Below are 42,210 nucleotides of genomic sequence, written 5' to 3' on the forward strand. Positions count from 1 at the left end.
AAAGACATTGATAAACAGGTCGATGAGATGGATGAAAAAATTCAGCAATGGCACCGCTCTTCAGAGACGAGTAGAAAGCTTGCTGAAATCCCAGGTGTTAAACAGCACCGAGAATTTTCCACTTCAATTGAAATTCTGCGTCCAGGAAATTTTCGTCGATCCAATAGCCGCAAGGGCTTCTGTGAATCTCTCTGGAAACGCCCCGCGCTGACAACTGGAAAATTTACGACGCTGTTTGACACTGGCATTTCAGGCTCAAGCGCCATGCCACATTTTGGGCACGCACCGGGGTGATCTTGCTGCACCTCTGGATGCATTGGGCAAGTGTAGATTGTTCCTGCAACGACAGGCTCGGTCACGACAGGTACCATTTCAACTTGATCATCAAGATGAAATGGATATTTAGCGGGATCCGCTGCAAATTTGCTTTTACAGCTAGCACGACAAAAATACACAGAATGACCTTCGTGCTGCACAACATTGGGTGACTGTGGCGTCACTTTCATGCCACATACGGGGTCTTTGAGTGATTGTAAGCTTGGCAGGACCGTTGCGGCCTCACTGCTAGGATTGCGATCAGAGTGCAGAATATTCTTCGATGGCGCAACGTTCATAGGAAGCCTCATTGGTAAATATTAGTAAATATTAATAAGAGCCAAGAGTATTCTCATACTGACAAAGTCGGTAAAAAACTTCCTGTTTATTTGCGCTGAATCAAATCCAATGAATGCTAACCAAACAGCGGAAACGTGCGGGGCAAACAACTGTCTCTCCAGCTAAAAATAGCATCATTTACGTCCATTACAACCCAATATATGTTTTAACAAAGCGCGTTGGCGTACAGACAGTACGATGATTAAGGCACAAGTTACAAAACTAAAGTGCCTTCAGTTTTACGGATCAGGTAAAAAAACTAAAAGAAAAATTTCATATTGATAGAGTCAGATTGTCATCAGGATTGCGTAAGCGCAATAAAATTTAGAACAAGTTACCTTGCAAAATTGAGTATTGGGACGGGAGTACTCAGTGTTCATTTGATGTAAATCAAGAGTCATTGCAATAGCCGCAGATCTCTATATTTGCGGCTGGACTTGTAGTGAGTTGGGCAATACGATGACTCTACTGACAATATAAATATCATTAGATAACGAATAGTCCGGAATCTAAAATACCAGGAGAAAGAGATGGATCATGATCCTCATTCGCACCAAAATCGCTTCTCCCACGCAACGTTCAAGTCGGTGTTGATGGTTTTTTACTGTGACTGCATATCTCCTGATTTGGGGGCACAGAGTGCACCTTGATAGCTATCTTCACTACCTTCCATTTTTGCTATTGATCGCTTGCTCAGCAATGCATTTTTTTATGCACAGCGGCGACCACGGACACCATCAACACGCAGGGCAAAAAGATATTTCCGGAGATCAAAAGTGAATCATTCTGAGGCTCCTGCTTACGGACTCTGGTCGCTCGTGATCATCAATTCACTGATGTTCATTGTTTTCGCGTTTAGCTTTTCGAAACCGAAAACATCGCGCGATTGGCGTTCATTCGGCGCATTTTCGGCTTTCTTAATTGCGCTGTTTACCGAGATGTACGGATTTCCATTAACTATTTATTTATTCTCTGGTTGGTTATCACAACGCTTTCCAACCGTTGATTTCTTCTCACACGACGCAGGTCACTTATTCGAAGTTATGTTTGGTTGGCAAGGCAATCCGCATTTTGGTCCGTTTCATATAGTCAGTAATATTTTAATAGGACTAGGTTTCTGGCTACTCGCCTCGGCATGGAGAAAGCTATATGAAGCCCAGAGAAATCATCAGCTTGCAATTACTGGCCCGTATGCGCGAGTGCGTCATCCCCAGTATGACGGCTTCGTTCTGATCATGTTTGGTTTCTTACTGCAATGGCCAACCTTGGTCACATTGATTATGTTTCCAATTCTTGTATTCATGTATGTGCGCCTTGCAAGGCGTGAGGAGCACGAGGCACAACGAGATTTTGGTGACACATACGCTCGGTACCATGCGACGACTCCCGCTTTCTTCCCACATTTCGCAGAACCATCGCATGCCTAAAATTAAACTTCAATCTCTTTTCCGAATGTCTTATCAGCTCTCCCGAGCAGGCTTAACTATCTTCTGGAGTAATAACCATGCGTAAATTTTGGATTTTCCTGCTCATACTTTCCTCACTCAGCCTGTCAGGCTGCGGTTACAACACATTGCAGAGCAACGACGAACAAATCAAGGCTAGTTGGTCAGAAGTTGTGAATCAATATCAACGTCGGGCAGATCTTGTCCCTAATTTGGTCAATACCGTAAAAGGTTTCGCGACTCAGGAGAAAGATGTTCTATTGGGCGTTACCAACGCCAGAGCCAAAATCGGTAGCATGCAAGTAACCCCAGAATTGCTTAATAATCCAGAAGCCTTTGCTAAGTTTCAGGCGGCGCAAGGAGAAATGTCGAGCGCGCTGTCTAAGTTACTTGTAGTTACAGAGAATTATCCACAGCTTAAATCAGATGCAAATTTTCGTGACCTTCAAGCCCAGTTAGAGGGTACAGAAAATCGTATTACCGTTGCACGAAATCGGTATATCAGCGCTGTACAGCAATTCAATGTAACCGTGCGCTCATTTCCTTCTAATTTAACCGCGATGGCATTTGGATTTAAAGAGAAGCCCAACTTCACGGTAGAAAATGAAAAAGAGATTTCACAGCCGCCTAAAGTGGAGTTTGGACCAACGTCACAAAAATCGCCCGACAATACCCAAGGAGCACCAAAGTGATCACCGCAAATTGGGTAAAAGGATACCTTTTTGCCGTTGCACTTGGCTCGTCATTGATTGCCTTTGCACAAGTGCCAGTGCCACCTTTGTCCGGACGAGTGACTGATCAGACGTCAACCCTAAATTCAGAACAAAAATCTACTTTAGAACAAACACTACAAACGTTTGAGGCAAAAAAAGGGAGCCAGATTGCAGTTTTAATCGTGCCTACAGTCAACCCTGAAACAATTGAACAATATGCTTTGCGCGTCGCCGAGTTATGGAAGTTGGGCAGAAATAAAGTGGATGATGGTGCAATTTTAGTTATTGCTAAAAACGACAGGACATTGCGGATTGAAGTGGGGTATGGCCTGGAGGGCGCGCTTAACGATGCGACGAGCAAACGTATCGTCAGTGAAATAATTTCCCCTCGTTTCAAGCAAGGTGATTTCTATGGCGGTATCACAGCTGGGTTAGATCAAATGATGAAAGTAATTGACGGCGAGCCGCTACCGCCATCCACAGGAAAATCAAATGTCGATCTTGGAGATGTTCGGCAATTCGCGCCGGTTATCTTTGTGGTTGCCGTCATGTTAGGTGGGTTGTTGCGTTCGATACTCGGCAGGTTTCCGGGTGCGATTGTAACGGGCGTGGCGGTGGCTGGAGTGGCTTGGTTGTTTGCAGGGGCATTATCCATTGCCTTGAGTGCCGGAGCCATTGCTCTGTTATTTACCTTGATCAGTGGGGGTATGGTCGGGCGTGGCATGGGTGGGCTCGCCGGGGTATATGGTCGGGGTGGCGGCGGTGGCGGGTTTGGGGGTGGCGGAGGTGGTTTTGGTGGTGGCGGCGCATCCGGAAGGTGGTAGTGATGAACATCAAGCGCATAGCCAAACATCTCACTATGACCCACTGGCAAGTCAGCCGAACTTTTACCCGTAGAACCTTGACCATAATTGAACAGTCGATCAAACGTAGCGAAACGGCGCATGTAGGGGAAATTCGTTTCGTTGTGGAAGGCGCGCTGGACGGTATGCCACTCTTTACGGGGCAAACTGCAAGAGAACGGGCAATCGACGTGTTTTCTCAGTTGAGAATGTGGGACACCGAATATAACAATGGCGTATTGATTTATTTGTTATATGCCGATCGGGATGTAGAAATTATTGCGGATCGCGGTATCCATTCGAAGGTGCATTCAAGAGAGTGGACAAAGATCTGTCGTCAGATGGAAACAGCTTTTAAACAAGGCAATTATGAAGGTGGTGTCATCAATGGAATTCAGGCAGTGACAGCCTCCTTAGCGGAACATTTCCCCGCTGCGGGTAATGGCCGTAATGAGTTATCAAATAAACCGATGGTGTTATGAATAAATGATCTTATCGTCTCAATGGAAAAAAAAACATCAAGATTTAAGACTTACTATCGAATGAGCATTAAACAAACCATAGAGTGGGAGCACTACCATGCAAACAGAATATTTAAAGGTAACGGGAATGACTTGCGGTGGCTGTATTAATACCGTAACAAAAGCTCTAAAAGCAGTTTCGGGTGTGAGCGAGGTCAACGTGTCACTCGCAGAGGGTGAAGCTACGGTGCAATTCGATGAAGCAAGGAGCTCACCCGATCAATTAAAAGCAGCAATTGAGGAAGCTGGCTACGGCATCGATGGTTCTTCTGCCGCACGCAAACATCAGTCCAAGGGCGGCTGCTGCGGTTAAGGTATTGACTCGACAATGAAAAGCTAAATTACCTTGTGTCCAGGAGATGTTTATGACACCAGCATTCGACATAAAAAAGATTACGACGCCTCTTCTGATCTACACCCATAAACCCCGTTCCCTTTTTCTCCATTTAGCCATCGCCGTGCTAATCAAGTTCGTCGTGTTGATAGGTTTGTGGTGGTTTTTTATTCGTGATAGTAGCGTTGTGGTTAATGCTGATTTCATGGCTACACACATTGGTGTCCCCGCAAATTCTGAAGGAGTATCGAAGTGATTTCAGAACAATTGGTTGATCTTTCGCGGCTGCAGTTCGCCGCTACTGCCTTATACCATTTCCTGTTTGTCCCTCTCACGATTGGCATGGTCTGGCTGTTGCTGATCATGGAAAGCGTTTATGTGATGACGGGCAAAGTAATTTGGCGTGACATGACCCAATTTTGGGGAAAATTATTTGGTATTAACTTTGCCTTGGGCGTTACTACCGGTATCACGCTGGAATTCCAGTTTGGTACCAACTGGGCGTATTACTCGCATTATGTGGGTGACATTTTTGGCGCACCACTTGCGATTGAAGGCTTGATGGCGTTCTTTTTAGAATCCACTTTGATTGGCCTGTTCTTTTTTGGTTGGAGCCGCTTAAGTAAACCAAAACATTTACTGGTTACCATGTTGATGGCCGTCGGCACGAACTTGTCAGCGTTATGGATTTTGATTGCCAATGGCTGGATGCAAAATCCGGTCGGCGCAGAATTTAGTTATCTCACGATGCGTATGGAGATGGTTGATTTTTGGGCGGTTGTTTTTAATCCTGATGCACAGGCTAAGTTCGTACACACTGTCTCGGCTGGTTACTTAACTGGTTCGATGTTCGTGTTGTCGATTTCTAGCTGGTATTTACTGCGCAACCGTGATGTTGAATTTGCAAAACGCAGTTTCGGCGTCGCTGCGGCGTTTGGCTTAGCGTCTGCTTTGAGTGTAATTGTGCTGGGTGATGAATCGGGTTACACCGTAGGTGAAGCGCAGCAAACCAAGATGGCCGCCATTGAGGCGATGTGGGAAACCAAGCCAGCACCGGCTGGATTAACACTGATTGCCGATATCAACGAAGCGGAGCAAAAAAATAACTGGGAGGTGGAAGTCCCTTGGGTAATGGGGCTGATCGGAACGCGGTCGGTCAGTAAGAAAATTCCCGGTATCCATGATATTAAAATCAAAAATCATAAGCGGGTGGTACGCGGCATCGTGGCGGTTAAAGCATTAGAGGTATTGAGAAAAAATCGCTATGACGAGCAAGCTTTAGCCATCTTTAATGCCAACAAAAACGATCTTGGTTTTGGCTTGCTTCTCAGAAGATATGTCAGTGATATGGATCAAGTAACGCCAGAATTTATTAACCGTGCGGTGAACGACACGATACCGCGTGTGACGCCAATGTTCTGGGGTTTCCGAATTATGGTTGGTCTTGGCTTTGCGATGTTGGCCTTATTTGGAATTGCTTTTTTTAGCACGATTAAAGCCAGCAAAGAAAAAAGTCCTTGGTTACTCAAATGGGCGCTTTGGATGCTGCCAGCACCTTGGATTGCCTGCGAACTAGGCTGGTTTGTGGCCGAGTATGGTCGTCAGCCTTGGACTATTTATGGTGTGCTACCAACGTATTTAAGCGTGTCCACATTGAGTGTCAATAGTTTGTATGGATCTCTCGCCGGATTCGTGACGTTTTATACCGTGTTATTGATCGTAGAAATGTATTTGATGGTTAAGTTTGCGCGCCAAGGCCCAGGTAGTTTAGGAACGGGGCGGTATCAGTTTGAAACAACACATGGTGCAGATAATCTCTTAGGAGCAGCAAAATGATTGACTATCCAACACTTAAAATAATTTGGTGGGTACTCGTCGGTGTCTTATTGATCGGCTTTGCGATCATGGATGGACATGATATGGGCGTAGGAACCTTGTTACCCTTCGTGGGCAAAACCGATTTGGAGCGGCGGGTCGTACTCAACACAGTCGGGCCGCACTGGGAAGGAAACCAAGTTTGGTTTATTACTGGTGGCGGTGCGATTTTCGCGGCTTGGCCACTTGTGTATGCGACTGCGTTTAGCGGATTTTATTGGGCATTGTTAGCGGTTTTGTGGGCTTTATTTTTACGTCCGGTGGGATTTGACTATCGCAGCAAAATCCATAATTCAACTTGGCGCAGTGTGTGGGATTGGGGCTTATTTATCGGTGGCGCTGTTCCTCCGCTTATTTTTGGTGTGGCTTTCGGTAATTTATTGGAAGGCGTCCCGTTTCAATTTGATAATTACATGGCCTCTACATACACAGGAACGTTCTGGCAATTACTTAATCCGTTTGCCTTACTTGCTGGCGTTGTTAGCAGCGCGATGATCACAATGCAGGGCGGTACATATTTGGCGCACCGTACTGAAGGCGCGGTACAACAACGTGCGATCAAAGGTGCCATTGGGGCGGCCGTGGTAATGATCGTTGCGTTCATAGCTGCAGGCGTTTGGTTACAAGTCATTCCCGGATACCGTATTAGCTCCCTGATCGATACTGCGGCATTGTCCGACCCGCTGAGTAAAACTGTAGTCCATGAATCGGGCGCATGGATGAATAATTATCGCGTGCAGCCGTTGCTTTGGATTTTGCCTCTATTAGCTATTGCAGGCGCATTGTTGACGACCGTTTTGCTGTTGGCGCGCCGGACATTAATCGGATTCGTCACATCGTCGCTTGCTCTAGTGGGTGTGATCGGCACAGCGGGTGCGTCAATGTTTCCATTTTTAATGCCCTCTTCCAGTATGCCGAATGCTAGTTTGACTGTGTGGGATAGCGTATCGAGCCATCTCACTTTGGGCATCATGTTTTGGGCGACGCTTATTTTTATGCCGTTGATTATTTTCTATACCTCATGGGCTTATCGCGTGATGCGCGGCAAGGTCACCATCGAACAAATTAAAGCTAACGAACATAGCGCCTATTAACAGGAAAAAAGGAGTAATAACATGTGGTATTTCGCTTGGATTTTAGGTGTCGGTTTCGCGCTGCTTCTAGCTGTATTGAACGCTATGTGGGGCGAAAATGAGGCGGCTCGACGTGATGGTCATCAGGACGATTCAGGATTATGAAAGCAGAGTCAACAACTCGCACCGCGCTCGGCATGCAGATATTGTGCTTACTTATTTCGGTGAGCATTATGGTTGGCGGCACTGCCTATCCACCGTTGTTGATGACAGCATCGGGAAAGGTCGAGCATGGTTTGGCGACGCTGGTATTTTGGTCGATGAGTGCTGGATTTGTATATGGTGTAGGTTTTGTGCCAAAGAATGCAGTGGGGCGCTGGCTGTTTTCATTCTGGGCTTGCTTTGCAGCGTTGTTACTTGCCGGGCTGCTTAAACTTTTTTTATAGATACCATGTATTTTCGAGTTCTTCATAATAAAGTAGGTGGCTTGCGGAAAAAACGTTTTGCGGCTGTCGGTTGCGCCGACTCTGCATCAGAATATCGAGCACATGTCCGTTCTGATCGACCGCACGCCATAGGTAATGGTGCTTGCCCTTGATTGTTAGCACCCCCTCGTCGAGATGCCATTTGTCTCCGCGTTGCGGTTGACGCCGGCGAAGCTCATTGGCATAGCCTTGGCCAAACTTCAACGTCCATTGGCGGATCGTCTCATACGTGACTATGATGCCACGGCTGGCCATTAGTTCTTCTATGTCGAGAAAACTCAGCGCGAACCGGAAGTAGAGCCACACGACATGGCTGATGATTTCTGCTGGGTAGCGGAACCCGCGATAGAGTAGAGATTTTTTCATCTCGCCACCTTACAATATTTTGCCAGCCTCCGTAAGTTGACAATACCTGGTAGCGGTCATACCTGCTCCAACGACGCATCGTATTCCCCGCGCCGCGCCGCGCGGTTACAGAATGTACGGTGTATCAGAGCTTGTTGGGCTGCTTTTACGTTTGCGTCGTCCCCGCGCCAAATCTCCAATGCGGGAAATTGAATCGCTCGAGAAAATGAGAATCCCAGTGCCCATGGCAAATACGCGTTGAAACGCTGAATCATCGCACTCAAGCGAGCAGAGGCGATCTCACCAAGTTGACCACCCGATAAGAATGCGACCCCAGGCACTGCAGCGGGGACAGCTCGCAACAGGCACGTTACTGTCGCATCGGCCACTTCCTCCAGTGAGTTACTCAAGGGGGCATGACTGTTGCATGCCAAGCCTGGCAGCACCATGTTGGGCTTAAGGATAATTCCTTCCAACATGACACTTTGCCGAATAAGTTGGTCGAAAACCGCATGCAAAACTTGTTCTGTCACTTTCGCGCAGTGCTGCAAGGAATGCGCGCCATCCATCAACACTTCAGGCTCAATGATCGGAACCATTCCAACTTCCTGACAAAGCGCTGCATAGCGTGCTAGCGCATGCGCATTAGCCTCTATGCATGCACGGCTTGGAATGTTCTGGTCAATCGAAATAACTGCGCGCCACTTGGCAAAACGTGCCCCAAATGCAACATATTCGTTCAACCGCTCACGCAGACCGTCCAGACCTTCGGTTATTTTCTCATCGACATGCGCTGCCATGTCCTTGGCGCCGGTGTCAACTTTGATGCCCGGAATAATGCCTGCATCAATAAGTACTTCAATCAAGGGCTTACCATCCTTTTTTTTCTGCCGGATCGTCTCATCAAACAGGATTGCACCACTGATAGATTCGTTGAGGCCAGGAGCGGTCACTATCAATTCTCGATAAGCACGCCGCTTCTCTGCAGTTTGTTCAATTCCCAACGCTGAGAATCGTTTATTGCAGGTTGGATTGCTTTCGTCCATTGCCAGCAAGCCTTTGTCGTTGGCGAACAGCGCTTGTGCCGTATCAATCAATTGCTGAGCATTCATTTGGAATTACTCCATTTCCAGTTACGGATTTCCGGCATATCCAGGCCGTTCTTATCAATATACGCCTTGTGCTCAATCAACTTGCTCTTCATCCGCTGTATTATGGCAATGCCTTTATCACCTGTCTGAGGTAGTCGGTTAACTGCATCTATCACCAAATGGAATCGATCCAGATCATTAAGCACCGTCATGTCAAAAGGTGTAGTAACAGTTCCCTCTTCCTTGTAGCCTCTTACATGGATGTTGTCGTGATTAGTGCGGCGGTAGGTCAGCCTATGGATTAACCAAGGGTAACCATGAAAGGCGAAGATGACTGGTTTATTTATAGTGAAAATCTCGTCAAAAGCGGTGTCACTCAAACCATGTGGATGCTCGATTGACGGTTGCAAACGCATCAAATCGACCACATTGACCACCCTCACCTTCAACTCAGGTAAATACTCTCGTAAAATGGTAACGGCGGCCAAGGCTTCAAGCGTAGGCACATCGCCACAGCATGCCATGACCACATCAGGCTCCATGGTTTGGTCATGGCTTGCCCAGTTCCAGATGCCTATGCCTTCGGCGCAATGCTTGACGGCGGCTTCCATCGTTAGCCATTGTGGCGCTGGATGTTTGCCCGCGATTACGACGTTGACGTAATGTCGACTGCGTAGACAATGATCCATCACCGAGAGCAGGCAATTGGCATCTGGCGGCAAGTAAACCCGTACCACTTCAGCCTTTTTATTCACGACATGGTCGATGAAGCCGGGATCCTGATGCGTGAAGCCGTTGTGATCCTGACGCCAGACATGGGAGGCCAGTAAATAATTAAGCGATGCGATTTTGCGCCGCCATGGCAAATGCGCCGTTACTTTTAACCACTTGGCGTGCTGGTTGAACATTGAATCAATGATGTGAATGAAGGCTTCATAACAATTGAAGATACCATGCCGTCCAGTCAGCAAATAGCCTTCTAACCAGCCTTCGCATTGGTGCTCGCTGAGCATTTCCATGACCCGCCCTTGCGGTGCGAGAAACTCGTCGTTTGGCAATGTCGCGGCTTCCCATTGGCGTTGCGTCACCTCAAATAAGGCCTCTAAACCGTTGGACAGCGTTTCATCAGGGCCGAACACACGAAAATTGCGCTGGGACTCATTAAGACGAGTGACATCACGCAGGAAGGGTCCGAGCACATGCGTGTCACCGATTCCCTTGACACCTGGTTCGGGTACATTGGCCGCGTAGTCACGGAAATCAGGCATGTGCAAATCGCGTAGCAGAACGCCACCGTTAGCATGCGGATTTGCGCCCATTCGCCTTTCGCCCTTCGGTGCCAGTTCAGCCAGTTCTGGCTGCAAGCGACCTTGCTCATTGAATAGCTCTTCGGGCCTGTAACTTGCGAGCCAGTCTTCCAGCAGCTTAAGATGTTCTGGCGGCGCGGTTTCCGATACCAAAACCGGCACCTGATGGGCGCGGAAGGTACCTTCGATTTGGCGTCCATCTACCACTTCTGGGCCGGTCCAGCCTTTCGGTGAATTGAGCACAATCATCGGCCAGCGTGCTCGTGCGATGTCTCCATTATCCCGTGCGTTGCGCTGTATCTGTTTAATCTGCTCAACTGCCACATCCAATACCTGCGCCATTTCCTCATGCATCAGCGCAGGCTCGTGGCCTTCGACGAAGTAAGGCGTCCAGCCGTAGCCGCGCAACAATTGATCCAGCTCTTCATGTGTGATGCGTGCAAGAACTGTCGGGTTAGAAATTTTATAGCCGTTCAGATGCAGAATCGGTAACACCGCGCCATCAGTCACTGGGTTGAGGAATTTATTAGAGTGCCACGCTGTGGCCAGTGGCCCGGTTTCTGCCTCACCATCACCAATCACGCACGCAACAATCAGCTCTGGATTGTCGAACACTGCTCCAAAAGAATGACTGAGTGAATATCCCAATTCACCACCTTCGTGAATTGAGCCCGGACACTCCGGTGATGCATGACTCGGTATGCCCCCTGGAAAGGAAAACTGCAAAAACAATTTCTGCAGGCCAGCTTCGTCCTGACTGATGTTGGGATATATTTCGCTGTAGGTGCCTTCAAGATACGTATTACCCACAACCGCCGGGCCGCCATGTCCGGGGCCGGAAACATAAATCATGTCGAGATCATATTTCTTGATGACCCGATTCAGATGCGCATAGATGAAATTCTGACCAGGTGTAGTGCCCCAGTGTCCTAATAGCATGTGCTTTACATCAGAAAGAACTAACGAACGTCGTAGTAGAGGGTTGTCAAACAAGTAAATCTGCCCCACTGACAGATAGTTAGCGGCGCGCCAATAGGCATCAATATTATATAATTGGTCTGGAGTAAGTGTGGTCGATTTCATTTTAGTTTCTTTCGAATAGCCTTCAGTTCCTGTCGGCGGGCAGAACTCACAACTGGGTAACTCAACTTTAAGCCTTCCATCGCGTCAAGTAGTATCTGCGACACAATGAGTCGCGCATTATCCTTGTCGTCGGCTGGCACGATGAACCAGGGAGAATCGACAGTGCTGGTCGCACCAAGCGCGTGGCCGTAAGCCTGCATATAGGCATCCCAATATTTGCGTTCACCAATATCATCCGCGCTAAATTTCCAGCTTTTGTCGGGCTCGTCAATGCGCGCCAACAGGCGCCTGCGCTGCTCCTCTTTTGATAGGTGCAGGAACACCTTCACGATGCGGGTGCCGTTGGCGTGCAAATGCGTTTCCAGATCAACGATCGAGCGGTAGCGACCTTGCCAGACCGATTCGTCTCCTGCCGCATCAGGGAGCTGTTCGCTGTGCAAGATGCTGCTATGCACCCTCACAATAAGTACTTCTTCGTAGTAGGAGCGATTAAATATACCGATCCGCCCACGTTCTGGCAGGTCGCGTGTGGTCCGCCAGAGGAAATCGTGTTGTAGTTCCTGCGCGCTCGGATGCTGAAAGCTGAACACCTGGCAGCCTTGCGGGTTAACGCCCGACATAACGTGGCGAATCGCTCCGTCCTTGCCGGCTGTGTCCATCGCCTGGAAAACCAATAACACGGCTTGGCGGTTCGATGCGTAGAGCAGGCGTTGCTGCTCGCTCAACTGCTCGACATGGTCCTGGAGCGCTTTTCGATACGCCTTCTTCGACTTGCACAGCGATTTGACGTTCGTGCTCCATAGACCGAGGTCCACCTCATCACCTTCTATCACTTTAAATACCTTGGCATCGATTTTCATTGCGAATCCTTGTTGCTCACTTACGCCTGGATGGCAACGAAATGTGACTTCTTGCTGGTCGCCGCGCGGCGCCATAGTGACAGGTGGGCGCAGCAAGCAATTTGTTAGAGCCATCTTTTCCAGCCACTTGACCGCCTCCATGGTAGTAAGGCCAGGTTCAAGATCGGTGCCAAGCCTTGACACCAGATCGACAACCTCGACCAGAGACGAGTCGTCTGTTGCCTAGATAAGAGTCTCGGGATCAAGCATCCGTATCGCTGTGGACAATTCTGTCGGAGGAACTTGCTAACGAATGCCAGTATCCTGCCCGCCCATAGTGCTTGTAGACTGCCATTTCCATCTCGCGTGCAAGTGGGTATGCGGGGTCGTAGGTGGGAGCCAACTTCAAGGTTTCGCGGGTCATGTCAACAGTCACTGTCTGCTCCGCCCAATCTATGTGTTTTATCCATTGCGGGGATACCAACACGTCATGGCCTAGCCACCAGTTGCTCGTGTTCACGACCAGATATCGGATGGCCCAGCTTTCCTCGTCGACCAGCATGCTCTGAACGTGCCCGATCTCGCCATCACTGGCGTGAATGTGGTAACCGACCACTGCCTTGCAACTACGTAAGTGAGGGTTGTTGTCGCGCTGACGCATTTCTCTACTTGCACGGACGCGGTCCGATTCTTCAAGCGTCGCAGTGGCAGGCATGTTGCCATTGTAACCAGGCAAGAGCATGAAAGGATATTCGCCACCGCCCCACATGCCTATACCACCCCAGTAGTATGGAATATTGTAGTAATCAAGGTAGTCGGTTTCATGTTGCCGTGTAACTGGCATGTCAGTGTCAATATTAGGGCTGTTCTTGACTTGCTCTCGCGTCAAAGAGACCGGCAACAACTTGGAGACCCAGTCAGGCTTGCTAGCATTGATGGGTGAAATTAACACCTTTCTGCTAAACAGCCACGAGCCGGCATCGACGACGAGATATCGAATAGCCCACGCCTGGTCATCGAAGTACAAATCCTTTACGTCACCGATAACGCCATCGATTGCGATAATCGAAAGTTCTTGCAGGTCTTTATTTTGGCGAAGCATAGTGTTCTCACTTTCAAATTTTTTAACGAAAATCGTTCGAAAAGGTTTGGCTAAACAGAAGGGGGACAACGGCGGTGATTAAATTGATAGTGTTCAACTAAGTAGTAATTCAACATGCGCTGTTTGCGCCGCAGCGTCGGTTCGCTTGCGCACAAAGCAGATATATTTCTTCACTATGTACCTCTCTGTTGAATCACGGCGATGTATGCAGCAGCGGCGCGATGATGAGAATCGGCCGCCATTTTGGCATGATGGTTTTGACGATCGTGGTCCGCATGCGATCGTTCGTACCAGGCGCCTTCACGCCAGGTATTTCGGCGGGAAAATTTTTGGTTTGATCTTTTTAAATTCGTTCATGGCAGGTATTGCTCCAATTACTTGCTATCCGTCCAAATTACGTGAGCTTCACTTGGTATGGGGTTGTGCCAGCCACCATGAGGCGCTATCAGTAAATTTGCATCTTCGGGGCCCCAACTTCCTCGTTGGTAAAGGGTAGTTGGGTGATGATTCGTGAGGACAGCATCGACCACTGCCCAGGCGGCTTCGATAGCATCTTCGCGCGCGAACAAGGCACCGTCACCAGCCATTGCATCGCCGAGCAGGCGTTCATATGGCATTTCCTGCCCCGGATAATCGTCAAGCAGATATAGCTCGCGTTGATCGCCGACAAACTCTTTTCCAGGACGTTTGACGCGGGCCGCAAGGGCGACTGAGGAGTTCGGCGCGAGTCGGAAGCGAATATAATTTGTAGTCGCAGCCGACGACATGGAATCGTCGAACAATTTTTGGGGTGGCGGCTTTAGCCTTACAATAACTTCTGCCGCACTTGCACCAAGACATTTACCGGATCGCAGGTACCATGGCACCCCGTTCCATCGCCACGAATCGATCCCCAGACGCAGTGCGCAAAAGGTTTCAACATCTGAATGCTTTGCCACACCAGGCTCCTTCCGGTAGCCGGCGTACTGACCACGGACGACATCGTCCGGCTGCAATGGACGCATGGCCTGAAAGACCTTTGTTTTTTCGCTATGAACTGCGCCAAAGCCTTGATAGGCCGGGGCTTCCATTGCCAGCAAAGCGACGATTTGAAACAGATGGTTCTGTATTACGTCACGCAGGCATCCGGCACTTTCATAAAACGCGCTGCGGCCATTGATGCCAAAATCTTCGGAGAGCGTTATCTGTACACTGTCTACATAATTGCGGTTCCAGATCGGCTCCAGGAAAGAATTGGCAAAGCGAAAATAGAGGATATTCATAATAGCCTCTTTCCCGAGATAGTGATCAATGCGGAAAATTGCATCCTCTGGGAACACCGCACGCGCTTCTCGGTTGAGGTGTCTGGCTGACGCTAGGTCACGTCCGAATGGTTTTTCAACAATAACGCGCGCTTGGTGTGCCAGCCCGGCTGCACCCAGCCCCTTGATCACTGTCGCAAACAGCTCGGGTGGAATGGCAAGGTAATGTGCTGGCCGGTGGGCACCGTCCAGTGTCTGTTTAAGTGCGGCAAAGGTAGCGGGATCCTCATAGTTGCCTTTGACATAGCGTAGCAGGGACAAAAGATGGCGCAGCGCCGGTTTGTCATCGATCTTCCCTGCCTGTCTGACGCCATCCTCGACACGCTTGCGCAACTGTGCCAACGTGCATGCCGAAGATGCAACGCCAACTATTGGCACTGTGAGTATCCCGCGCTTTGCCATCGCGTAAAGTGCAGGAAAAATCTTCTTATGTGCCAGGTCGCCAGTAACGCCGAACAGCACCAGTGCATCCGAATGCTTGCTGCCCTCTATGCTTTTGCTGATCTCAGGATCGTTGTTTTTCATCGTGTCCGCCAAATTGTTTGCGCATCGCGGATAGCAGACGATTGGCAAATTCTGCTTCACCGCGAGAGCTGAAGCGTTCATAGAGTGCGGCACTGAGCACCGGAGTTGGCACCGCTTCATCAATAGCCGCAGCAATGGTCCAGCGTCCCTCACCGGAATCTGACACGTGGCCTGCAAAATTTTCCAATTGAGGATCTTGCAGCAATGAGGTCGCGGTCAGATCGAGCAACCAGGAACCAATTACACTGCCGCGCCGCCATACTTCCGCGATTTGCGGTAGATCCATGTCGTATTGGTAGAATTCCGGCTCGCGCAATGGGGTGGTTTCGGCGTCGGCCTCGTGCGTGCGTTTGCCAGCGTTGGCACCTTTCAGGATGTTCAGACCTTCCGCATATGCGGCCATGACACCGTACTCGATACCGTTATGTACCATTTTGACAAAATGACCGGCACCGGTTGGGCCGCAATGCAGATAACCATGTTCGACCGGTTCGGGAGTTCCGCTCCGGCCGGGAGTGCGCGACGCGGCCTCGATTCCGGGCGCTATACTCTTGAAAATCGGATCCAGTTGTTTGACGATAGCTACTTCACCACCAACCATCAGGCAGAAGCCGCGGTCGAGGCCGAACACACCGCCACTAGTGCCGCAATCGACGTAATGAATGCCCTTGGGACTTAGCATCGCGGCTCTGGCAATGTCATCGCGATAGTAGCTGTTGCCGCCATCGATGATGATATCGCCTGACTCAAGGTGGGCAGCGAGTGCGTCAACAGTCTTGCCGACAACACCAGCAGGAACCATCACCCAGACTACACGCGGCTGTGGTAATTGCTCGACCAAGTCCGCAAGCGAAACCACGCCTGCGATTCCGTTCACAGCAATTTTTTCGATAACCGCTGGGTCAATGTCATAGACTACGCACTGATGGCCATCCATGCTTAAGCGTCGCACCAGACTGGCACCCATGCGCCCTAATCCGATCATTCCGATATTCATTTTGTTTCCTTTTTTTTAATGGGCGCTACCTGAATTCGTAAATCCACCATATGCTTCTCGCGGTCATTTACCAAATGAATGGCGGCACCTGACTGAGCAACGCCATCGACGGTCAGCATGGCCTTGCCATCTGCACCATCAATCAGCAACACGGTGATGTGATAGACGGTTTCCCGATATCGGTAGCGGACGTCAAATGACTTCCATTCCGCCGGTACACAGGGAGAAAAATGCAGCTGGTTTGCTTCCAAGCGCAAACCGAGTAACGATTCCAGCATAAAACGCAGCATCCATCCTGCCGATCCGGTGTACCAGGTCCAGCCGCCGCGTCCAATATGCGGTGCTAATGAATACACATCCGATGCAAGTACATAGGGTTCGGTCTTGTAGTTCGCTATCGCATCGATAGAATCGGCATGCCTGACCGGATCGATCATCGTGAACAATTTCCACGCACGCTCGGTGTCGCCCAGCGCCGCAAACGCCATCCCGGCCCATACTGCCGCATGCGTGTACTGACCGCCATTTTCGCGCACACCTGGTAGATATCCCTTGATATAGCCAGGATTAGGTTCCGATTTATCAAAAGGTGGATCGAGTAACTGAATCAGCGCAGCATCTGGACGCACAAGCAGTTTGTCCAACGCATTCATCGCTTGCCAGGCTCTTCCCGGTTCAGCAGCGCCCGATAGCACTGACCAGCTTTGGGCGATCGAATCAATACGGCATTCGGCGTTGTTGGCTGAGCCTAGCAGCGAACCATCATCAAACCAGGCGCGGCGATACCATTCACCATCCCAGCCATTGTTTTCGATTGCAACTTTAAGACGTGCCGCTTCGCTCAGGCAGTGCGCCGCAAAGGATGAATCGTTCCGTCGCTGCGCAAGCTCGCTGAACTGTGTTAGTACTGTATACAGGAAAAAACCGAGCCAGACGCTTTCACCTTTCCCCCCCGCACCCACCAGATTCATGCCATCGTTCCAATCACCTGAGCCCATCAGTGGCAAGCCGTGCGTGCCAAAGCGCAGACTGCGTTCGATCGCACGTACACAATGCTGGTATAGATTGGCGCTTTCATTTGATATTACTGGCTGTTCGTAACAGGATTCCTGGTTGGCTTTTGGCGCGTTGCCTTCGATAAAATGAACCATTTCATCGAGCACACCTATGTCGCCAGTCGTGAGTACATAGCGACAGGTCGCCAGCGGTAACCACAGATAATCATCGGAACAATGCGTGCGCACACCACGCCCCATCGGCGGATGCCACCAATGCTGGACATCACCCTCCGGGAATTGTCGAGACGCGCACAGCAACAAGTGCGCACGGACCAGTTCTGGAACTGCGTGCACAAGCGCCATCACATCCTGTAATTGATCGCGAAAGCCAAATGCACCACTCGATTGGTAGAAGGCATTGCGCGCCCACATGCGGCATGCTAGCACCTGATAAAGCAGCCAGCCATTGAGCAGAATATCCAGCGATGGATCAGGTGTTTTGACCTGAACTGCTCCTAGCGTATGGAGCCAATACGCTTTGACCTTGGCTAACGCGCCCGACGCGGCATCAGGGCCGCGCAAACGCATCACCAGCGCGCGCGCAGCATGGATGTCTTTCTCTGCGCCAAGCCGGAATACAATGTCGCGTCTTTCGCCATCTGCAAGTTCACAAGGTACCCGGATGGCCGCACATGGATCAAGCGCTGCACCCACGGTATTTGACAAGCGCGGATGTGACATCGCAGCGGGATTGCGTAGCGTGCCGTTGCGTCCGAGAAATTCACCGCGGTCGCCGCAATAACTGCAATCGGCAAGCTCATCAACATCAAAGAATGCGACGCGTCCCGCGAAATCGGTGTTGTAAGGATTGCGAGCCAACAATGCGCCGCAGGCGGGGTCAAGCACGGTGCTGACGTGCATTTTTGTTTTCGTGCTCTCGTCGCCCAACACCCATTCAAGATAGCCGGTAACCGACAAACTGCGCGCGCGCCCAGAACGATTGTGCAAGCTCAATACCACGAATTTGACTGGCGCATCAATTGCAACAAATACGCATAGACTGGATTCGATACCTTCCTGACCGTGCTCGAAAACACTATAGCCGAAACCATGTCGTGTCACATACGGCGCTACGCCACCTGCCGGAAGTGCAGTGGGCGACCAGAAGTGTCCGCTTTCCTCATCGCGCACGTAATACGCCTCGGTATTGGGATCGCCGATGGGGTCGTTTGACCAGGGCGTAAGGCGAAACTCGTGAGCGTTTTCGCTCCAGGTATTGGCGCTGCCGCTTTCAGAAACAATGGAACCGAAGCCCGGATTTGCAAGTACATTCACCCATGGCGCCGGTGTCATACGACCCGGCTCAATCTTGATGACGTATTCACGTCCATCTGGCGTAAAACCACCGAAGCCATTCGGAAAGCTAAGTTCACGGATCGGGAGTTCGATTGCAGCTAGTATGGCCGAATCCAGCTTGCAAGCGGCTTTCAGTGGCGGAATATTACACGTCACTACGCCAGCCCTTTTTAACTGTTGCGCCAGCGACCCATCTACATCGCGCAGAACTACGCGGGAGACCGTTTGCAACAGGATGCGTCCATCCAGCGCTACTTTTTTACTTGACAGTAAGAATATTCCCCCTGGCTGATCAAGCTGATTGATCTCGCTCTCTGCGGCAATTAGGGGTGCGATCTTTTCATGCAAACCAGGTCGGGCATCTTCAAGCTCTTCGATGAGAATGACCAAATCGATTGCCAACCCATGCATGCGCCAATACGCATGGGCTTGTACTAGTTGGCGCAACAGACCCGAATTGTCTTCGTCCGTCATTATCAGGAGGACGATTGGTAAATCGCCGGAAATTCCATAAGCCCATAGGCTGGACTGGCCTTGCAGATTTTTCAAGATAATATCTGGCGTGGCACGCAATGACGGCTGCGAATAGATGACAGAACCGGCAAGTCGTGCAAACAGTTGTGCGTCCGCTGCCGTCACATGCAGCCTGCTCAAAGTGGTTTGGTGACAAGCAGTGGCTTCAGCAAACACCCGATTTACCAATTCCTTATCTTGATATTTATCAACCAACTGCATGCATGCTGCGCGAGTTGCACCACACCCAGTGATCATATCCACGGTCGCTGACTCTCCCGGATTGAGAGAGATGCAAGAGCGAATCGCTGCCACTGGATCAAGCACTGAACCAGCGCTTCCTGACAAAGTCGCCTTATCACTCAATGCCTGAGGATCAACCATGGAGTGGCCGCGACCGATAAATAGCAAACGGTTGGTTTCGTAAGTGATCTCCCCGACTATGGGCTGATGAGTTACCAGTAGATGAAACATCCATGGCATGGCATCATCGGAGGACCTTGCCCGACGCGTTGCCAAAATTGCGTTATCTTCACGAACGATCTCGGTTTCAACAAACAGTTTGCTGAATGCTGGGTGTCCTGCATCCATTGCACGCGTTGCCAGCACGATTTCCGCATAACTCGTTACTTCGATGGTCCTGTTCGCAAGAGAACAATTGGTTAGACGCACGCGCCGAACCTCGAGTTCATCTTCCGGTGCAACAACTATATCCGTATGCGTTTCGATATCATGGTCCCGACGTCGGAAAATCGCATGCCCATCCGAGAAAATTGCCTCATAGAAATCTGGATCTTGCAATGTCGGCTGATATGCAGTTGACCAGGTGTCTCCACTTGAGGTATCTCGCAAGTAACAAAAAGAACCCCAGTTATCGCATACCGCGTCGTCTGTCCAGCGTGTAAGCGAGAGATTTTTCCAGTTACTGGAGCCGCCACCAGCACTCGTAATCATCACATGGTAACTGCCATTCGACAGCAATTGCACTTCTGGCGACCGCGCATGGGGGCAGTCGAATATGCGCAAGGGAATCTGATGGTTAATGTGGGAATTAGAGGTCATGATATCGAATCCAAACGCACATTAGGTTTCAATTATGCGAAAAAGCAGTTGATGGACTGGAAACGGCTAGGCATAAACTTGATACACAACTGAAGACGCGCTTGGCGATGAGTAATTCCTCTTATACAAGAAAAGACCATCAAGTTCTGTGCGATGGCACACAAAAGGCGTAATACATTTTCGGACCGGCGCTGCTAGCGCTTAGCACGATTTGGTGTCTCGGGATTAATCAGGATCCTGCGTACGTTACCGTACTGACCAGGGTGAACAGAGCGCACAAGCTCCAGAAAGAAATAGCAACCAGGAGTTAAATAGCATGCATGCATTCAGTTACCCTTCGGCGCTTGATGCGTTGTGTGTCAATACGCTGCGCTTTCTCTCGGTCGATGCAGTACAGAATGCGAATAGCGGTCATCCTGGTCTGCCTTTAGGTGCTGCACCAATGGCTTACGTGCTGTGGACTGGTTTCCTCAAGCACCATCCAGCCAATCCGCACTGGTTCGACCGAGATCGTTTCGTGCTTTCGGCGGGGCATGGCTCGGCGTTACTCTACAGTTTGCTTCACCTAACAGGCTACGCACTACCGCTAGAACAACTCAAACAGTTTCGACGCTGGGGTAGTATCACACCAGGTCACCCGGAACGGGGACTGACGCCAGGCGTTGAAGTGACAACCGGGCCGCTCGGTCAGGGACTTGCCAATGCTGTAGGCATGGCACTATCCGAAGCGAATCTCGCCGCACGCTACAACCGCGACAGCTTCAAGGTAATCGATCATTTCACGTACGCGATTGTGAGCGATGGCGACTTAATGGAGGGCATTGCGGCAGAAGCAGCATCGCTAGCTGGACATCTGCAACTGGGTAAGCTAGTTTGCTTATACGACAATAATTATACGACTCTTTCGGCCAGCACCGACATGACGTTTACCGAGGACAGGTCGTGCCGCTTTGAGGCATATGGCTGGCATACACAATCGATCGAAGATGGTAATGACCTGGCAGCGATAGCGCTGGCGATAGAGGCCGCACGCGCCGAAACTAGACGACCTTCTATAATACTGGTGCATACGCATCTTGGATATGGATCACCCAACAAACAGGATTCATTCGAGGCACACGGCTCACCTCTCGGCACAGAAGAGTTGCGCCTGACCAAGCACAAACTTGGCTGGCCAGAAGATGCAATGTTTGAGATACCAGAGATGGCCCGTTTGCATTTTCTTGAAGCGACCATTTCCGGTGCACAAAGTGAAGCAACATGGCATGATCATTTTTCTGCCTATCAAACGATGTTCCCTGAACTGGCATTCGAGTTGCAACAACTGATGGAAAACGGCAGTGCTGCTTTACCAATAGGCTGGGATCAGGACATTCCGCAGTTCACGGCAGATGCCAAAGGTATGGCCACGCGTGTGGCCTCAGGCAAGGTCATGAATGCCATCGCGCCGCATCTTCCCGCTTTGATAGGCGGTTCTGCTGACCTCGACCCATCGACTCATACCGCACTAACAGGTTTTGGTGATTTCCAGCCTGCCGATCTGGACTCCAGCGACCACCAGGGTTCCAACGGCGGCGGCTGGCACGTTGCTGGTCGTAATCTGCACTTTGGTGTACGTGAACATGCAATGGGTGCCATCATAAACGGTATGGCTGCCCACGGTGGAAGTTTGCCATTTGCCGCGACTTTTCTGGTTTTCTCTGATTACATGCGTCCTGCGATACGCCTTGCCGCATTGATGAGTTTACACGTGGTATATGTTTTCACACATGACAGCATTGCGCTAGGCGAGGATGGTGCTACTCATCAACCGGTTGAGCAATTGGCGAATCTGCGCGCAGTTCCACGCCTTATTGTGATACGCCCGGCCGATGCCAATGAAACGGCAGTGGCCTGGCGAGTAGCGGTCGAAACTCCCGACCGGCCCGTGGCGCTGATATTGACGCGTCAGGACGTTCCCACTTTGGATCGAACAAAATTTTCCTCTGCCGACGGATTACGGTGTGGTGCTTACATTTTGGCCGAAGCCCCAAATGGTAAACCAGACATTATCCTCATTGCGAGCGGCTCAGAAGTCGCGCTGGTAGTGGCAGCGCAGAAGCAACTACTGAATCAGAATATTCAAGCTCGCATTGTTTCGATGCCAAGCTGGGAGCTGTTCGACGAACAGCCACGTGCTTACCGCGACGTGGTCTTGCCACCGGCATTAAAGATTAGACTCGCAGTCGAAGCAGGTGTGGCGCAAGGGTGGCATCGGTACGTGGGCGATCGAGGCGAGGTGCTCGCAGTAGATCATTTTGGCGCATCCGCAAGTGGCGACGTAGTGATGCGCGAATACGGCTTTTCTGTAGAAAATGTCTGTCGACGTGTAGCGGCGTTGCTACTCGAAGGAAATCTACTCTAGCCATCCACCCGTAAAATCTGCGCGCCGCAAACCTGCTTCAATGTATGGACAGTCTCGCATCAGGCGCCACGGTAGTCCGCTACGATAATTTTCCACCATCAGGATGATCGGACCCTGATCGATACCGAAATGCCAATGCGACACCCAACCGTGTGGGTTAAGTTTACTGGAAGGATAAGTGGCATTGTAGGTTGCCTTGAAACCATACGGATGACTGCCTGTCAAATCAAGCTGATATAAAAAGTAATCAATGGCTGGAAGTACAATCTCTGGAGCAAACGGCAACGACGCCACCACGGCCCATGGCGCAATTGTGCCATCGTCAGGGCCATGTGGTACCCCGCGTGCCACATAATCGAAAAACTCGCGTTTGACCCCGTCGAGCTCAATGATCGCTGGACCAGGGCCATCGCTAGCCGTAATACCCCAGCAACTATCATTATATCCTTTGAAGCCATGAGGATTGTCGATGGCATACCGTTGGTGAACTTAGGTTGCGCGTCGGCTGTTCTCGAAATAGTCGGTACCCTTGCTTCGCATGAACGCATCCTGGATACCTCGAAAATCTACCCAGATGTGCGACAACTGATGGGTGAACAAGGAGCCGGCGTATAGATAATCGATCCCGTAGCTGTGCTCCCATTGATAGGCAGACGACCAGGCAGTATAGCTGCTTGAAGGCAGTGGATTGGTTGGTGAACCTAGTCCAAGAATGTAAAGCAGCAGTGCCTCGTCATAACCCTTCCAGCGATATGGTAGAAACCCGCTTTCAGGCCTCCATCCGAGGGAAACTGCGGCGCCGTCTGCCTGCGACCACGGCCAGTCTGCTCGCAAATATAGTGCATCGGCTAACGAACGAATCTCGCTTTCGTCAGCCGTTGTTGCATCAAAATATTGACCAGCCATCAATGCACCGGCAAACAGAAACGCGCTATCAATAGTTGATAACTCACATTCCCAGGCACGCCGACCGGTTTGCATGTCCAGAAAATGATAGTAGAAACCCCTGTACCCGGTAGCGTCAGCCTCAGGGCCTTGCGGGCTGTTCCAGAAAAAGCGCAAAGTTGTCAAAACACGCTCAACTGCTGAATCCCTTGAAATAAAACCACGCTCAATTGCGACGGGATAGGCGGCCAATGCAAGGCCAACGGCTGCAATGCTGGCGGGCCAATCCGGCGCATTCTTGTCGATTACCAGTCCATTTTTGGGATTGGTTTCGTGCATGAAATAGCTAAAGGATTTGCGCTGAAGCAATTGCAACTCAGCTTCGGTAGATAGTTTCTTCTTAAGCACTTGAATTTTGACTAAATCGTTGTCCGTTGTGTTTCTATCTCACCTCGCTGGGGTTTCAAATCCCGTCGGTGGTTTTTACGCGTCATCTTTTCCTGACGCCAATACAGCATCCACAATCGCTTGCGCTTCTTTCACTATGCGCTGCAAATGGTCTTCACCACGAAAACTCTCTGCATAAATTTTATAGATGTCCTCAGTACCAGACGGGCGTGCCGCAAACCAGCCGCCTTCCGAGGTGACCTTTAAGCCACCAATCGCCACATCGTTGCCCGGTGCCTTGGTCAGGATACACTTAATTTTTTCACCAGCAAGCTCGGTACAGTGAAGCTGCTGCGGTGAGAGCTTCAGCAACATGGCTTTTTGCGCCGGTGTGGCGGACGCCTCAACCCTGTCAGCAACCGGGTCGCCGAATTCTTGTGTCAGCAAGCGATATTGTTCACCTGGGTCTCGTCCGGTATTCGCCATTATTTCTGCTGCAAGGAGTGCAGGCACCAGGCCGTCTTTATCTGTTGTCCAAACCGAACCATCGAGACGCAAGAAGGATGCACCAGCACTTTCTTCACCGCCGAAACCGAGTGAACCTTCGTACAGACCAGCGGAAAACCACTTGAAGCCAACCGGCACCTCAACCAGCTTACGTCCCAAACGGGCACACACACGATCAATCATCTGGCTGCTGACGACGGTCTTGCCGACGCCTGCGCCTTTCGACCATAGTGGACGATGCAGAAACAAATAATCAATGGCGACCGACAAATAGTGATTTGGCGGCATCAATCCTGCACCTGGCGTGACGATACCGTGCCTATCATGGTCAGTATCGCATGCGAAAGCAATGTCATAGCAATCCTTCAATCCTATCAGACGTTGCATGGCATATGGCGATGAAGGGTCCATACGTATACGCCCGTCCCAATCGACGCTCATGAAGCGAAAGCTTGGATCGACTTCGTCGCTGATTACACTCAGGTTCAAATTGTATTGCTCGCTAATTCTTGCCCAGTAATGCACGCCGGCGCCGCCGAGCGGATCAACTCCAAGACGAAGGTTTGCGCCGCGAATTGCCTTCATATCAATTATCTTGTCGAGATCGTCGACATAAGCGGCAAGGTAGTCGTATCTGTGCGTAGTGGCGGCATGCAGCGCTCTATCGAGGCGCATGCGTTTGACGCCTTTAAGCCCCTGTTCGAGAAAGCTGTTGGCTTTCGCCTCAATCCAATTAGTGACATCGGCATCTGCCGGACCACCATTCGGTGGGTTGTACTTGAAGCCGCCATTGTCAGGCGGGTTATGTGACGGCGTGATCACTATTCCATCTGCCAGTCTCATCGTTCTGCCGCGATTATGCGTAAGAATCGCCAGCGAGATTGCGGGTGTGGGCGTGTATTCGTCTTGCTCGGCCAGCATGATTTCGACACCGTTCGCAGCAAGTACTTCTATCGCGTTAACATAAGCTGGTACCGACAGCGCATGGGTATCAACCCCAAGGAAAAGAGGACCGCTGATGCCCTGACCAGCGCGGTACTCGCAGATTGCCTGATTGATTGCGAGTACATGCCATTCATTAAAGCTGTTGTCGAAAGAAGAACCACGATGACCTGATGTACCAAATGCAATACGCTGTCCCGCCACGGCTGGATCTGGCACCGCGCTGTAGTAGGCTGTTACGAGTTTGGGAATATCCACCAGAATCGACGTTGGTGCCAGTTTGCCGGCCAATGGGCTAAGCTTCATCATGTTGATTTCCGCGAAGTCGCCGGTAACGCCTGATCAGGGCATTGGTGGAACTGTCGTGATCCAGCTTAGGCTCATTCGTGCTCTCAAGTTCAGGGATAATTCGTTGCGCCAGATCTTTTCCCAGTTCAACACCCCACTGATCGAAGGAGTCAATCTGCCAAATGGCTCCTTGGGTAAAGACACTATGCTCGTACAGTGCAACCAGTTGCCCCAGCGTTTCCGGACTCAGGCGTTCGGCCAGGATGGTATTAGTCGGTCGGTTTCCTTCGCAAATGAGATGTGGCACCTGCCATGAAGGGGTGTTTTTTCCCTCAACTTGTTCCTTTGTTTTACCAAATGCCAGCGCTTCTGTTTGCGCGAACAAATTGGCCAGCAACAAGTCATGATGGCGTCCCAAGGCGATAAGCGGTTGGCAGAAACCGATGAAATCACATGGTACCAGTCTGGTTCCCTGATGGATCAGTTGATAAAACGAATGCTGCCCATTCGTACCAGGTTCCCCCCAATAAATTGGCCCAGTAGCTACTTCGACGGGTTCACCGCTGAGCTTAACGTGCTTGCCATTACTTTCCATCGTCAGTTGCTGCAGGTAGGCAGGAAACCGCTTAAGGTAATGCTCGTAGGGCAGTGTGGCGATTGTCTCTGCGCCCAGAAAATTATTATTCCAAATCGCTAGAATGCCCATGAGTACAGGTAGATTCCGATCAAACGGTGCACTCCTGAAATGGCTATCCATAGCATGAAAACCGGCAAGCATGGCGCGAAAGTTTTCTGCGCCGATGGCAAGCATTGTTGACAGGCCTATTGCTGAATTCATCGAATAGCGGCCTCCCACCCAATCCCAGAAAATAAACATATTTGCCGTATCGATACCAAATTCCGCAACGCCTTCCGCATTAGTAGATACAGCGACAAAATGACGTTGAACTGCCTTCTCATCTTTTAACTTTGACAGACACCAAGTGCGGGCCGAATAGGCATTAGTCAGGGTTTCGAGTGTTGAGAATGTTTTTGAACAAATAATGAACAAGGTTTCTTCTGGATCGAGATCGCGAGTCGCCTCTGCAAAGTCTGTACCATCGACGTTGGAAATAAAGCGAAAACACATGTCCCTGCGACTATAGTGGCGCAACGCTTCATAAGCCATGACCGGGCCGAGATCTGAACCACCGATGCCGATATTAACTACATTGCGGATCACCCGGCCAGTATGACCAAGCCAGTCCCCGCTACGCACGCTTTCGCAGAAAGCCGCCATTTGATCCAGTACAGCATGTACCTGCGGTACTACGTCCACTCCCTCAGTCTCAATTCGTTCGCTTGCCAGTGCCCGTAATGCGACATGAAGCACGGCGCGCTTTTCGCTTACATTGATCTGCTGACCACTGAACATTGCCTCAATCCGTGTAGCCAAACCACATTCGTCGGCCAACTGCAGCAGCAGTTTGATAGTTTCTTCGGTAACGCGATTCTTTGAGTAATCGAGATAGAGGCCAGCGCCTTCAGCAGCTAATCGCTCGCCGCGCTGCGGGTCGTCTGCAAATAGTTGCCGCAAATGCAGATCGCGAATCTGTCGATGATGCACCTCTAGGCTATGCCAGGCAGGTTGATCGACAAGTAGCCTGCGGGGCGGAAATATTGTTTTTTTTAAGCTCATATGCGGCTGGAGCTGGTTTTGACAAAACTTTTACTCTTGCATGCAATCACCGCCATCAAATCGTTCCATGACTTATAGAAAGATTCGATCCCCTCATGTTGCAACTGAGTGGCAAGCGAATCAACGTCTACACCGGCATCCGCAAAAACGGCGAGTTTTTTTTCTGCATCACCGCCATTCGCGGGCATGCTGCCATTTACTTTGCCATGATCGGCAAAAGCGAGTAAGGTCTTTTCGGGAATGGTGTTGATCGTGTCGGGTGCAGCAAGTGCCTGAAGATACAGCGTATCGGATGCCGCAGCGTCCTTGGTGCCAGTGCTTGCCCAAAGCAGACGCTGCTCTTGAGCACCTGCGGCTCTGAGTTTTCGCCAACGTGGAGTGACTAGCAGTTCCCGGTAGGTACAGTAGATGCGTTCGGCTATAGCGATACCCAGACGATTGGCAAGATCGGCAGGCACTTTGTTCTTGACTGCCACATCCCAGCGGCTGACAAAAATTGAAGCAACGGAGCCGACCATGGGATCAAGTCCCGCAGCAATTCGTCTTTCGATACCACGCATATACGCATCTGCCGCTGCCAGATATTGCGCGCGCGAAAATAACAATGTGACGTTAACCGGGATAGCCGAAAAAATAGATTCTTCAATAGCAACGAGCCCTGCAGGCGTACCCGGAATCTTGATGAACAGGTTTTCTCGCTGCGCAAGTGCGTGCAACTGCGTTGCTTCGCGTATTGTGCCAGCAGCATCATTTGCCAGCAAAGGCGATACCTCCAGAGACACCCAGCCGTCGATACCAGCTGTTGCATCATGTATAGGACAAAACAAATCGGCTGCTTGCGTCAAATCTTCAAGCGCAAGGTCAAAGAACAGGGTTTCAATTGAACTGACGCTGAGCGATTTTTCGTGAATTGCTTCATCGTATAAATTCGTATCGCGGATAGCGTGGTGGAAAATTGTCGGATTGGAGGTAAGCCCGGTGATAGCCAGGTCATTCACGTAGTGCTGCAGAGTATCGTTTTCTAGCAAATCGCGTGTGATGTTGTCGAGCCAAAGGCTTTGTCCTAACTGGTGAAGTTGCTGTGCAGCGTTCATGGCGATTTCCTGTTCTCTTCAACATTACGCCGCAAGTTAGCGGCACCTGCTTACATTCCGCTTACTCGTCATTTGTCTATGACGGTGTTAGCACGACTCTTTTGAATATATGAGGTAAATTCAATGGCGTCAGTACGCCAGCAAACATAAATTGACTACAACTGACATAGACTCAGCACTCCCACCATATCAATCAGATTTCGAGGTGTTTCAGGAGTTCCTCCTCTTTCCGGCTTGACCAATTCAAGCTAAGATTTTACAAATGCCGCGAAACCGGAAATGACATCAAACAACTCCTCGTCGATGCCGCTTTGCCTCTGTTGATGAAAACTGCGGTTCAAATCGTCAAGTAATTCCTCAATATTTTTCTCTGCACGTTGCATCGCTGACAGACGGCTAGCATTTTCGCTCGCCAGGGATTGGGCACATGCCATGAACACAGTCACAAAAAGGTATTCGCGCACGAAGGCAAGCAGCGCTTCATTTTTTTGATTCATGATCTCAGGCAAATTCTTGGTGGGCCAATCAACGACGGCAAGATCGCGTCGCCAAACATCGTCAAATGGCAAAAGTCGTCGGCTAACTGGCGCATAAGTTGATCCAGAAATACGACGATTGTAGAATAGGTATATCTGTGTAACGGAACCCTGCTCACGTATGGCTTCAATTGCGATTAAGATCTCACCAACCAGAATCGAAATCGTGCTCGTTGAATTGGGCAATGAAAAGCTTCTTTCAGCAACCATCTTGGTTTCGGCTAATCGTGATTCAATGCGTTCGCCAACAGCCCATACCATTTTTTTCCCTGGTAGCAAGGCCAGGGTAGTGTCCACAAAGTCCACCATCACGTCGTTGAATTGACCGACAAGTCCCTGGTCAGAACCGAACACGATTGCGCCTATTCCGTCTGCTTTTTTTTGTAGAGTTGACGATGGAACAGCTGGTGCATTCTGACGAAGACAGGCAGTCAATCCCAATTGTACGGTTCGATAATAGTCGTCGAGCGAACGCAAGGCGTTTTCGTACTGTCCAATACTGGACGCAGCCACAGCCTTCATTGTACGCACTACGGATTGAAGATTTGCAGCGCTGTCAATTTTGTGGCGCAGACTTGTCATGGTATCGCTCATGGCAGCGTCTCGTCAGCAACCTTGGGTTTCAATTTCAATTTGTCGTTCTTTAATGCATTTACTTTTTCGTTTTCCAATTCTTGCAATTTTTTTGTTTTTGATTCATTACTGTCTGGCACAGTTTGAAATTCAATGAGTGCTGTACGAGCTATTTGGAGTATACAGGCCCTATCCTCTCCGCTCAAAGTATCTGCACTTTCAAATCGTGCGCTTACGGCTGAGGGCAGGCTTGGAGCTGCCATGCGAACGGCATGCTCTGCGTCATTCATACGGTTAAGCGGGACAGTATCAAACAGCTTGCCGGTCAAGGCAAGTAACACAGCGATTTGTGAAGACACTGAAACTGGTGCAGACTCGGGCTGTTTGAGGCAAGCGCGAATCCGTAATCCGTGCTCAATAATTGCCGATGTGTTTTCATCAAGCTGAGCACCAAACCTGGCGAAGGTTTCTAGCTCCTCAAACTGGGCATAAGCGAGTTTGAGATCACCTGCTACCGCCCGGTAGGCAGCACTCTGCGCTTTGCCCCCAACTCTGGAAACCGATTTTCCTACGTCGACAGCAGGAAGAATACCTAATTCAAATAGTGAAGGCGACAAGTAAATTTGACCATCCGTAATCGAAATCAGATTGGTCGGAATATAAGCTGAGATATTTTGCGCCTGGGTTTCAATAATGGGCATTGCAGTGAGAGAACCACCTCCCCGTTTTTCGCAAAGATGCGTGGCGCGCTCAAGCAGTCGCGAATGAATGTAGAAAATATCGCCTGGAAACGCCTCGCGTCCAGGTGGTCGGCGTAGTAGAAGAGACAGTTCGCGGTAGGCCCGCGCATGCAATGTGAGATCATCATATACAATCAGCACATCGCGTCCAACCTCCATAAAATACTCTGCGATACTGGTCGCCGCATAGGGCGCGATGTAGGTAAGACCGGGCGGGTCGTTTCCATCTGTCACGACGACAACCGTGTAATCCAGTGCATCTTTTCCCCTCAACGTAGCCACTGTCTTTGCTACAGCAGAGGCACGCTGACCAATCGCGCAATATACACAAACTACATTCTTTCCCAACTGGTTGAGAATAGTGTCGATAGCAATTGCTGTCTTCCCTGTTTGTCTATCACCAAGTATTAGTTCGCGCTGGCCAAGTCCAATCGGTATGAGCGCGTCTATCACCTTCAAGCCCGTTTGCAGAGGTACAGTCACCGAAGCACGGTCCATGATGGCAGCTGCAGCCCGCTCGATTGGTAATCGTTGACTAGAAACCACTGCACCGTTACCATCAAGTGGCCGCCCAAGTGGATCAATGACGCGCCCCAGCAAACCATCTCCGACAGCTACGTCCATGACGCGGCCGGTGCGTTCGACGTCATCACCCGCATGTAATTGCCAATAGTCGCCTAGCAGCACAATACCTATTTCATCCTCGTCGACGTTGAATGCAATACCGTACACGTCACTTTGAAATTTCACCAGCTCTTCATAGCCGACACCAAGAAGACCCGAAACATGGGCTACACCATTGGAAACGCTGGTGATTAAGCCCATTTCTCGCGGGACAAGTTGCTGCGTGAAAGCGTCCCGCCCCACAATTAGTCCGGAAAATGCCTGATCGAAAGCCACTTTTAACTGATTGGGCAACGCGCTCATTTTTTCGCCTCGCCCAAAGCCACTGAATGCTCGGCTGAGGGTTCAGGTATCGCAACTTCAGCGGTGACCTCCAGTTTAGATTGCGTTATCACAGATGCAGCGATGCTATTTTCCATTTGGTCGATATAGTCAACCATATTCCATGAGATTCTCTGACCATGGATGCTTAATTCAATCCCACTGATCAATTTTGGCGCGGTCTCAAAATGGACGTTCACGGTGGAATTCAATAGCGCATTGAGTTCCATTTGCAGTGCAGTTTCTTGCACCTTTGGCAGATCGAAGGCGCTGCGCACACGTACCGGATCGGATATGCCTTTCATTGCGACGACCAGACTGGCTCTGTCCCCGTCGTTAAGTGCGCGCAGGCGGTGCAAGAACATCTCGGTTATGCGTTCCTCCAGCTTCGTATCTGCGAGATCGATCAGCGTTTTTCGAGTGATGGCAAAAACTTCCTCGTGAGTACGACGAATGATCTCCTCATGCAGATTATGTTCTTCACTTTCCATTTGTAATTGTTGCTTGGTATGCAAAGCTTCTGCCGTCGCCCGCGCGGCGTCGATCAAACGCAGACGTTCAGTATTCGCATCATTTGTGGCCTGCTCAAGTAGCTCTGACCGTTGCTGGTCGAACGAGGCGTTCTTTTTCTGAAACTCATCCTGTTCCGCCAGAGCATCGACTCGTTTTGCGTTAGCATCAGCCAGTTCTTTTGCGATGCTTGCCTCTCGCCCATCAATGGCATCCAAGATGGGTTTATACAGAAACCGTTTCAGCAACCAAACCAAAACCAGGAAGTTGAGTGTTTGTGCACCGACGGTGAACCAATCAATCAGCATGACTATTTCCCAGCAACATGGGCGATCACAGTGTTCCAGAATGGATTAGCGAAAATGAGTATCATCGACACAACAAAGCAATAAATCGCAGTGGACTCAATCATTGCCAGACCGACAAACAAGGTGCGTGTGATGGTGGCAGAAGCATCGGGCTGTTGCGCCAGCGCTGTAAGTGCAGTGGCAACCGCTCTACCCTCAGCCAATGCCGGTCCCAGGCAACCGAATCCGGTGGTGAGGCCAGCGATGACAATTGATGCCACTGCGATAATGGTCATACTATCCATGGTAGTTCCTTCTTTTACTTGCTTTAATCATTGGCATCCACCATAGGTGGCAGAAGTGGGTCAACCTTTGGCGCAATCTTGCGCTTGCGAACACGTGTGGCGGCGGCGATGTAAACCGCAGCCAGAATAAAGAAAATGTAGGCTTGCACCATACCGGTAAGTAGGCCCAATGCAGTCATCACGATCGGGAACAGAAAAGGTGTGATAGTGAGTAAAATAGCGACAATCATCGCTCCACTCATCATGTTGCCAAACAGGCGGACAGCCAACGCCAACGTGCGCGACAGCTCACTGATGAGATTGAACGGTAGCATGATGATGGTCGGCTCTATATAGGATTTCAGATAGCCGACGATTCCTTGGTCCTCGATACCGAACATAGGCACTGCCACAAGCACGCATAGAGCCAGTGCTGTCGTAGTTGAGAGTGAACCCGTCGGTGGTTCGTAGCCCGGAATGATCGTACACAAGCTAGCAGTCGCAACGAACAGGAACAAAGTCCCCAAAAAACCGATATATTTCCTCGGATTACGCAGGCCAACGTCCACGATTTGCTTGTTGATGGTGGTAATAATGATTTCAAGCAGATTTTGCCAGCGCGACCGCCGCATGTCGATAGACAATCTGCGGGTGATGTATTTTGAACCAACTACCAATATCAACATCACCCCCCATGTATACGCAATGGTGGCATTGATCTTGAGAACACCATATTGCCAGAAGATCATTTCATCAGGACTAAGTCGCACGATTGGACTTCTCCACTGGTTGAGTAAGCGAAACAATAGTTGATCGCGTAAAGTACATCACCAAGGTGCGTGCCATGAGAAATCCTAGTACACATGCCAGCAGCCTCTGCCAGTGACCGTTCGTCACAAAATGAAAACCAATCAAAGTAATAGCCATGCGCAGCAGCAAGCTGACTGAAAGCCATATTACTGACCGTGTCGATGCCATAGCGTGGCGAACAGTCCACCAAAGGCCACCAAAAAAGAAACCGCCGAAACCGACGCCAGCTATCAATGCAATTGCCAGTGACAAGATATCATTCATCGCCAGCCTCATCTTCCTCCCGCATTGCCATCTCCTCCTTAGCGACCCAGTGCCACGCGTTGAAACAACCAAGCACCAGACCAGCCACAAGTAACGCTAAGGTCCATGAGCGCCCATCTGGATTGCGCTGATCTAACCAGTGTCCCAACGCCGCACCTAGTAGCGTGGGAACAACTATTGACCAGCCGATCAATCCCATCATACCCATACCAAACCAGACACCCTGATTCTTGTTGCCACTCGCCTTGAGCTTGCGTCGTGCTTTCGCACCAACCTCGTCGGCCAGAGTTGGCGGTACTTTAATTATTTTTCCGGGTTCATTATTCATGGTGAAAATTGGCAAAGCCTCGCAAGAATCCAGTCTCCAATTTCGCCATGACTGTGCGCACATTTTGCTCGCGTACACCCACGGTCAAAAATTCCCGCTCAACAGCATCTCGTAATTGCGCAAGATCGGTTCCACCTATTGCCTGGCGCACCGACACAAGGACATTCGTGCCAGCCTTGACCAGCACGCCTTGATCGACTGCCACAAAGACCTCGCCATCGGCTAAGGTTTCGTAGATGAATATCCCTGGCGCCAGCGCTACAACACAATCGAGTCGATGTGGAAGAAGCCCAAATGAACCCTCTGGCATCTGAGCCACAATGCGCATGACGCTTGTGGTGTCGACGAATATCTTGAACGGTAAAAGGATCTTGAGATTCATGCTGTGGTCGCCACATCAGATTCACCTTCGGCCGTCGATTTTGATGCCAAGCCAGGATGCAGGTGTGGTACTGTCACGACTGGCTTATCTACTTTCTGATTTGCAATTGCTTCTTCTATCGCACCGATCATATATAGCGAACTTTCAGGCATGTCTTTGAATTCGTCACGTAAAATCCGTTCACATCCATCCAACGCATCTTTCAAGCTCACCAATTTCCCTTGATGGCCGGTAAATTGTTCGGTCGTAAAAAATGGTTGCGTGAGGAAACGTTCCAGGCGACGTGCGCGGGCAACAACCTTTCGGTCTTCTGGCGAAAGCTGCTCGAGACCAAGCATCGCAATGATGTCCTTGAGTTCCGCATACTGCGCAAATGTGCGTCGGATTTCTTGTGCCAATGCGTAGTGTCGTTCGCCTATAATCCCGGGTGTCGCCATCTTGGAACTCGACTGCAGGGGATCGATGGCTGGAAACAGGCCTTCGCTGGCCCGCTTGCGCGACAGTACAATAGAGGCAGACAGATGTGAAAATGTATGCACCGCGGCAGGATCGGTGAAATCGTCAGCAGGTACATACACTGCTTGAATAGATGTAATGGCACCGCCATCCGTGTTGGCTATGCGCTCCTCCAGGCTTGACAACTCCGTCCCCATGGTCGGCTGATAACCCAAGCGCGAAGGCATCTGCCCCATCAGACCTGATACTTCCGAACCAGCTTGGATGAACCGGAAAATATTATCGATCAACAGAAGTACATCACGGTGTTCGTCATCCCGAAAATATTCGGCCATCGTCAACGCTGCATGACCTACACGAAAACGACTACCCGGCGGTTCATTCATCTGGCTGAATATCATGGTCATGTTGGGCAGTACGCCAGCTTCTTTCATATCGTGGTAAAGCTCCTGGCCTTCGCGGCAACGTTCGCCAATTCCACAAAAAATGCTGACACCGTCCTGGTGGCCGACCATGTTGTGAATCATTTCAGTAAGCATGACTGTTTTACCAACGCCCGCTCCGCCGAACAAACCGGTCTTTCCCCCTCGCTCAAGCGGCACCAGCACGTCAATGAGCTTGATGCCAGTCGCAAAAATTTCGGATTTATTTGACCTACCGGCCAGCGGCGGCGGTGCCCGATGCACTGATCTCCATTGCACATCCAAGGGCGCGGGCTGGCCATCAATCGCATTGCCGAACACGTCAAACATACGGGAGAGAATATTTTTTCCAACTGGTACCTTTAATGGCCCACCAGTGTCTTTCACCTCCATACCGCGAGCCAAACCTTGGGTGGGAGTCAACGCAATTGTACGAACATGGGTCGCACTGGGCTGGGTCAGCACTTCGAGAATGATGCGCCCTTCATTTGCATGAAGAACTGTATGGATCGGTGGCAGGAGGCTATCAAAACGAACGTCCACTACACTACCATGAACCGAGATTACAGTTCCCCGATTGATGGATCGCATTTCCTCCAAATTCTTCGCCATGTTTTCAGTTAGATGCATTTCGGCATTCACAGGAATGTTGTTTCGATAAAGCGAAAAAGTCTGTTATCTGTTATGAATGGTAGCGACACAGGTGCGGTCAATGCTTGTTGCCCACGTTTCGTATAACTATAATGTCAAAATCTATGAGACCTGTCTGTGCGTTGTAGCACAGTTATCTTCAAAGCTCGCTGCTCTATACTAGGGGCTGTTAACAATCAAGCGATCCAGATGTAAGCGCAAACGAAGTTAAGGAAAGACAAGTAGTTACGAGCCAGTTTTTCATAGCGTGTTGCGATGCGTCGGAATTGCTTGATTCGATTAAAAAAACGTTCGACCAAGTTACCGTCTTTATACAGATGCCGATCAAAGTCGCGCTGAACCACGCGATTGCGCTTGGACGGAATGACTGCTGTCGCACCGCTGGCGTGAATGCTGTCAATCAGATCGTTGGCATCGTAGCCCTTGTCGCCCAGTACCGCATCGGTTTTCAAACCTTCCTGCAGCGGTTTGGCTTGCGTAATATCGGCCACCTCGCCACCAGTCAACAGTCAGCGCACTAGATTGCCGTGCGCATCGACAACCGCGTGAATTTTGCTGGTCCATCCACCACGCGAGCGACCTATCGCTTGATACCCTTCTTTTTTTGGGCGCCAGCCGCATGTTGGTGCGCACGTACAGCCGTACTGTCGATCATCAGCATTTCCAAAGCACGATCACCACTGACGGCTTCGATCAAGCGCTGCCATACACCCGACTCACTCCAGCGCTTGAACCTCATGTACGTCGTGTGCCAATTGCCCAATTCAGACTGCAAGTCCCGCCACGGCGAACCCGTACGTACGATTCAGAGCACCACTTCAAAAAATAGACGATTATCCTGCGCGATCGCCCCGGGATCGCTCGGCTTGCCCGGCAATAGCGGGGATAATTTCTCCCATTGGTCATCGCCCAATAGTTTCCTGATCTCTTGCATCTTCGGTACTCAGTTATTCAAATACCGAATGTAGACACATTTTATTGATTGTTAACAGGCCATAAGCATCTCGACGGAACTTAACATTGGTTGAGGTCACATCGGCCGCGGGGATTAATCAGATACAGACGCACCGACTGGTGCAGTTGAAGTTACTGGTGTTGGCGCGCACCGAATATTTACATTACTGGCTCAGATTGGTTATCAAGCGATTAATTCGCTGCTAATGTCCAACCATGTTAAGAGACTAGATTTGGGTGCTTTCGATAACTGAATAAAAATAGCTCCCATATCCTAGCCAATACCTGTGTGCAGTGTTTATTCGATATTGCGTGCGATACCGCACTGTTAAATCCGATTTGCAGACATACAGTGGAACGTACGGTGATCGGGCGAACGCTCAGTCATTTCATCCCGTCTTTCGGTTCGTCGACTTCTCCCACTTAGGAAAATACACCATGACACATACCAACGAAGCGAGTGTTCTACACAAACAGGCTGCCAGCGATCACGAGGCAGCTGCAATGCACCACCACAAAGCAGCTGAATGCCACGACCAAAACAAGGTGAGTGACGCCAAGACCAGTTCAAAGACTGCAATGGACTGCTGCAACACCGCACAAAAGCATACAAAAACCGCCTGCGACTGTTCTGCGAAGTAATTTGTTTAGAAGGCGGTCGTTGATGAAGCCACTCGCGGTATGACGAGCAATGTACTTAGTTCAGACCGCTAGTTCGAGAATCCGGAAGTTCTAAATTTTGCTGAATCGAGATTGAATATGAAAAACTGGACTACTTTGTTAATTGTGATCGCGCCGCTGGACAACGTAGAGGCGCGTTGGCGTAGGGTTCAATGATGCAGGGCAGCATGTGGGACGGTGGCTGGATGGGTGGATACGTTAGCCCATGGGGTGCAATATGTCTAGTTGCAGTCATCGCTGTCTTCGCGTTGTGGATCATCATTCAGCGCAAGGGCAAGTAATTAATAGATCGTCGTCTACCGCCTACCTGAGAGTGAACCCATGAATCCAATTTCTGCTCCGATTAAAGACCCTGTGTGCGGCATGGACGTGACAGACAAGTCTCAGCATCACATTGACCACGAGGGGCAACCCTACTATTTTTGCAGTGCCAAGTGCCAGGACAAGTTCGCCGCCGATCCACAGCGATATAAGGTTCCAGCGTTAGCGGTTAGAGCGGTTCCAAAGCTGGTTGCTGCCACGCCGAACACGATCTACACATGCCCGATGCACCCCGAAGTACGCCAGGACCACCCTGGCAACTGTCCAAAATGCGGCATGACGCTAGAGCCTGAACTGCCCGCGCTGGAGGGAGATGACAATCCTGAGCTTCGTGACTTCTCACGTCGATTCTGGTGGACGCTGCCGTTGACAGTCATCGTATTCGTGCTGGCTATGTTCGGTCATCTTTTACATTTGATGGATATGGTCACTCAGAGCTGGGTTGAAATGGTTCTAGCGGTACCGGTCGTATTGTGGGCCGGCTGGCCCTTCTTTGTTCGCGGATGGCAGTCTGTACTGAATCGAAGTCTGAACATGTGGACATTGATTAGCTTAGGGACTGGTGCCGCGTTTATTTATAGCGTAGTCGCCACGGTCGAACCCCAGTTATTTCCAACATCTTTCATTTCCATGGGACGCGTAGCGGTGTATTTTGAAGCTGCGGCGGTGATCATTTCGCTCACCCTGATGGGGCAACTGTTGGAGCTCAAGGCCAGGTCCCAGACCTCGGCGGCGATCAAGTCTTTGCTTGGCTTGAGTCCCAAGACAGCGCGCCGCATCCGCGCAGATGGCGGCGAGGAAGACGTGCCCCTGAGCGATGTCCACGTGGGCGACTCGCTGCGAGTTCGCCCTGGCGAAAAGGTCCCCGTGGACGGAGCCGTTACTGATGGCGGCAGCGCCGTCGATGAATCAATGATCACAGGCGAGCCCGTGCCCGTAAGCAAACGGGTGGGCGACAAGGTGATTGGTGCAACGCTCAATACCAGCGGCGCTTTGGTCATTCGCGCCGAAAAAGTGGGGGCCGAGACGGTGCTGTCCCAGATTGTACAGATGGTGGCACAAGCTCAGCGTTCCAAGGCACCGATGCAGCGAATGGCAGATGTCGTGGCTGGTTACTTTGTCGCTACAGTCTTGGCCATATCCGCTCTGACTTTCATCGCATGGGGATTTTTTGGACCTGAGCCGAGCTGGGTCTTCGGATTAGTCAACGCAGTAGCGGTTCTAATCATCGCTTGCCCCTGCGCATTGGGGCTGGCCACGCCAATGTCCATCATGGTCGCTACTGGTCTAGGAGCCACCCGCGGTGTGCTGTTTCGCGATGCCGCAGCGATCGAGAACCTGCGCAAGGTTGATACGCTCATCATTGACAAGACAGGCACGCTGACGGAAGGCCACCCCGTATTTGATCGAACGGTTCCGGCGGTTGGATTTGAAGCGGACGAGGTTCTTCGTCTGGCTGCGAGCTTGGACCAAGGTAGTGAACACCCGCTCGCCAATGCTATTGTGCAGGCTGCTCACGAGCGTGGCTTAAAACTAGACAAGTCAGAAAACTTTGAGTCTGCATCAGGCATAGGAGTGCGCGCTCAAGTTGCAGGGCATCAGCTTGCACTTGGTAACAGCGCGTTCATGCAGCAGGTCAACGTTTCGGTCTCACCGATGATGACCCAGGCAGAAGGCATGCGTGGTGAAGGCGCAAGCGTGATGTTTCTTGCGGTCGATGGGAAGCTGGCTGGGTTGCTGGTAGTGTCTGACCCAATCAAGAAGAGCACACCCGAAGCCTTGGCTACCTTGAAGGCGGCCGGCCTTCGCATTGTGATGGCCACAGGAGATGGCCTAACAACAGCCAAAGCCGTTGGTGCTCGCTTGGGCATCGACGAAGTGCATGGTGAAGTCAAACCTGCCGACAAGTTAATCCTCGTCGAGAAATTGCAAAAAGAAGGACGTATCGTGGCGATGGCCGGAGACGGCATCAACGATGCTCCGGCGCTGGCCAAAGCGGATGTCGGCGTTGCCATGGGCACAGGGACGGACGTGGCAATGAACAGTGCCCAGCTCACTTTAATCAAGGGCGACTTGCGCGCTTTGGCAACTGCGCGTTTACTTTCCGAAGCGTCGGTGACCAACATGAAGCAGAATCTCTGGTTCGCTCTGCTCTACAACGCGCTAGCGATTCCGATTGCGGCGGGAGTCCTGTATCCAATGACTGGGTGGCTGCTGTCCCCCATGATAGCAGCGCTGACTATGAGCTTTAGCTCGGTCTCGGTCATTGGCAATGCTCTGCGCCTAAAACACACAGAACTGGCTTACTCTCGATAACCGTGAATACCTAAAAGCCATACAGATATGTTGATTTGCATCTGAAACAGTCCCATCACTTCATACCTTACAGTTCCGGTCAGCGGCAACACACAAATATATTAGATTAACCGTTTTCCATGTTAAATATGGCTTTTAAACTCAACCCTGTCAAACAGCGTCGTAAATTTTCCAGTTGTCAGCGCGGGGCGTTTCCAGAGAGATTCACAGAAGCCCTTGCGGCTATTGGATCGACGAAAATTACCTGGACGCTGAATTTCAATTGAAGTGGAAAATTCTCTGCGCTGTTTAACAACCAAGGGATTTACGCCGGATGACATGGCGCAGCGCACACCGGAAATGCAACGCTTGCAAAAGCGGGGAGAAAATATTTACTACACGCCACTGTCTGAATCGAAGCACCATATTTTGATTGACGACATGAACCGCGCCAAGCTCGATAAGTTCATTGCAGATGGCTACAAACCAGCGGTTATACTGGAAAGCAGTCCTGGAAATTACCAGGCAATCGTGACAGTGCCAAAGCTCGGAACTGCCCATGATCGTGATGTGGGCAACCGACTCAGTGACCGACTGAACAAGGAATACGGCGACCCGAAATTATCGGGCTGCATCCACCCGCACCGCGCACCATCGTATCAGAATCGCAAGCTGAAACACCGGCGCGACGATGGTACTTTTCCAGAGGTGAAATTACTCAAGGCGGAAAAGCGCGAGTGTGACAAGACACTGCATGTATCCCGCGAGATTGATGCGGAATATCAGAAGTTGGCACAGCAAAAAACGCAGCAAAAAGAGCGCGAACCAAAAGCGGAAATCAAGATTGACGCGCCAGCCGGTGGCGTGGCGCAAGCCTACCAAAAACACTATGAGGATGTGATTGCTCGACAGCGTGGCGGGGCGATTGACCTATCGCGCGTGGACTCGATGATTGCGGTTCGCCTGCGCGTCACAGGCTATCAGCAAGGCGAGATTGCAAATGTGGTAAAGCAGTGCGCACCGGCCACCAGACCGAAGGAAGAAGCCCGTGACTGGAACGACTACGCGCAGCGCACCGCCCGCTATGCCTACAGCGCCGCAGGCGACCGTCAAGCTACCGAGCTTGGCAAGTACCGCCAGCAGTGGGAGAAGCTGGAAGGGCGTGAGCCAGTTAAGCTGCTACAGAAGAAGCAAGAAATTGTGCAGGAAGTGCAGGAGAAGGCGCAGAAGATCGAGCGGGACAACGCACCGAGTATGAGTCGCTAGCATTCGTGGCTTGTTTGAGCTACAATAAAACTTATTCATAGGAGATTAATCATGGCTGCAACGGCATTTGTCCGGGCGCGGATAGACGAAACGCTAAAAAACGAAGCCGCTGCCGTGCTGGCTGGTATGGGGCTTACTGTGTCTGACGTGGTGCGTATTGCGTTGACCAAAATTGCCAAGGAAAAGGCATTGCCGTTCGATATGCGCACGCCCAACAAAACGACGGCAATAACATTGGTAAAGAGCGAGCGCGGTGAAGATGTGTACCACGCTAAAGATGCTGATGATCTGTTTGGACAGCTTGGTATTTAATGCGTCAGCCTGACTATTCCGGCCAGTTCAAACGCGACGTGAAGCAGTCGCAAAAACGTGGCAAGGATATGTGTCAAACAGCGTCGTAAATTTTCCAGTTGTCAGCGCGGGGCGTTTCCAGAGAGATTCACAGAAGCCCTTGCGGCTATTGGATCGACGAAAATTACCTGGACGCTGAATTTCAATTGAAGTGGAAAATTCTCTGCGCTGTTTAACACCCATTAGTCGATGGCTTAGCTTCGGCAAATCGGATCACTGCTCTTGCTCCATGAATCAATAGTGTGCGTAAATAAGTGTCGCCCCGTTTGCTGATGCCTAGAAGCACTGATTTGCCACCACTGGAGTGCTGTCGCGGAACAAGCCCTAGCCATGCAGCTAGCTGACGCCCGTTATCGAAGTTCTTAGCATCGCCAATTGATGCCACCAATGCCGTGGCAGTGATGGGACCTATTCCTGGGATTTCAGCAAGCTTTCTACTCGTCTCTGAAGAGCGGTGCCATTGCTGAATTTTTTCATCCATCTCATCGACCTGTTTATCAATGTCTTT

36 protein-coding genes and 5 pseudogenes are annotated in these 42,210 nt (G+C 50.5%); 17 read left to right on the forward strand and 24 right to left on the reverse strand.

Features of this window, described 5'->3' with window-relative positions:
- A pseudogene (locus AAKU64_RS17220) lies at nt 1–294 on the forward strand (hypothetical protein); the annotation flags it as partial.
- On the opposite strand, the pseudogene AAKU64_RS17225 reads toward AAKU64_RS17220, so the two are convergent.
- Nucleotides 288–626, reverse strand: a pseudogene (locus AAKU64_RS17225) (YHS domain-containing protein); the annotation flags it as partial. The pseudogenes AAKU64_RS17220 and AAKU64_RS17225 overlap by 7 nt on opposite strands.
- 634 nt (nt 627–1,260) lie before the next feature.
- Here AAKU64_RS17225 and AAKU64_RS17230 point away from each other — a divergent pair.
- From AAKU64_RS17230 to AAKU64_RS17280, 11 genes are all read left to right on the forward strand, one after another.
- On the forward strand, nt 1,261–1,434 hold the full coding sequence (locus AAKU64_RS17230) for a DUF2933 domain-containing protein (protein ID WP_323492995.1): 174 nt from the start codon (nt 1,261–1,263) through the stop codon (nt 1,432–1,434).
- Nucleotides 1,431–2,081, forward strand: a complete 651-nt coding sequence (locus AAKU64_RS17235) for a methyltransferase family protein (protein ID WP_354362539.1) — start codon at nt 1,431–1,433, stop codon at nt 2,079–2,081. The genes AAKU64_RS17230 and AAKU64_RS17235 overlap by 4 nt, the downstream gene beginning before the upstream one ends.
- Before the next feature lie 77 nt (nt 2,082–2,158).
- Complete coding sequence (locus AAKU64_RS17240; protein ID WP_323492996.1) at nt 2,159–2,791, forward strand: LemA family protein; 633 nt, start codon at nt 2,159–2,161, stop codon at nt 2,789–2,791.
- Complete coding sequence (locus AAKU64_RS17245) at nt 2,788–3,636, forward strand: TPM domain-containing protein (RefSeq protein ID WP_416352064.1); 849 nt, start codon at nt 2,788–2,790, stop codon at nt 3,634–3,636. Before AAKU64_RS17240 ends, AAKU64_RS17245 begins: the two co-directional genes overlap by 4 nt.
- A gap of 2 nt (nt 3,637–3,638) precedes the next feature.
- The gene (locus AAKU64_RS17250; protein ID WP_323492512.1) at nt 3,639–4,136 is read left to right on the forward strand and encodes a TPM domain-containing protein; all 498 of its coding nucleotides are present in this window, start codon (nt 3,639–3,641) and stop codon (nt 4,134–4,136) included.
- Nucleotides 4,137–4,233: 97 nt separating this feature from the next.
- Nucleotides 4,234–4,488, forward strand: coding sequence for a heavy-metal-associated domain-containing protein (locus AAKU64_RS17255; protein ID WP_323492509.1), 255 nt, complete (start codon nt 4,234–4,236; stop codon nt 4,486–4,488).
- 52 nt (nt 4,489–4,540) lie between these two features.
- Entirely contained in the window at nt 4,541–4,765 is a 225-nt protein-coding gene (gene cydP, locus AAKU64_RS17260) for a cytochrome oxidase putative small subunit CydP (protein WP_323492508.1), read from the forward strand.
- Complete coding sequence (locus tag AAKU64_RS17265) at nt 4,762–6,345, forward strand: cytochrome ubiquinol oxidase subunit I (protein WP_323492507.1); 1,584 nt, start codon at nt 4,762–4,764, stop codon at nt 6,343–6,345. The genes cydP and AAKU64_RS17265 overlap by 4 nt, the downstream gene beginning before the upstream one ends.
- Entirely contained in the window at nt 6,342–7,478 is a 1,137-nt protein-coding gene (gene cydB / locus AAKU64_RS17270) for a cytochrome d ubiquinol oxidase subunit II (protein ID WP_323492506.1), read from the forward strand. Before AAKU64_RS17265 ends, cydB begins: the two co-directional genes overlap by 4 nt.
- Before the next feature lie 21 nt (nt 7,479–7,499).
- The gene (cydX, locus tag AAKU64_RS17275; RefSeq protein ID WP_323492505.1) at nt 7,500–7,622 is read left to right on the forward strand and encodes a cytochrome bd-I oxidase subunit CydX; all 123 of its coding nucleotides are present in this window, start codon (nt 7,500–7,502) and stop codon (nt 7,620–7,622) included.
- Nucleotides 7,619–7,903 (forward strand): cyd operon YbgE family protein, encoded by a 285-nt coding sequence (locus AAKU64_RS17280; protein ID WP_323492504.1) that lies wholly within the window; start codon nt 7,619–7,621, stop codon nt 7,901–7,903. The genes cydX and AAKU64_RS17280 overlap by 4 nt, the downstream gene beginning before the upstream one ends.
- Here AAKU64_RS17280 and AAKU64_RS17285 read toward each other — a convergent pair.
- The 8 genes from AAKU64_RS17285 to AAKU64_RS17320 all read right to left on the reverse strand — a co-directional run bounded on the left by AAKU64_RS17285 (nt 7,898) and on the right by AAKU64_RS17320 (nt 20,461).
- Entirely contained in the window at nt 7,898–8,308 is a 411-nt protein-coding gene (locus tag AAKU64_RS17285; RefSeq protein ID WP_354362540.1) for an IS6 family transposase, read from the reverse strand. The two genes, AAKU64_RS17280 and AAKU64_RS17285, sit on opposite strands and share 6 nt — an antisense overlap.
- A gap of 56 nt (nt 8,309–8,364) precedes the next feature.
- Nucleotides 8,365–9,399 carry a class I fructose-bisphosphate aldolase gene (locus tag AAKU64_RS17290; RefSeq protein WP_323492502.1) on the reverse strand — a complete coding sequence of 345 codons (1,035 nt, stop codon included), beginning with the start codon at nt 9,397–9,399 and terminating at the stop codon, nt 8,365–8,367.
- Nucleotides 9,396–11,768, reverse strand: coding sequence for a phosphoketolase family protein (locus AAKU64_RS17295; RefSeq protein WP_323492501.1), 2,373 nt, complete (start codon nt 11,766–11,768; stop codon nt 9,396–9,398). The genes AAKU64_RS17290 and AAKU64_RS17295 overlap by 4 nt, the downstream gene beginning before the upstream one ends.
- Nucleotides 11,765–12,628, reverse strand: a complete 864-nt coding sequence (locus AAKU64_RS17300; RefSeq protein WP_323492500.1) for an ADP-polyphosphate phosphotransferase — start codon at nt 12,626–12,628, stop codon at nt 11,765–11,767. Before AAKU64_RS17300 ends, AAKU64_RS17295 begins: the two co-directional genes overlap by 4 nt.
- A 241-nt stretch (nt 12,629–12,869) precedes the next feature.
- Nucleotides 12,870–13,709, reverse strand: coding sequence for a PRC-barrel domain-containing protein (locus AAKU64_RS17305; RefSeq protein ID WP_323492499.1), 840 nt, complete (start codon nt 13,707–13,709; stop codon nt 12,870–12,872).
- A 374-nt stretch (nt 13,710–14,083) separates the two neighbouring features.
- On the reverse strand, nt 14,084–15,535 hold the full coding sequence (gene zwf / locus AAKU64_RS17310) for a glucose-6-phosphate dehydrogenase (RefSeq protein ID WP_323492498.1): 1,452 nt from the start codon (nt 15,533–15,535) through the stop codon (nt 14,084–14,086).
- Entirely contained in the window at nt 15,516–16,532 is a 1,017-nt protein-coding gene (gene gnd / locus AAKU64_RS17315) for a phosphogluconate dehydrogenase (NAD(+)-dependent, decarboxylating) (protein WP_323492497.1), read from the reverse strand. Before gnd ends, zwf begins: the two co-directional genes overlap by 20 nt.
- On the reverse strand, nt 16,529–20,461 hold the full coding sequence (locus AAKU64_RS17320; protein ID WP_323492496.1) for a GH36-type glycosyl hydrolase domain-containing protein: 3,933 nt from the start codon (nt 20,459–20,461) through the stop codon (nt 16,529–16,531). The genes gnd and AAKU64_RS17320 overlap by 4 nt, the downstream gene beginning before the upstream one ends.
- Before the next feature lie 316 nt (nt 20,462–20,777).
- On the opposite strand from AAKU64_RS17320, the gene tkt reads away from it, so the two are divergent.
- On the forward strand, nt 20,778–22,865 hold the full coding sequence (tkt, locus tag AAKU64_RS17325) for a transketolase (protein WP_323492495.1): 2,088 nt from the start codon (nt 20,778–20,780) through the stop codon (nt 22,863–22,865).
- On the opposite strand, the pseudogene AAKU64_RS17330 reads toward tkt, so the two are convergent.
- From AAKU64_RS17330 to AAKU64_RS17395, 14 genes and pseudogenes are all read right to left on the reverse strand, one after another.
- Nucleotides 22,857–24,089: pseudogene (locus tag AAKU64_RS17330) on the reverse strand (glucoamylase family protein). The gene tkt and the pseudogene AAKU64_RS17330 overlap by 9 nt on opposite strands.
- A 144-nt stretch (nt 24,090–24,233) precedes the next feature.
- Complete coding sequence (gene pgm / locus AAKU64_RS17335; protein ID WP_323492511.1) at nt 24,234–25,892, reverse strand: phosphoglucomutase (alpha-D-glucose-1,6-bisphosphate-dependent); 1,659 nt, start codon at nt 25,890–25,892, stop codon at nt 24,234–24,236.
- A complete protein-coding gene (gene pgi / locus AAKU64_RS17340) occupies nt 25,882–27,552 on the reverse strand; it encodes a glucose-6-phosphate isomerase (RefSeq protein WP_323492494.1) in 1,671 nt (556 codons plus the stop codon). Before pgi ends, pgm begins: the two co-directional genes overlap by 11 nt.
- Nucleotides 27,549–28,646, reverse strand: coding sequence for a transaldolase (tal, locus tag AAKU64_RS17345; RefSeq protein WP_323492493.1), 1,098 nt, complete (start codon nt 28,644–28,646; stop codon nt 27,549–27,551). Before tal ends, pgi begins: the two co-directional genes overlap by 4 nt.
- 248 nt (nt 28,647–28,894) lie before the next feature.
- On the reverse strand, nt 28,895–29,776 hold the full coding sequence (locus AAKU64_RS17350; RefSeq protein WP_323492492.1) for a F0F1 ATP synthase subunit gamma: 882 nt from the start codon (nt 29,774–29,776) through the stop codon (nt 28,895–28,897).
- Nucleotides 29,773–31,422 (reverse strand): alternate F1F0 ATPase, F1 subunit alpha, encoded by a 1,650-nt coding sequence (locus AAKU64_RS17355; RefSeq protein ID WP_323492491.1) that lies wholly within the window; start codon nt 31,420–31,422, stop codon nt 29,773–29,775. Before AAKU64_RS17355 ends, AAKU64_RS17350 begins: the two co-directional genes overlap by 4 nt.
- Nucleotides 31,419–32,258 carry a F0F1 ATP synthase subunit B family protein gene (locus tag AAKU64_RS17360; protein ID WP_323492490.1) on the reverse strand — a complete coding sequence of 280 codons (840 nt, stop codon included), beginning with the start codon at nt 32,256–32,258 and terminating at the stop codon, nt 31,419–31,421. The genes AAKU64_RS17355 and AAKU64_RS17360 overlap by 4 nt, the downstream gene beginning before the upstream one ends.
- Before the next feature lie 2 nt (nt 32,259–32,260).
- Nucleotides 32,261–32,542, reverse strand: coding sequence for a F0F1 ATP synthase subunit C (locus AAKU64_RS17365; protein ID WP_323492489.1), 282 nt, complete (start codon nt 32,540–32,542; stop codon nt 32,261–32,263).
- Between the two features lie 23 nt (nt 32,543–32,565).
- Nucleotides 32,566–33,291 carry a F0F1 ATP synthase subunit A gene (locus tag AAKU64_RS17370; protein ID WP_323493116.1) on the reverse strand — a complete coding sequence of 242 codons (726 nt, stop codon included), beginning with the start codon at nt 33,289–33,291 and terminating at the stop codon, nt 32,566–32,568.
- Complete coding sequence (locus AAKU64_RS17375; RefSeq protein ID WP_323492488.1) at nt 33,281–33,595, reverse strand: N-ATPase subunit AtpR; 315 nt, start codon at nt 33,593–33,595, stop codon at nt 33,281–33,283. The genes AAKU64_RS17370 and AAKU64_RS17375 overlap by 11 nt, the downstream gene beginning before the upstream one ends.
- Nucleotides 33,588–33,923, reverse strand: coding sequence for an AtpZ/AtpI family protein (locus tag AAKU64_RS17380; protein WP_323492487.1), 336 nt, complete (start codon nt 33,921–33,923; stop codon nt 33,588–33,590). Before AAKU64_RS17380 ends, AAKU64_RS17375 begins: the two co-directional genes overlap by 8 nt.
- The gene (locus tag AAKU64_RS17385; protein ID WP_323492486.1) at nt 33,916–34,305 is read right to left on the reverse strand and encodes a F0F1 ATP synthase subunit epsilon; all 390 of its coding nucleotides are present in this window, start codon (nt 34,303–34,305) and stop codon (nt 33,916–33,918) included. Before AAKU64_RS17385 ends, AAKU64_RS17380 begins: the two co-directional genes overlap by 8 nt.
- A complete protein-coding gene (gene atpD / locus AAKU64_RS17390; protein ID WP_323492485.1) occupies nt 34,302–35,813 on the reverse strand; it encodes a F0F1 ATP synthase subunit beta in 1,512 nt (503 codons plus the stop codon). The genes AAKU64_RS17385 and atpD overlap by 4 nt, the downstream gene beginning before the upstream one ends.
- 197 nt (nt 35,814–36,010) lie before the next feature.
- Nucleotides 36,011–36,768: pseudogene (locus tag AAKU64_RS17395) on the reverse strand (IS5 family transposase).
- A 458-nt stretch (nt 36,769–37,226) separates the two neighbouring features.
- Here AAKU64_RS17395 and AAKU64_RS17400 point away from each other — a divergent pair.
- From AAKU64_RS17400 to AAKU64_RS17415, 4 genes are all read left to right on the forward strand, one after another.
- The gene (locus AAKU64_RS17400; protein WP_354362541.1) at nt 37,227–37,430 is read left to right on the forward strand and encodes a hypothetical protein; all 204 of its coding nucleotides are present in this window, start codon (nt 37,227–37,229) and stop codon (nt 37,428–37,430) included.
- 360 nt (nt 37,431–37,790) lie between these two features.
- Nucleotides 37,791–40,106: a heavy metal translocating P-type ATPase gene (locus AAKU64_RS17405; protein ID WP_354362542.1), complete on the forward strand. Its 2,316-nt coding sequence runs from the start codon at nt 37,791–37,793 to the stop codon at nt 40,104–40,106.
- A 267-nt stretch (nt 40,107–40,373) separates the two neighbouring features.
- Entirely contained in the window at nt 40,374–41,351 is a 978-nt protein-coding gene (locus AAKU64_RS17410; RefSeq protein WP_323492484.1) for a RepB family DNA primase, read from the forward strand.
- Nucleotides 41,352–41,402: 51 nt separating this feature from the next.
- Nucleotides 41,403–41,663: a type II toxin-antitoxin system RelB/DinJ family antitoxin gene (locus AAKU64_RS17415; RefSeq protein ID WP_323492483.1), complete on the forward strand. Its 261-nt coding sequence runs from the start codon at nt 41,403–41,405 to the stop codon at nt 41,661–41,663.
- A 220-nt stretch (nt 41,664–41,883) separates the two neighbouring features.
- Here AAKU64_RS17415 and AAKU64_RS17420 read toward each other — a convergent pair.
- A pseudogene (locus AAKU64_RS17420) lies at nt 41,884–42,210 on the reverse strand (transposase); the annotation flags it as partial.

The sequence above is a fragment of the Undibacterium sp. GrIS 1.8 genome (genome assembly GCF_040544445.1).
In the GTDB taxonomy this organism is placed as follows: Bacteria; Pseudomonadota; Gammaproteobacteria; order Burkholderiales; family Burkholderiaceae_D; genus Undibacterium.

Coding starts and splice junctions, on each gene's coding strand:
- pgi (WP_323492494.1), bottom strand. CDS start 27,552: ATGAGCTTAAAAAAAACAATATTTCCGCCCCGCAGGCTACTTGTCGAT.
- AAKU64_RS17385 (WP_323492486.1), bottom strand. CDS start 34,305: ATGAATCTCAAGATCCTTTTACCGTTCAAGATATTCGTCGACACCACA.
- zwf (WP_323492498.1), bottom strand. CDS start 15,535: ATGAAAAACAACGATCCTGAGATCAGCAAAAGCATAGAGGGCAGCAAG.
- AAKU64_RS17300 (WP_323492500.1), bottom strand. CDS start 12,628: ATGAAAATCGATGCCAAGGTATTTAAAGTGATAGAAGGTGATGAGGTG.
- AAKU64_RS17365 (WP_323492489.1), bottom strand. CDS start 32,542: ATGGATAGTATGACCATTATCGCAGTGGCATCAATTGTCATCGCTGGC.
- cydP (WP_323492508.1), top strand. CDS start 4,541: ATGACACCAGCATTCGACATAAAAAAGATTACGACGCCTCTTCTGATC.
- AAKU64_RS17360 (WP_323492490.1), bottom strand. CDS start 32,258: ATGCTGATTGATTGGTTCACCGTCGGTGCACAAACACTCAACTTCCTG.
- AAKU64_RS17350 (WP_323492492.1), bottom strand. CDS start 29,776: ATGAGCGATACCATGACAAGTCTGCGCCACAAAATTGACAGCGCTGCA.
- AAKU64_RS17415 (WP_323492483.1), top strand. CDS start 41,403: ATGGCTGCAACGGCATTTGTCCGGGCGCGGATAGACGAAACGCTAAAA.
- gnd (WP_323492497.1), bottom strand. CDS start 16,532: ATGAATATCGGAATGATCGGATTAGGGCGCATGGGTGCCAGTCTGGTG.
- tkt (WP_323492495.1), top strand. CDS start 20,778: ATGCATGCATTCAGTTACCCTTCGGCGCTTGATGCGTTGTGTGTCAAT.
- AAKU64_RS17295 (WP_323492501.1), bottom strand. CDS start 11,768: ATGAAATCGACCACACTTACTCCAGACCAATTATATAATATTGATGCC.
- AAKU64_RS17380 (WP_323492487.1), bottom strand. CDS start 33,923: ATGAATAATGAACCCGGAAAAATAATTAAAGTACCGCCAACTCTGGCC.
- AAKU64_RS17375 (WP_323492488.1), bottom strand. CDS start 33,595: ATGAATGATATCTTGTCACTGGCAATTGCATTGATAGCTGGCGTCGGT.
- cydB (WP_323492506.1), top strand. CDS start 6,342: ATGATTGACTATCCAACACTTAAAATAATTTGGTGGGTACTCGTCGGT.
- AAKU64_RS17290 (WP_323492502.1), bottom strand. CDS start 9,399: ATGAATGCTCAGCAATTGATTGATACGGCACAAGCGCTGTTCGCCAAC.
- AAKU64_RS17280 (WP_323492504.1), top strand. CDS start 7,619: ATGAAAGCAGAGTCAACAACTCGCACCGCGCTCGGCATGCAGATATTG.
- AAKU64_RS17255 (WP_323492509.1), top strand. CDS start 4,234: ATGCAAACAGAATATTTAAAGGTAACGGGAATGACTTGCGGTGGCTGT.
- tal (WP_323492493.1), bottom strand. CDS start 28,646: ATGAACGCTGCACAGCAACTTCACCAGTTAGGACAAAGCCTTTGGCTC.
- AAKU64_RS17405 (WP_354362542.1), top strand. CDS start 37,791: ATGAATCCAATTTCTGCTCCGATTAAAGACCCTGTGTGCGGCATGGAC.
- AAKU64_RS17285 (WP_354362540.1), bottom strand. CDS start 8,308: ATGAAAAAATCTCTACTCTATCGCGGGTTCCGCTACCCAGCAGAAATC.
- AAKU64_RS17250 (WP_323492512.1), top strand. CDS start 3,639: ATGAACATCAAGCGCATAGCCAAACATCTCACTATGACCCACTGGCAA.
- AAKU64_RS17305 (WP_323492499.1), bottom strand. CDS start 13,709: ATGCTTCGCCAAAATAAAGACCTGCAAGAACTTTCGATTATCGCAATC.
- atpD (WP_323492485.1), bottom strand. CDS start 35,813: ATGCATCTAACTGAAAACATGGCGAAGAATTTGGAGGAAATGCGATCC.
- AAKU64_RS17240 (WP_323492996.1), top strand. CDS start 2,159: ATGCGTAAATTTTGGATTTTCCTGCTCATACTTTCCTCACTCAGCCTG.
- AAKU64_RS17320 (WP_323492496.1), bottom strand. CDS start 20,461: ATGACCTCTAATTCCCACATTAACCATCAGATTCCCTTGCGCATATTC.
- pgm (WP_323492511.1), bottom strand. CDS start 25,892: ATGAAGCTTAGCCCATTGGCCGGCAAACTGGCACCAACGTCGATTCTG.
- cydX (WP_323492505.1), top strand. CDS start 7,500: ATGTGGTATTTCGCTTGGATTTTAGGTGTCGGTTTCGCGCTGCTTCTA.
- AAKU64_RS17355 (WP_323492491.1), bottom strand. CDS start 31,422: ATGAGCGCGTTGCCCAATCAGTTAAAAGTGGCTTTCGATCAGGCATTT.
- AAKU64_RS17400 (WP_354362541.1), top strand. CDS start 37,227: ATGACACATACCAACGAAGCGAGTGTTCTACACAAACAGGCTGCCAGC.